We start from the raw sequence: 57,133 nt of genomic DNA, 5'->3' as shown, positions 1-57,133 counted from the left end.
CATGATTTGCACGTATTGCGGCGCAGTATCAAAGCCCGCGAAACGCATATGCAGCATGCCCATGCCGCCAATCGGTAAAATCAGCACCGCCGCCCAGACCCAGAGAAAGAACCGGCGAAATACTTCCTGCCACAACTGCAGGCGTTCCGGCGCTGCCAACACCCCGGCAGCAGCGGGGCGCAGAATCATCCAGGCGAAAAACATACCGCCCACCCAGACCATCGCGGCCAGCACATGTAATGCATAGAGCGCTGAATAAGCGGTCATTTGTAGCTCCTGTGTACAGCTCAAGTTGCAAAAAAAAACTACTGTTGGGCGGCTCGATTTGCACGCAGCCCAGCACTGGATCAATTAGCGCGCTATGATAGCGGCCGTTTACCGACACTGAAAATTTATCCAGCCTTTTGCGCTCAGATCATCATGCTTAGTACCGAACTCAAAACCCAAATTCAGGGCGCCTATAGCCGTTTCCTTGAGGCTAAGTCGTTGAAGCCTCGTTACGGCCAGCGTTTGATGATTGCCGAAATAGCCAAAGTGCTAGGCACCATCAAGACCGATGACGAAGGCAAGCGCAGCAGCGACGCGGCAGTTGTGGCGGTAGAGGCGGGCACGGGTACGGGTAAAACCGTGGCTTATTGTCTGGCGGCCATTCCCACTGCAAAGGCGGCGGGCAAGCGGCTGGTTATTGCCACCGCAACGGTGGCGCTGCAAGAGCAGATCGTGCACAAAGATTTGCCGGATCTGATGCGTAACAGCGGGCTCAATTTCTCTTTCGCCCTGGCCAAGGGCCGTGGCCGTTATCTGTGTTTGTCGAAACTCGATTTGCTGTTGCAGGAAGGCGATGCGCAAAGTGCGACCGCGCAGTTGTTCGAGGAAGAAGGCTTCAAGATTGATGTGGATGAGCAAAGCCAGAAGCTCTTCACGTCGATGATCGAGAAGCTTGCGGGCAACAAGTGGGACGGTGATCGCGACAGCTGGCCGCAAGAGCTGGCTGATAATGACTGGGCGCGACTGACCACCGATCACAGCCAGTGCACCAACCGTCATTGCCCGAACTTCCAGCAGTGTGCCTTCTACAAGGCGCGTGAAGGCATGGGCAAGGTTGACGTGATTGTCACCAACCACGACATGGTTCTCGCGGACCTCGCGTTGGGCGGTGGTGCGGTGCTGCCTGATCCGCGTGAAACCCTTTATGTGTTCGACGAAGGCCATCATTTGCCAGACAAGGCAATCGGTCACTTCGCCCACTTCACCCGTTTGCGCTCAACCGCTGACTGGCTGGAACAGAGTGCCAAGAACCTCACCAAGTTGCTGGCCCAGCACCCTTTGCCGGGTGATCTGGGTCGCTTGATTGAGCAAGTGCCAGAGCTGGCGCGCGAGATCAAAACCCAGCAGCAGTTCATGTTTAACGCCTGTGAGCAGGTCGCAGACTTCAAGCCGGGTGAAGACATGGAAGGCCGCGAGCGGCCGCGCCATCGGTTTGTCGGCGGCATGGTTCCCGAGCATCTGGTTGAGCTGGGAGTTGAGCTGAAGAAAGGCTTCTCCAAGCTGACCGAGTTGTACACCGGCGTTACCGAGCACCTTAAAGAGGCTATGGACGGTGAGGCCAAGATTGGCATTGCCAGCCATCAGGCCGAAGAGTGGTATCCGTTGTTTGGCAGTTTGCTCGCCCGCGCTCAGGGCAATTGGGAGTTGTGGCTGGCATTTACCGCCGATGATCCCGAAGACAGCCCGCCCATGGCGCGTTGGCTGACGCTGGCTGAAAGTGGCGCCTTGTTCGATATCGAGGTCAATGCCAGCCCGATTCTGGCTGCCGAAACCTTGCGTCGCAGTTTGTGGAACGTTGCATATGGCGCGTTGGTGACCTCTGCCACGCTGACCGCGCTGGGTACATTTGATCGCTATCGTATGCGTGCCGGTCTGCCCAAGGTGGCAGTCACCGCAGTTGTACCCAGCCCGTTCCATCACAGTGATGCTGGTGTGCTCAAAGTACCGGATCTCAAGGCTGATCCGCGCGATGCCACTGCGCACACTGCCGCGATTATCCGTGATCTGCCTTCTTTGGTGGAAGGTTCGCGCGGCACGCTGGTGCTGTTCTCGTCGCGTAAGCAGATGCAGGACGTATTCGACGGGCTGGAGCGGGACTGGCGCAAGCGCGTGTTCATTCAGGGTAACTTGTCCAAACAAGAGACCCTCAACAAGCACAAAGCGCGTGTTGATAGCGGTGAAGACAGTGTGCTGTTCGGCCTGGCAAGTTTCGCTGAAGGCGTCGACTTGCCGGGGGCATATTGTGAGCACGTGGTCATCGCAAAAATTCCATTTGCGGTGCCCGATGATCCGGTGGAAGCAGCGCTGGCGGAGTGGATCGAGGCGCGCGGTGGTAATCCATTCATGGAAATTGCCGTACCAGATGCCTCATTACGTCTGGTTCAGGCCTGCGGCCGCCTGCTGCGTACAGAACAGGATCGTGGCACCATCACGTTATTGGATCGGCGCGTTGTTACTCAGCGCTACGGCAAGGCCATTCTCAATGCGCTGCCGCCATTTCGCCGTGAAATAAGTTAAGTAATCCTCTCCATTCGGTTGTCCATTTGCTTGGCCTGGTGTCTTGGGCAGGTCACTCTGAGGGCGGTAAAAATGCGTTTGATGTTGTTAGTGGTTACCTGGTTGTGTTCGGCGTCGGCGATTGCCGCTCTGGATGGGCAGCAGCCGTTGTATAGCTTCATTAGCCCAACCGATGCGTTGCGAGTGGAAAGCGCCGGGGCCAACTTTGCCCAGTCTCAGGCTGAAGAAGCTGCCGGTGGAGAGATTCTGCGGCGGGTGGTCTTCGCCCCTGAAAAGCAACCGAGTCTGCACCTGCAACCCGCCAGCGGTCACTGGGACTGGTCAAAGGCTTCCAGCCTGACGCTGCGCGTGCAGAATGCAATGGATTGGGCGCTGACCCTCAACGTGCGCATTGAAAGCGCCGATGGCAAGGTGCTCGTTACCCGTATTGCGTTGCCTGCAGGGCCTGCGCAAACCTTGGTGGTGCCATTGCATGCGGATTCACCGCGCGCACATGGCATGCGGGCTGCGCCGCCGATGCCGTGGAAGTACGCGGGACAATCGGTGCTGTTGGCGACTCAAGTTGAGGGTGAACTCGACTCAAGCCAGATCAATAAAGTTACCCTGTTTATGGATCAGCCAGACTCGCCGCAGAGCATCATGCTTGGGCGTGCTGGTCTGATGACAGACGACAAGGTTGAGCAAGCGGCCTACACCGCCATAGTCGATGAGTTTGGCCAATACACGCGCGCCGATTGGCCGGGCAAGATCAAAAAGGCTGAAGAGTTGCAGGCTGCCGCCGCCAAGGAGCAGGAGCAACTCAAGCAATGGCTGGGTGAGCCGCATACGGTGGATCAGTTTGGCGGCCTGCTTAACGGGCCGGAGCTGACGTCATCCGGGTATTTTCACACCGAGAAAAAAGCGGGTCGCTGGTATCTGGTCACTCCGGAAGGGCATGCATTCTTCTCCTTGGGGGTTAACGCTGTGACCCCGGACCAGAGCCAGACCTACATCGAAAATCGCGAGCAGATGTTTGCAAAACTGCCTGAACAGGGTGAACCCTTAAACCGCTATTACGGCACCGCTGATTCGCGATCCGATACCGGCGCCAATAAAGGCCGTGCCTTTGCACAAGGGCGTTGGTTCGACTTCTATCAGGCTAACCTTGAGCGCACTTACGCCACGGCAGAATGCCAGAAGGCGAAGCCGGCAGAGCAAGCTGCGCAGCCGCCAGCAACGACACCGGCCTGCCCGCAAGGCCCGGATGATAAACGCTGGGCGGCTCACACACTTGATCGTCTCAAGGGCTGGGGCTTCAACACGGTTGGCAACTGGAGCCATACAGCGTTGGGCGCTGCGCAAAGAATGGCCTACACCGTACCGCTTTCTATCAGCGGCGATTACCAGACCATCAGCACCGGTGACGATTGGTGGGGCGGCATGCCGGACCCGTTCGATCCGCGTTTTGCCATGGCCACCGAGCGCGCTGTCGCAATTGCCGCCCGTGACCATCGCAATGATCCCTGGGTCTTGGGCTATTTCGCCGATAACGAACTGGCCTGGGCGCATTCGGTCGCTGGCCCCAAAGGGCGGTACGCGCTGGCTTATAACACCCTGCGGGCGACCACCGATGTACCGGCCAAGCGCGCATTCCTCAAGCAACTGCGCGATAAGTACCGCAATCAGCAAGGCCTTTCCAAAGCCTGGGGCATCGAGTTACCGGCCTGGGAGTTGATGGAAGACCCGGGTTTCGAAGCACCCTTGCCGAGTGAACAGTTCCCGGCCATTGAAGCCGACCTGCAAAACTTCCAGAAGCTGTTTGCCGAGACGTACTTCAAGACAATCGCCGACTCTTTGAAGTGGCACGCGCCGAATCACATGTTGCTGGGCGGACGATTTGCTATCAGCACGCCGGAGGCCGTTGCGGCCTGCGCCAAATACTGCGACGTGCTCAGCTTCAATATTTACGCGCCTGAACCGCAGCAGGGTTACGACTTCAAGGCACTTGCGGCGCTCGACAAGCCGGTGATGATCACCGAGTTCCACTTTGGCTCGAATGACCGCGGGCCCTTCTGGGCCGGGGTCAACAGTGTCTATAAAGAGCAGGAACGGGCGCCGGCCTACGCACACTTTATGCAGCGCGCCTTTGCCGAGCCGGTAATTGTTGGTGCGCATTGGTTCCAATACCTGGATCAGCCAGTGACCGGGCGCTTGCTTGACGGTGAAAACGGCCATTTGGGATTGGTGGCGATCACCGACCGTCCCTTTACAGGCTTTGTTGACGCCGTGCGCAAAACCAACTGGCAGCTATACAAACAGCTGGAAACGCCGGACGCCCGGTCTGCGGATGACCAATAATCCTGTAGGCTGTTTCCAATTGGGTCAAAGTCAGGCAAACGATTTAAGGACGTCGCATGCAAATTCAGGGTTATTTCGATCTCAAATTTGAAGCATTGAAAGATGCTTTCGCGGAACTGTTCGACAACACGCAGGAACGCGGCGGCGCCCTGTGTGTGCAGATCGAAGGTGAAACGGTTATCGATATCTGGGCTGGCGTCGCTGATAAAGACGGCCAGCAGGCCTGGCATTCAGACACCATTGCCAATCTGTTTTCCTGCACCAAAACCTTTACCGCTGTAACGGCCCTGCAGTTGGTTGCGGAAGGCAAATTGCAACTTGATGCCCCCGTTGCGCGTTACTGGCCGGAATTTGCAGCCGCCGGCAAGGAGCACATCACCTTGCGCCACCTGCTCAGTCATCAGGCGGGTTTGCCAGCCCTGCGCGAGATGTTGCCCGCTGAAGCCCTCTATGACTGGAGCGCGATGACCAGCGCATTGGCAGCCGAGCAGCCGTGGTGGCCATTGGGGCATGGCCATGGTTATGCCCCCATTACTTATGGCTGGCTTGTGGGCGAATTAATCCGTCGTGTTGATGGGCGCGGGCCTGGTGAGTCGATAGTTGCGAGAATCAGCCAACCGCTCGGTCTCGACTTTCATGTCGGTCTGGCTGACAGCGAGTTTGACCGGGTCGCCACCATCACCCGTGGCAAAGGCAATATGGGCGATGCCGCCGCGCAACGCCTGTTAAAGGTGATGATGACCGAGCCTAATGCATTAACCACGCGGGCATTTGCAAATCCACCCTCAATCATGACCAGTACCAACAAGCCCGAATGGCGACGCATGCAACAACCTGCGGCGAATGGGCATGGCAACGCGCGAAGTTTGGCCGGTTTTTACAGTGGATTACTTGATGGCAGTTTGCTTGAATCTGAAATGCTTGCTGAACTGACCCGTGAGCACGCGGTAGGTGAGGATAAGACCCTGCTGACTTCAACGCGTTTCGGGTTGGGCTGCATGCTGGATCAACCGGCTGTAGCAAATGCCACGTATGGTATGGGGGCTTCAGCGTTTGGACACCCCGGTGCAGGCGGCTCCATAGGCTTTGCAGACCCACAAAGTGGGGTTGCTTTTGGTTTTGTTGTAAATAATCTAGGGCCGTTCGTCTTAATGGACCCACGAGCGCAAAAACTTGCTGCAGTGTTAGCTGAATGTCTGGCGTGACCTCAGCTAAACTGCGCGCTAACGTGAACCTGTCGTCTGTTAGCGCTTACTACCGATAACAAACTTACTGCTTTAGGTGTGGATACCAATGATTATCAAAAAGTTTATTCCTGTTGCACTGTCTTTGCTGGTGACTGGCTGTGCCGGGATGAAGATGCCGGATTTGTCTTCAATGTTTACCCCCGCGCCTGAAAAGCCAACCATGCCGACCCCTAAAGTGGCTAAAGCCTGGCTGGATGATTACGAACCGAAAGTGCGTGAAGCGGTTAAAGGCAGTAAGTTTGAAGTAGAGCGCCAGGGCGCTGTGTTGGTGGTAACGGCTCCGGTCGACAGCTCTTTCAACCCAGATCGCCCAAGCATGCTGATGCCATCATCCTTGGGTCCAATCACCCGGGTCGCCAAGTTGCTCGAAACCGATCCTGATATGGCTGTACTGGTGCTGGGTCACGCTGACAGCACCGGTAAGCTGGAGTTGAACCGCACCCTGAGCCAGGAACGTGCGCGTGCCTTCACCTCGATTTTCCGCATGAGCGGCCTGCGCAGTGACCGCCTGATGGTTAAAGGCATGGGCCCGGACATGCCACGCGCAGCCAACGACAGTGTGGCTGGTCGTGCGTTGAATCGTCGCGTCGAGATGGTTTTGACTGCCAAGGAAACCATGGCGGCACTGGTTGCCAAATACAATCAGCCGATCACGCCGGAAAACGTTCAGGTTGTGGCTAAAACCACGCCTACCACGCCAGCTAAGCCCTGAATGTATTGAGCAATGCACTGCAAACGGCAGTGCATTGCGACAGATCATGCCAGCGTAGCGGCGCTCGGGTAAGCTAGGCCTTCTTCTTTTTGGAGGCTCTGGCAATGACCCATACGCTGGCGGATATGCGCCGTGACTATACCCGCGATGGTTTGAGCGAAGAAAACGCTCCACTTGAACCACTCAGCTTGTTCGAGCAGTGGTTTGCGGATGCGCTGAAAACTGAACAACCCCCCGTAGAACCCAACGCAATGACCCTTGCCACAGTTGATGCGCAAGGTCGTCCGCATTGCCGTGTCTTGCTGCTTAAAGGGCTGGATGCCAGCGGCTTTACCTTCTTCACCAACTACGAAAGTGCCAAAGGTGAGCAACTCGCTGCGCGGCCGTATGCTGCCATGACATTTTTCTGGCCGGCACTGGAGCGCCAAGTGCGCATAGAAGGGCAGATCGAGCGCGTCAGCCCGGTCGATTCCGATGCCTATTTTCAGGTGCGGCCAATGGGCAGTCGTCTTGGCGCCTGGGCTTCACCACAAAGTCGGGTCATCAAGGACCGCGCCGAACTTGAGTCACTGCTGGAAAATATTCAGCTGCAATTTGCCGACAAGGCCCCGCATTGTCCGCCGCACTGGGGTGGCTATCGCCTGCTGCCCGAGCGGATCGAGTTCTGGCAGGGGCGCGCCAGTCGCTTGCATGACCGGCTCAACTATCGTCTGCAAGATGGCCAATGGGCGCGTGAGCGACTGGCGCCCTGAATGCCCATCGCCACGCTGTCGCGCTGTTAGTCAGTCACCGTAATCAGGATATTCCATGCTCGAACTTGATTTGCCTTTGGCGCAGCACATTGTTGATCGCGCCATGGCGATCGTGCCTTACAACATCAATGTGATGGACGCCCAAGGCATGATCATCGGCAGTGGTGATCCGCAGCGGCTGCATACGCGTCACGAGGGTGCGCAGTTGGTGTTGGCCAACCGGCGGATGGTTGAAGTTGATGAACAGGCCGCAGCCTGTTTGCGCGGCGTCAGGCCGGGCGTCAACGTACCGCTGGTGCAGGGCGATCAGCTAATTGGCGTGCTGGGCATTACCGGAGAGCCAGCTATCGTCCGGCCCTATGCCGAGCTGCTGCGCATGGCCGCAGAAATGCTGGTTGAGCAGCGCCAGTTGCATGCCGAGCGGGATTGGCAGCGCCATCAGCTGGAGGCGTGGTTGCGCCACTTGTTTGACCCGCAAGTAAGCTTGGCCAGCCTGCAGGTTGAGGCTGATCGGCTGCAACTGAGCTTGCACTGGCCAAGCCAGGTCTGCGTGCTTGAGCTCAACGCCACGCATCAGGTTGCAGCGGGGCAGGCGCGAATTCTCACGGCGTTACGCAGCATCAGTGATTGCCTGTGCGCGCCGTTGTCCGCAACCGAGGTCCTTTGGTGCCGGCCGTACAGTGCCCGACGCGATGACCGTGCGTGGTTGGCGCAGGCCGATGAGCGCGAGTGGGGCGTTGCGCGCCTGCTGGTCAGTGATCCGGTAAGCAATCTGGATGAGTTGCGTCAGGCAAGCCAGGCGCTGCAGGCGCTAAAGGCTTTCAGCGCTGAACAATTGCCCAGCCAGCGCTTGTTGGAGTTGTCTGAACACCGATTGGCCACACTGCTGCACTCGCAGCGCAACAGTTGGTTGCTCAAAGGCTGGCTACAGCCGCTGCAGCAATTACAGGCGCAGGATCGCACAGGTGTTTTGATGACTACGCTGAGTGTGTGGTGCCGCCATGATGGCCAGGCGCAGGTGTGCGCGCAGGCGCTGGGGATTCATCGCAATACCTTGCGTTACCGCCTTGAGCGGATCGCGGAGTTGAGTGGAATCGAGCTTGCTCGTTTCGATCAACGGCTACAGTTATCGTTGGGGTTGGGGCTACTGACACCGCAAGGCTGATTACGGGCGTGTGCGTCTGCACAGTTTCGCCCGGGGTCGATAGCGTGCCGATAGTGCCTGCGCACAGGGCGTCGTGTGGCGTGTCTGGGCGACAATGCTGCGCTTGAGTGGCAACCCCATAACAACAACGAGGAGACTTGCATGGTACTGGTTCTAATTCTGGTGGCATTGATTGCATTTATCGTGCTCTCGACAACCCGCCTCAAACTGCACCCTTTTCTGGCGTTATTGGCGGCGGCGTTCCTCGCAGGTTTTGCCTATCAGGTGCCGGCAGTTGAAATCGTCAAAACCATCACCGCAGGTTTTGGCGGGATTCTCGGCTACATCGGTATCGTCATTGTGCTGGGCACCATCATTGGTGTGATTCTGGAGCGCAGCGGCGCGGCTATTACCATGGCTGAAACGGTGATTCGCATCCTCGGTGAGCGCTTCCCCACACTGACCATGAGCATCATCGGTTATCTGGTGTCTATCCCGGTGTTCTGTGACTCCGGTTATGTGATTCTCAACTCGCTGAAAAATGCCCTGGCCGCGCGGATGAAAATATCCGTGGTCGCCATGAGTGTGGCGCTTGCGACCGGTTTGTATGCGACCCACACCTTTGTACCGCCAACGCCGGGGCCGATTGCCGCTGCCGGTAATCTGGGCCTTGAGTCGTCCCTCGGATTAGTCATTGCTGTTGGCTTGTTCGTGGCGATGGTGACGGCGCTCGCTGGCATGCTCTGGGCTAATCGTTTTCTCAAGTGCTCCGACGATGATCTTCTCGAAGAAGCGCCAAGCGAACTGCTGGCAGACGATATCGACTTTGATCAGCTCAAAGCCAGTTACGGCACGCTGCCAACTGCCTGGCAGGCGTTTGCGCCGATCTTTCTACCGATTGTGCTGATCTGCCTGGGCTCGGTTGCGGCATTTCCAAGCAAGCCCGTGGGCGAGGGCGGTTTATTCACGCTGCTCAACTTCCTCGGCCAGCCGGTTGTTGCCTTGCTGGTTGGTTTGGCACTGGCCTGCACCCTGCTCAAGGGCGAGGGCAAGCGTCAGCAGTTCCACGATCAGGTAGCGGAAGGCCTCAAGGCGGCTGCGCCGATTCTGTTGATTACCGGCGCCGGTGGTGCGTTTGGCGCCATGCTGAAAATCACCCCGCTGGGCAGCTATCTGGGCGAAAGCCTGTCGGCGCTGGGCATTGGCTTGTTTATGCCGTTCCTCGTGGCGGCCGCTTTGAAAACTGCGCAGGGCTCCTCAACCGTCGCGCTGGTTACGACCTCGGCAATGGTGGCCCCGCTGTTGGGTAATCTGGGGCTGGACAGCGAAATGGGCCGCGTACTCACCGTCATGGCAATCGGCGCGGGTGCAATGACCGTGTCGCACGCCAACGACAGCTTCTTCTGGGTCGTGAGCCAGTTCAGTCGCATGAAGGTTTCAACCGCTTACCGCGCGCAGACCATGGCGACTTTGGTGCAAGGTGTCGTCGGCATGCTGACCGTCTGGCTGCTCAGCTTCGTGCTGCTCTGATCCTGCCAACTTATGGCGCCTGCGTGGCGCCATTTGCACGTGAGAGGTTTTATGAAGATTGTGATTGCACCGGACTCATTCAAGGAAAGTCTGAGCGCGCTGGAAGTAGCCGAGGCAATTGCCAAAGGCTGGGCGTCGGTTTATCCGGATGCTGAAATTTGCCTGTTGCCAATGGCTGATGGCGGCGAAGGTACGGTTGATGCCTTGTTGGCAGCAACAGGCGGCGAGCGCCGCGAGTGTCAGGTTCGCGGCCCGCTTGGCGCGCCGGTTCAGGCGCATTGGGGTTGGCTTGCTGGTAACACGGCGGTTATTGAAATGGCCGCAGCCAGTGGCCTGCATTGGGTGCCGAGTGGCCAGCGTGATGCGACGGTCACCAGCAGTTACGGTACCGGTGAGTTGATTCGCGAAGCACTGGACGGTGGCGCCAAGCGCATCATTCTTGGTTTGGGCGGTAGCGCAACCAACGACGGCGGCGCTGGTTTGCTGCAAGCGTTGGGCATGCGCCTGCTCGATCGCAATGGGGCTGAGTTGGCTGCCGGTGGCGCAGCGCTCGCCCAGTTGTATCAGATTGACATGGCTGGCCTCGATTCGCGTTTGCTCGGTGTGCAGGTCGACGTTGCCGCCGATGTGGATAATCCACTGTGCGGTCCGCGCGGCGCTTCCGCCGTATTTGGCCCGCAGAAAGGTGCGAGCCCGGAGCAAGTTGCCAGCTTGGACGCGGCATTGCAATCCATGGCAAATGTGGTGGCGGCAACCTTGGGCGAAGACTTCAGTCAGGTGCCAGGCGTAGGGGCGGCCGGTGGGCTTGGTTTTGCCGCCAAGTCGTTCCTGCGGGCAGGCTTCAGGCCGGGTATCGAATTAGTCGCCGAGTTGTCGGGTTTGGCTGAGGCTGTTCAGGGCGCTGATCTGGTGATTACCGGAGAAGGGCGCCTGGATGCGCAGAGCCTGCATGGCAAAACCCCGGTGGGCGTTGCACGCGTGGCGCAGGCGGCGGGTGTGCCGGTGATTGCGCTGGCCGGAAGCCTTGGCGAGGGTTATCAGCGGATGTATCCGGTGGGTATCGACGCTGCATTCAGTCTGGCCCCCGGGCCGATTACGCTGGAGCAGGCCTGCGCCCAGGCGGCTTCTGAGTTAACTGCCCGGGCAGCCGATGTTGCCCGCGTATGGCGCATGGCCCAGTCGGCTCGTTAACCGATAGGCGCGCTGGCGTTTATGTGGCGTTGCGTGACATTTTGCTCGCTGGCGCGTTCTAATAGTAGAAACCCACGGGAGTTATACCTATGCGCAATTTCAGTTTAATCATCGCTTCATTCGCTGCCGTGGCCTTAACGCTCGGCGGCTGCGCCTCGAGCCTGACCGGCGACACGTATTCGCGTGACGAAGCGCGGGCAGTGCAAACCGTTCGGCTGGGCACGATCGAGTCGTTACGTCCGGTGAAGATTGAAGGCACCAAGACGCCAATCGGCTCCGGTGCCGGTGCTATCGCTGGCGGTGTTGCAGCCAGCAGCATTGGCCACGGTACCGGCAGCGCAGTGGCTGCGGTGATCGGTGCAGTGGCGGGCGGCCTGTTGGGCGCGGCGGCAGAAGAGGGCTTGACCCGTACGCAGGGTGTGGAAATCACCGTGCGTGAAGACGATGGCAGTATGCGTGCTTATGTGCAGGAAGTTGAAGAGAACGAAATCTTCCGCGTCGGCGAACGCGTCCGAATCATGAGCGTTAACGGCAACAGCCGCGTTACGCATTAAGCAACCTGAAGCCGGATCAATCTTGAGCAAGCGCTGAGATCGTACGTCGTAGAAGATTGGCTGGGCGAAGTTGCCATCTGCAACTTTTGCCCAGTTGCTCATGCGCGCGTTAGCTTTTTCAGTGGCTGCTTCGGTGATCCGGCTTTTTCATGCGTGCTGTTTGGTTGTGGCCGGCAGGTCAGAAATTGACGTAAATGCCGCAGCAGTTAAATTTAAGCGGCTGTTCGGGGTATAGTGCCGCGCACCATATCGGCTGGTAATGTGCAGGCCCTATATTCAAGTGTGAATTGGCCCAAGGTGTGGGCCAATAGCTTTTAGTAATAATTCTATTCATGACGCGGTGCTCATAGCCGCGAATAATCTATAAATTATTGTGCTGTAGCAAAGGTTTAGCTCTGTGCGTTAAGTGCAGACAGTCTTGTTCGAACTGCAACGGATGGCTCAACAGTTTTTAGCTGACGCTATCAGTGTGGAGTTTTTTGAAGTCTATTGGCCCGGCGAATTTTTTGTGCCGGGTGTGTTTAAGGGGTTTCGTCTATGGCGCTCGCGCTGATAATCGCCTTGCCGTTTCTTGGGGTGATCCTGCCGCTACTTGCAGAACGACTGGGGCGTTCTGCATGCGCAGTTGCCACGGCAATCGCGCCGCTGATCGCGCTGGTCATGTTGCTCTCCGAGCAGTCGCGGGTGTTCTCAGGCGAAATTCTGCGAGCCAAGGTTCAGTGGCTGCCGGAGTTGGGGCTTAATCTCAGCCTGCGCCTTGACGGCCTTGGCTTCCTGTTCGCCTTGCTGATTCTCGGCATTGGCTTGCTGGTTATTCTCTACGCGCGCTATTACCTGGCGAAAAAAGAGCCGATGGGGCGCTTCTTCGCCTTTCTGCTGCTGTTCATGGGCGCCATGCTTGGTGTGGTGCTGTCGGAAAACCTGCTGTTGATGATGGTGTTCTGGGAGCTCACCAGCCTTTCATCATTCTTGCTCATCAGTTACTGGAACAACCGCTCGGATGCCCGTCGTGGCGCACGCATGGCGTTGACCATCACCGGTGGTGGCGGCCTGGCGTTGCTTGCAGGCGTGCTCCTGCTTGGGCATATCGCCGGCAGTTTCGAGTTGTCTCAAGTGCTGGCTGCCGGCTACGCGATTCGCGCGCATGAACTGTATCCGGTGGCGCTGATCCTGATTTTACTTGGGGTGTTCACCAAGTCCGCGCAGTTCCCGTTCCACTTCTGGTTACCGCATGCCATGGCCGCGCCGACGCCGGTGTCGGCGTATCTGCACTCGGCCACTATGGTCAAGGCCGGTGTATTCCTGCTGGCGCGGCTGTATCCGGTGCTGGCGGGCACCGACTGGTGGTTCTACATCGTCACGTTTACCGGCCTCACCACCATGTTGGTGGGCGCATGCATGGCGCTTTTCCAGCATGACCTGAAGGGATTGCTGGCGTATTCGACCATCAGCCATCTGGGCCTGATTACCATGCTGTTCGGCCTCGATACGCGCCTTGGCGCGGTCGCCGGCATATTCCATATCATCAACCACGCGACCTTCAAGGCGTCGTTGTTCATGGCGGCCGGCATCATCGACCATGAAACCGGCAGCCGCGACATGCGCCGGATTAACGGCATGTGGAAGTACATGCCGCACACCGCGATGCTGGCGATGGTGGCCGCGCTGGCGATGGCCGGGGTGCCGTTGCTCAATGGCTTCCTGAGCAAAGAGATGTTCTTCAGCCAAACCCTCAACCAGCACAAACTAGGCAGTTTCGATTGGGCGGTGCCGGCGCTGGCGACCTTGGCGGCAGTGTTCTCGGTGGCTTATTCGCTGCGGTTTATTCACGACGTGTTCTTCAACGGCGAGCCAATCAACCTGCCCAAGTATCCGCCGCACGAACCGCCGCGCTACATGAAAGTGCCGGTCGAGATTCTGGTGTTCCTGTGTCTGCTGGTGGGCATTGCGCCGGCATACACCGTGGCGCCGCTACTGGCTGCTGCCGCTTCGGCCTCGCTTGGCGGTGAGTTACCGGAATACAGCCTGGCCATCTGGCATGGTTTGAACCTGCCATTGATGATGAGCTTCGTCGCCTTGCTGTTCGGTATTCTGGTGTACACCTTCCGGCAGCCGCTGTTTCGCTGGTATGCAGGCTTACCCAGCATGGATGCCAAGGATGTATTTGAAGATTGCATGAGAGGCTTCGTAGGCTTTTGCCGGGGCATTACTGGCGGTCTCGAAAACGGCTCATTGCAACGCTACATTTCGCTATTGCTGGCCAGCGGCATGATTGTGCTGGTGATCGGTCTGGGCAGTTTGCCGACGCTGCAGGGGCCGGTTGCGCTCAGCCCGATTGACGGCATTACCGCACTCGGACTGGGCATCATGGCGCTGGCGGCACTGGTGACCGTGGTCTTCCATCGCCAACGCCTGGTTTCGTTGCTGATGCTCAGCGTGGTCGGCTTGATGGTGGCCTTGGCCTTCGCACGCTATTCGGCGCCCGATCTGGCCCTGACCCAGCTTTCAGTCGAAGTCGTGACAGTGGTCTTGCTGATGCTGGCGCTGTTCTTCCTGCCAGCCGTGACCCGCGTCGAGTCGAGCAGTATCCGCGGCCTGCGTGACTTTGTGCTGGCCATTGGCGGCGGTGTAACCGTTGCCATGCTCGCCTTTGCGGTACTCACGCGGCCGTATGACAGCATCGCTGGTTTCTTCCTCGCCAACAGTATGTCCGGTGGCGGCGGCAGCAACGTGGTCAACGTGATTCTGGTCGACTTCCGTGGCTTCGATACGCTGGGCGAAATCAGCGTTCTGGCGATTGCCGGTGTCGGCATCTACGCCATGCTTGATGGCCTCAAACTGATCCAGCCGATTGCCGATGCCGATGGCCGCAATTGGGCACGTGATCGGCATCCGCTGATTCTGGCGACATTGTCGCGGGTCCTGTTGCCGATGGCGCTGCTGATCTCGGTATTCATCTTCCTGCGCGGGCACAATTTGCCGGGCGGCGGCTTCATCGCAGGCCTGGTAACTTCGGTTGCACTGATTTTGCAGTACGTCGCCAGCGGCGTGCAGTGGACCCAGTCGCGCCTGCCGCTCAACTATCACCGCATGGCGGGCGCCGGCGTATTGCTGGCTGGCCTGACCGGTCTGGGCAGTTGGGTGTTTGGCAAACCATTTTTGACCACAGCATTCGGCCACTTCCACATCCCGTTGGTGGGTGATGTGGAGTTGGCGACTGCCATGCTGTTTGATCTTGGCGTCTACCTGACCGTAGTCGGGGCCACCCTGTTGATACTCGCTAACCTGGGCAAGCTGACTCAGGACAAGCCTGGAAAAGAGGTACTTTGATGGAAGCCATATTTGCCAGTGCACTGGGCATCCTCACCAGCAGCGGTATTTACCTGCTCCTGCGCGGCCGCACATTCCCCGTTGTCATGGGCTTAACCCTGATCTCCTACGCGGTGAACCTGTTTCTGTTTGCCATGGGACGCCTGCAAACAGGCGTGACCACCGTCATCAGCGAAGGCGCCGAGTATGCCGACCCCTTGCCGCAAGCGTTGGTGCTGACGGCCATTGTGATTGGTTTCGCCATGACCGCGTTCGTCGTGGTGCTGGCACTTCGCAGCGTCGGTGAGACGGAATCCGACCATGTAGACGGCCAGGAGCCTGGCAAATGAATCATGCGGTAATTGTGCCTATTCTGCTGCCGATGTTTGCTGGCAGCCTGTTGTTGTTCGGTGCGCGTCTGAGTATGCCGGTTAAACGAATGATCTCGTTTGCCGTAGTGAGTGTGCTGGTGGTGCTGAGTTTCTGGTTGTTGGCCGAAGCCAACAGCGGCGACCTGACCGTTTACTCGCTGGGCAACTGGCCGGCGCCGTTCGGCATCATTCTGATGCTCGATCGGCTGAGCGCGCTGATGCTGGTGGTCACGGCGGTGCTGAGCTTCTTTGCCATGTTTTATGCCATGCGCGGCGATGATGAGCGCGGGCGTAACTTTCATGCGTTGTTCCAGTTTCAGTTGATGGGCATCAACGGCGCATTCCTCACCGGCGACCTGTTCAACCTGTTCGTGTTCTTCGAGATTCTGCTGATCGCCTCCTACTCGCTGCTGCTGCACGGCGGTGGGTCCGAGCGGGTCAAGTCGGGTCTGCACTATGTCGTACTTAACCTGGTGGGTTCCTCGTTCTTCCTCATCGCCGTGGGCGTGCTGTACGGCATTACCGGCACCCTGAACATGGCCGACATGGCGCTGCGTGTAGCAGAAGCCGGGCCGCAAGAAGCGCCGTTGCTTGGCGCGGCTGGCATGCTGTTGCTGGTGGTGTTTGGCTTGAAAGCGGCGTTCCTGCCGCTGTATTTCTGGTTGCCGCATGCGTACGCTGCAGCCAGTGCGCCGGTGGCCGCGCTATTTGCGGTCATGACCAAGGTGGGTCTGTATTCGATTTTGCGCGTCTATACGCTGATCTTCGGCGATGACGCAGGCCCGCTCGCCAACATGGCGCAGGACTGGCTCTGGCCATTGGCATTGCTGACCATCGGCCTCGGCGCAATTGGCGCACTGGCAGCGCGTAATCTGCACCGATTGATCGCCTATCTGGTTGTCGTCTCGGTCGGCACCTTGCTCGCCGGCATTGCGCTCGGCACCCCTGACTCGCTGACCGCTGCGCTTTATTACCTGGTTCACAGCACCTGGATTTCGGCAGGCTTGTTCCTGTTGGCCGACTTGATTTCGCGTCAGCGTGGGGTGAAAACCACCGAGTTGATTCAGGGCGCAGAGCTGCAAAATCCGTATCTGCTTGGCAGCCTGTTTTTTATCGGTGCGATCAGCATCGCCGGCTTGCCGCCGTTCTCAGGCTTCCTTGGCAAGATACTGTTGCTGCGCTCGGTCGATCCCGATCTGCAGGGGTTGTTCCTGTGGCCGACGGTGCTCATTGGCGGGCTGATGACCATGATCGCCCTCAGCCGCGCGGGCAGTATGCTGTTTTGGCGGGTTGGGGTTAGCCAACTCGACAGCGCCGAGTTGGATTATGGTCGCCTGTTTGCCTGCGCGTGCCTGTTGCTGCTCAGTCCCGTACTGGTTGCTGTTGCTGCGCCGCTGCTTGATTACATTCGTGCAACGGTTGCTCAACTGCACAACCTGCCGCTCTATTACCAGTTGGTTCAGCCAGGAGGTGGCGCATGAAGGCGCGGCGATTCCTCCCGCATCCACTCCTCAGCCTGTGCTTGATGGGCGTATGGATGCTGTTGATGAATGACATGACCTTCGGCCATTTGCTGCTTGGGGCCATATTGGGCTGGTTGATTCCGTTGGTGACTCAGGTTTTCTGGATTACCCCGCCGCGGATCTATCGGCCGTTCCGCCTGTTCCGGTTTTTCTTCTTGGTGCTCGGCGACATCGTTGTCGCCAACCTGCAAGTGGCCAAATTGATTCTGGGGCCGACCTCGAAACTGCGTCCGGCATTTGTCGAGATTCCCATGCTGCTTGAAGACGAGTTGGCCCTGACCATGCTCGCCAGCATCATCTCGCTGACGCCTGGCACTGTGTCCGCCGATCTCAGCGACGACCGTAAAACCTTGTTGGTGCACACGCTCGATGTGGCAGACGATGAGCAGTTGATTGCTGAAATTAAAAGTCGCTATGAAGCGCCGCTGTTGGAGGTGTTCACATGCTCGACTACGTAATTGCGCTGTGCCTGCTGATGCTCGGTATCGCCCTGATACTGACGTTGGCACGGCTAATCAAAGGGCCGGATTTGCCAGACCGGATTCTCGCGTTGGACACGCTCTACATCAATTCGATTGCCTTGTTGGTGTTGTTTGGCGTTTGGCTGGGTAGCGATCTTTATTTTGAAGCTGCACTGCTGATTGCCGTTATGGGCTTCATCGGCACCGTGGCCGTGGCTAAATACTTGCTGCGCGGCGACATCATTGAATAGGGAGTTGTGCGTATGAGTACCTGGATGGAAATTTTGGTCGCGATCTTCCTGCTGCTCGGTAGCGCATTTAGCTTGGTCGGCGCTATCGGGCTTTACCGCCTGCCTGACTTTTTCATGCGTTTGCACGGCCCTACCAAAGCCACAACCCTTGGCGTGGGCGGAATGGTCATCGCATCGATGATCTACTTTGCCGGTCAAGAACAAGGCATCAGCTTGCATGAACTGCTGATTACCCTGTTTCTGTTTATCACCGCGCCCGTCAGCGCGCACATGCTGGCCAAGGCTGCTATGCAGCAAAAGCTGTCCATCAGCGAGCAGACCCGCGGTAAGCCCTGGGAACAGTGAGTTTGTGGCCGGAGGTTGGAATCCGCATCGCGGCTTCCGACATGACGGTCTGACTGATTCACTCGACGGCATCGGCGCCTGTGAAATGGCCCGACGGATTGCGTTGCTGCGCGCCGCTATCCATCCTCCGGTCTTTCATTCATGCCTCATTGAATGTTTGCCTGCGGAGGTTGGAATCCGCTTGCGGCTTCCGACATGGCGATCTGACTGATTCACCCGGGGGCATCGGCGCCTCCGCAATCGCCCGACGGATTGCGTTGCTGCGCGCCGCTATCCGTCCTCCGGTCTTTTATTCATGCCTCATTGTGTGTTTGTCGCCGGAGGTTGGAATCCGCATCGCGGCTTCCGACATGGCGATCTAACTGATTCACCCGGCGGTATCGGCGCCTCCGTAATCGCCCGACGGATTGCGTCGCTTCGCGCCGCTATCCATCCTCCGGGCTTTTATTCATGCCTCATTGTGTGTTTGTCGCTGGAGGTTGGAATCCGCATCGCGGCTTCCGACATGGCGGTCTGACTGATTCACTCGACGGCATCGGCGCCTCCGCAATCGCCCGACGGATTGCGTTGCTGCGCCGCTATCCATCCTCCGGTCTTTTATTCTTGTGCATCGCTCTTGCGCACAGTTCCTGTGCGTGACTGTACCTGTGCAGCCTCCATTCGCTCTATTACACTGGCGTATTTTGCTGGGGTCAGACATGGGTGCGCAGGGTAGAGGGGTGGCAGTATTCTGCCTGTTGGTCGCGATGGCCTTGTGGGGCAGCTCGTTTATCGCCCTCAAGTTGGCCTTTGCCGAGCTTCCGACAATGTGGGTCATCTTTGCGCGGATGCTGCTCGGTAGTTTGATCTTTCTGCTCGCCTGGCGCTGGCGTGGGCGCATCGAATACCGTCAGGGCGACTGGAAATACCTGCTAGGTCTGGCTGCCTGCGAACCCTGCTTGTACTTCATTTTCGAGGCACTGGCGCTGCAGAACACCAGCGCGTCGCAAGCCGGCATGATCACCGCCTTGTTGCCTTTGCTGGTTGCCGTAGGCGCCTACGCCTTTCTGCGTGAGCGCATTACGCGAACAACGCTGGCTGGCTTCATTGTTGCGGTAGTGGGTGCCGTGTGGCTGAGCTTGGCGGGCAGTGCTGATGAGCATGCCAGCAATCCGCTGCTGGGAAACTTCTACGAATTTCTGGCGATGGTCTGCGCAATGGGTTACACCTTGCTGCTCAAGCACCTTAGCGGCCGTTATTCGGCATTCATCCTTACGGCCATGCAAGCCTTTATCGGCGCGCTGTTTTTCCTGCCGCTGGCGGTGGCGCAGGCTCCTTTTCCCGAGCAAGTATCCGCCCAGGGCATCGGTGCGCTGTTGTATCTGGGGATTATTGTCACCGTTGGCGCCTATGGCCTCTACAACTTTGGGGTGAGCCGGTTGCCTGCGAGTCAGGCGTCCGGGTTCATCAATCTGATTCCGGTATTCACCCTCATATTTGCCATGCTGCTCCTTGGCGAGAGCCTTAACGTGACGCAAACGTGTGCTGCCGTGCTGGTATTCGCGGGTGTTGCGCTGAGCCAGTGGCGTAGCACACCGCCGGTTCCCGCTGGCGTTCTGGACTGAGGAACTAAAGATGGATTGCAGAGAGTGGGCCCGCGAGGCCATCCGTATTATCGAAGCGGATTTTCAGCGCAGCGCCGATACCCATTTGATTCCTCTGGCGATGGCGGGGCTGCCCGGAATCGAACTGTACTTCAAGGACGAGTCCAGCCATCCCACTGGCAGCCTTAAGCATCGTCTGGCCCGCTCGCTGTTTCTGTATGCACTGTGTAACGGCTGGCTCAAGCCGGATGCGCCGGTGATTGAGGCGTCGAGTGGCTCAACCGCGGTATCGGAAGCGTACTTCGCACGGCTCTTGGGCTTGCCGTTTATTGCGGTCATGCCAGCCAGCACGTCCAAAGCCAAGATCGATCAGATCAGCTTCTATGGCGGCCAATGCCATCTGGTCGATGACCCGATGCAGATCTACAGTGAGTCCGAGCGACTGGCCCGTGAAACCGGTGGCCATTTCATGGATCAGTTCACCTACGCCGAGCGCGCGACGGACTGGCGGGCCAACAACAACATCGCCGAGTCGATATTCCAACAGCTACGGTTTGAGCGCCATCCCGAGCCGACGTGGCTGGTTTCCAGCCCCGGCACTGGCGGTACGCTGGCAACGCTGGGCCGGTATGTACGCTACCGACAGCACTGCACCCGGGTATTTTGTGCCGACGCCGAGCGCTCGGTGTTCTTTGATGCGTATCGCACCGCAGACAGCAGCCTGACGCTGGATTGTGGTTCGCGAATTGAAGGCATTGGCCGCCCGCGCGTTGAGGCCTCGTTTTTACCCTCGGTGATCGATGCGATGGGTAAAGTGCCAGATGCCTGGTCGCTGGCGGCCATGCATTATCTGGCGCAGCGCCTTGGGCGTCGGGTGGGTGGTTCGAGCGGAACCAATTTGATCGGCTCGTTGATCGTCGCCGAACGGATGGTTGCCAGCGGTCAGTCGGGTTCGATCGTGGCCATTTTATGTGACGGCGGCGAGCGTTATGCCAGCACGTATTACGACGACGCGTGGCTTAAAGCTCAGGGGTTTGAGTTGGAGCCGTTGATTGATCAGATAGCTGCCTGCGCAGAACGCGGTGAGCCGTTGCCAGCGTTTGCGACAGTTGGGTTGTGATTTTATATTTTGCCGGAGGTTGGAATCCGCATCGCGGCTTCCGACATGGCGATTCGATGGGTTCACTCGGCGGCATCGGTGCCTGTGAAATTGCTCGACGGATTGCGTTGCTGCGCGCCGCTATCCATCCTCCGCTTGTTTGGCCTTTGGTTGCTTCTCGGTTTTTTGAACGCTGGCGCTAAGCTGGGATTGTTGGTGTTCTTTGATCAACTTTTCGCCCTTACGGCGAGTGACTTTCTCTTTGTTTGCGCAAAGAGAAGAGTAACCAAAGAGAAAGCGCACCCGGCATGCGGGTTTTGCTGCGAAAAACTTCCCTCGCTCCGGTGCTGTTCCGTTGGTCGCCATCAAGGGACGTCCCTGTCCCTTGATGGCTCATTTGGCGTCCATGCCAAATGCCCAACTCCACACCACCTCCACTCAGCCTCCTGACGGGCCAGATGACCGAGTTGCGTGGGCGGAATGTGCTGTGCAGGGGTTGAAGCAAAGCTTCATCTGCTCACTTGCATGTCTGCAGTTCATTTACGCGATAGTCCAGACACCGCCAACGCCCCTTGCCAGCAGGCCAAATGTAATCGTTGTGGAGTGGGTTGAGCAGCATGGATGCTGCGAGAGTCGCGCTGGGCCAAGGACGGCCCATCGCGGCGTGCCCACGGAGCAACGATGGAATGCGGGAAGCCGAGCGCAGCGAGGCCCAATGGAGGGGCATAGAATTTTGGGTTACTTTTGCTTCGCTTGGCAAAAGTGACTCGCCGTAAAGGCGAAAAGGTGACCGGAGAACACCCAAAAATCAGGCTTAGCGTCAGCGTTAGACAACCGATTCAACGCAAGACCCGACCGAATGGAGGATGGATAGCGGCGCGAAGCAACGCAATCCGTCAGGCGATTACGAAGGCGCCGATGCAGCCGAGTGAATCAGTTAGACCGCCATGTCGGAAGCCGCGATGCGGATTCCAACCTCCGGCAGCCCTCCATTCGAAAATTCGGCGCACATCTCGAACCAACGGAGGATGGATAGCGGCGCGCAGCAACGCAATCCGTCGTGCGATCGCACAGGCGCCGACGCTGCCGAGTGAATCAAACAGACCGCCACGTCGGAAGCCGCGGTGCGGATTCCAACCTCCGGCAGCCGACCATTCGAAAATTCAGCGCATATCTCGAACCAACGGAGGATGGATAGCGGCGCGAAGCAACGCAATCCGTCGAACAATTACGCAGGCGCCGATGCCGCCGAGTGAACCCGTTAGACCGTCATGTCGCAAGCCACGATGCGGATTCCAACCCCCGGCATAAGATCAGGCCATCGCTGATTAACTATGGCCTGCAATCAGCTCAGACCAGCTCGCCCCACATGTCGTATTCGTCGGCGTCGACGATGACTACGCGGACTTTGTCGCCGGGCTTCACGTCTGTGGTGTTGAGGAATACGCTGCCGTCGATTTCCGGGGCATCGGCGTAGCAGCGAGCTACGGCGCCCTGATCATCAACCTCGTCGATCAACACTTCCATTTCCTTGCCAACTTTCAGCTGCAGGCGCGCCGCGCTGATCGCTTGCTGATGCGCCATGAAGCGGTCCCAGCGATCCTGCATGACGTCGGCAGGTACGTGGTTGTCGAGCAGGTTGGCGGAAGCGCCTTCAACCGGCGAGTACTGGAAGCAGCCGACGCGATCCAGCTGAGCTTCGGTCAGCCAGTCGAGCAGGTACTGGAAGTCCTCTTCGGTTTCGCCCGGGAAGCCGACGATGAAGGTCGAACGAATAGTCAGCTCAGGGCAGATTTCACGCCATTTCTTGATGCGCGCCAGCGTCTTGTCTTCAAACGCCGGACGCTTCATGGCTTTGAGCACTTTCGGGCTGGCGTGCTGGAACGGGATATCCAGGTACGGCAGGATCTTACCGGCGGCCATCAGCGGAATCAGCTCGTCCACGTGCGGGTACGGGTACACGTAATGCAGGCGCACCCAGACGCCCATGCTCGACAGCGCTTCGCACATCTCGGTCATGCGGGTTTTCACCGGCTGGCCGTTCCAGAAGTCGGTCTTGTACTTAACGTCAACGCCGTAGGCGCTGGTGTCTTGCGAGATTACCAGCAGCTCTTTAACGCCAGCTTTAACCAGGCGCTCGGCCTCGCTCAGCACTTCACCCACCGGGCGGCTGACCAGCCTGCCGCGCATGGATGGAATGATGCAGAAGCTGCACGTGTGGTTACAGCCTTCGGATATTTTCAGGTAGGCGTAATGGCGCGGCGTCAGCTTGATGCCCTGTGGCGGCACCAGGTCGATTAACGGATTGTGATCCTGGCGCGGTGGTACGACTTCATGCACGGCATTAACGACTTGCTCGTACTGCTGCGGGCCTGTGACAGACAGCACGCTTGGGTGCACGTCACGGATCGAGCCTTCTTCGACGCCCATGCAGCCGGTGACGATTACTTTGCCGTTTTCGGCGATGGCTTCGCCGATCACTTCAAGCGACTCGGCCTTGGCGCTGTCGATGAAGCCGCAGGTGTTTACCACCACGACGTCGGCGTCTTCGTAAGTCGGCACGACTTCGTAACCTTCCATGCGCAACTGGGTCAGGATACGTTCGGAGTCCACCAGTGCCTTTGGGCAACCCAGTGAAACGAATCCGACTTTAGGAGCGGTGGTGGACATGCGGCGAACCTCTGGCTACGAGCGGCGGACACAGAGAGCGTCCGTTGATCAAAAAGTGCGCAATTTTAGCGGCGAAGCGCGCGTAAGAGAAGGGCTATGTGTCGAGTTTTTTGCTGATGCAAGCGCTTCAGGGCGGGTATTCAGGCGTTAAATTGCCTGTTGCTCGCTTAACTGACACATTTTTGCGGTATTGCGCATAACCCCCTGGGGTTATTGGTCTTGCTGGCAAATCGCCCTAGTCTCGCTAAAACCTCCAAATAACCATAAATCAGAGGTCATCCCTCATGGCAGGATTGGCAGACAGTGGCGTACAAACGCCAGAACTTCCCTCACGCGGATATCTCGGCTGGGCGTTGCTCATCGTTACCGTACTTATAACGCTGTGGCTTGGCCCGCTCGACAAAGGTGAGGCGGCGCATGCCGGCTGGCTGAGCTTGCTGCCAACCTTTATGGTGCTGGTGCTGGCGTTGACCATGCGCCGCACGCTAGAGGCGTTGGTTGGTGGCTGCCTGTTCGGGTATCTGATGCTCGGCGGCACGGACTTTATGGTGCAGTTCGCGGACACTGGCCTCAAGGTCATGGGTAATCCGACCATTGGCTGGATCATTCTGGTCTGCGGCTTTCTCGGCAGCCTGATCGCGCTGCTGGGTTTGTCGGGCGCCACGCAAGCGTTCAGCAATTGGCTGGGTGATCGCGTCAAAGGTCGTCGCATGACCTTGCTCAGTGCCTGGGGCCTGGGTTTGGTGATCTTCATTGACGACTACCTCAACGCCTTGGCCGTAAGCGCCTCGATGCGCAAGCTGTGCGACCGCTTCAAAATCTCCCGGCCCATGCTGGCTTATGTGGTCGACTCAACTGCCGCGCCGATGTGTGTGTTGGTGCCGCTCTCAACCTGGGCGATCTACAGTGCCGGTCTGCTTGAAGGCAACGGTGTTGCGGAAAAAGGGCAGGGGCTGGCCTTGTACATGGAGGCGGTGCCTTACATGTTCTACGCCTGGATTGCCTTGTTGATGGTGCCTTTGGTTGCCATCGGCCTGATCCCGGCGTTGGGTCCGATGCGTACCGCCGAGCGCCTGACCGCCGAAGGCAAAGCGGTTATTGAAGATTCCGATCTTGATATTCCCGCCTCACAGGCCACGCCGCTTCTGATCAACTTCTTCCTGCCTCTGGCCTCGTTGATTGGCTTCACCCTGTTTTTCGATGTCGATGCGCTCAAGGGCACGGTATGCGCATTGCTGCTGACTATTCTGCTTTACGCAGCGCAGCGCCTTGCCACCCATGAGCAGCTGTTCGACGCGGTGCAAAAGGGTTTTCAGAGCATGTTGATGCCGCTCGGCATCGTGGTGTCTTCGTTCGTGTTGCAGGACATCAATGAGCAACTGGGCCTGACAGACTTCGTTATTCAGGGGCTGGAGCCGCTGATGACGGGTAACTGGCTGCCCGCCGTAGCGTTCCTGACCCTGAGCCTGATCACGTTCACCACCGGCTCGTTCTGGGGCACGTTCGCTGTTGCGTTCCCGATCATTCTGCCGCTGGCCGGTGCGCTGGATGCCAGCATGCCGTTGACCATTGGCGCGATCGTATCGGCAGGCGCCTTTGGCAGCCACGCCTGTTTCTATGGCGATGCTACGGTGCTGTCGGCCAAGGGCAGTGGCTGTACCGCGCTGCAGCATGCACTGACACAACTGCCTTATGTGCTGATTGCCGCCGGGCTTAGCACTGTTCTATTTATCGTGATGGCTTAAGGAGCGGCTTATGCGACGCACAGCGTTTTTCAGCAAGGAAATCTGTTTCTGGCACGATCCGGGTCCTTGCGGTCCGTTCGACAAACCGGGTGGTTTTATCCAGCCATTGGCAGCAGCCGAGCATCCTGAAACCAAGCGGCGGATTCGCAACCTGCTCGAAGTCAGCGGTTTGCTTGAGCAGTTGCAGCAACCGCGCAGCACTCCGGCGCGGATTGAAGATCTGGCGCGCTTTCACACTCAGCGCTATCTCGACTGGCTGCAAGCCGAGAGCAAGAAGAACTTCGGCGATGCCGGCGATTGCGCGCCGTTCCGTCAGGATGCCTTTGAGATTGCCAGCCACTCTGCTGGGCTGGCGATTGATGCCATGCGCCATGTCTTGAAAGGCGAGGCGGATAACGCCTACGCCCTGACACGTCCGCCAAGCCATCACGCCGAACGTGATCGTGGCCGTGGTTTCTGCTTGCTCGGCAATATTCCGGTGGCAATCGAAACCGTGCGTGCTGAAGGTCTGGTCAAGCGGGTAGCCGTTGTCGATTGGGATGTGCATCACGGCAACGGCACCGAGCAGGCGTTTTACGACAACGCCGAGGTGCTGACGATTTCCCTGCATCACGAGCACAACTATCCGGTGGACAGTGGTGATGCCTGTGATCGCGGCGAGGGTGATGGCTTTGGCTATAACCTGAATATTCCATTGCCGCCTGGCTGTGGTGGTGGTGCATACCGCGCCGCATTCGAGAAGCTGGTGTTGCCGGCGCTGGAGCGTTTCCAGCCGGACATGATCGTGGTGGCGTGTGGCTTCGATGCAGCTGCATTCGATCCGCTGGGCACCATGTTGCTGACCAGCCTTGAATACGCGTGGATGACCGGTCAGTTGATCGAGGCTGCCGAGCGTCTATGCGCAGGCCGGCTGGTCATGACTCACGAAGGTGGTTATTCGGAAGGCTATGTACCGTTTTGCGCGCAGGCGGTTTTGGAGACGTTGTCCGGAATCAAAACAGCAGTCGTCGACCCGGCCGCCGAAGACGTCAGTCGCTGGGGTGGGCAAAATGTGCAACCGCATCAGCTGGCATTGATTGAATCCTTGCAAGGTCATCTGGACGATATCTCGGCTGGCTGACATGCTTAGCAGATGACTAATTCATCTGACCTAAGCCCATTCACGCCTCTGGTTGCCGCCGTGCGCCAGGGGCGTGTCTTTGAGGTGCTGCCAAGCGTGATGGCAGAGGCTTTTGCCAATTGCAGCTTTGCGCTGTTCCTGTTCCGCCCCGATCGGGCACCCATCTGCCTGGTGGATAATCTGGGTGAAGAGAACCGCAAGGCGGTCATCGACCCTTATATCGACGGCATGTACTTGCTGGACCCGCTCTATCACCACGCCATTCGCTTTCCGCAAGACGGTCTGGTTACGCTGGATCAGTTGATGCCGGAAGGCTTTCGCCATTCCGATTACTACCGCCACTATTACGCGAGCATCGCCCTGCAAGACGAGCTGATGCTGTGCTACAGCATGGAATCGGTGGTGCTGGTGTTATCACTGGGCTTTTACGGTTGTCGCAGCCCGCGTGGCCTGAAACAGCAGCTAAGCCATGTGCAACCGTTGCTCGGCGCATTCATCAAGGAGGCAGCGGGCAATCTGGTGTTGGCCGATGTATCGGAAAGTGTGCCTGAGTTGCTAGGGGAGCTGGAGGGGCAGGAGGCGTTGAGCCCCCGTGAGCAGCAGGTGGCGCAACTGATCTTGCGCGGCTTTGCCGGGAAGGCGATTGCGCGGCAGCTGAATATCAGCCCGGAGACGGTGAAGATTCACCGGCGGCATCTGTACCGCAAACTCGGCGTGGCTTCCCAGGCCGAGTTGTTCGGGCGCTTTCTTAAAAGTCGCGGCTTTGCACCTTTATGAGCTTTTGCGTTCTGGCAGCATGCGCGTCAGGGTGTTGTCGCGGCTGACATAGTGGTGGAACAGGCCGGCGAGCGCGTGCAGGCCAATCAGCCAGTAGCCGGTGGTGCCGGCCAACTCGTGCCAGTATTTGATCTCTTTGGCGAGGTCCGGATTTTTACCCACCAATGGCGGCAGTTCCATGCCGAAAAACGGGATGGGTTTGCCTGCTGCGCTCAAGATCAACCAGCCCGCAAACGGCGCGCCGAGCATCAGTGCATACAATGCCAGATGCATAAGCTTTGCCGGTATGGCTTGCCACTGTGGAATCGCCGGTTGAATTTTTGGTGTTGGCGCAATAATTCGCGCCAGAATACGCAGCCAGACCAAGGCAAACACTGAAAGCCCAAGCATGAAATGCCACTCTTTGAGCAGGTCACGCGTCTCGCTGCCTTTGGGGAAATTACCCTTCAGCTCAATGCACGCATACACCGCCGCAATCAGTACCAGCATTAGCCAGTGCAAACTTATCGAGAGGCTTCCGTAGCGATTTTCAGTGTTTTTCCAGGTCATGATCTCGACTCAAACAGGTTAGTGAAGTTCTTATGATAATGGCTCAAGCTTAAGGATTGCTGAAATGGCCATCCACTCAAATAGTAATTGGTTTTACTTGAGCGGCTATGATCCATATCACGACTCGGCTTGCGCGCCTGTCGCACAGTAGACGATAACTAAAAGGGTGCGACGCTTCTAAGGAGCAAGAACAATCATGCAGATTCTGGATAAGCGTAAAGCACTGGCAATTGCGCCGCTACTGCGCCTGGCGTTTCGTGGTTTCTTCCTGCTGGGCAGTGTGTTTGCGGTCATTGCGGTGCCGCTGTGGATCGCTGCATTCAAAGGCACTTTTTTGCATTGGCAGCCCGTGGGGGGCTGGCTTGCGTGGCATCAACACGAAATGCTGTTTGGTTTTACCAGTGCCATCATCGCCGGTTTTCTGCTCACGGCCGTGCAAACATGGACCGGCCAGCCGAGCCTGAGTGGCAAGCCGCTTTTATTGCTGATCATGGTCTGGCTGCTGGCGCGATTAAGCTGGTTTCTAGCGATGCCAGCTCCGCTGTTGTTGGTGCTGAACCTGCTGTTTTTGCTACTGGTCACGGTGAATATGGCTCGCCTGTTATGGGCGGTCCGGCAGGTGCGCAATTATCCGATAGTGCTGATTCTTTCATTACTCATGCTGGCTGAAGCGCTCAACCTCAGCGGTGTAATCCTGCAGAGTCCGGAGTTGCAGCGCCGTGGCGTACTGGCGGCTGCCTGGTTGGTGGCTGCATTGATTACCCTGATCGGCGGGCGGGTCATACCGTTCTTCACCCAAAAGGGCCTCGGCCGGAAAGAGCCATTGTCGCCCTGGCCCTGGCTGGATTGGTTTTTGCTGATTGGCATGCTGCTGATTGCGCTACTTGAAGCTGGCGGAGTTGGCCTGCAGGCGCACGGCTGGATTGGCCAATTGTTCTTGCTGTTGGCGCTGGCGCATTTAATCCGGCTGGTGCGTTGGTTCGATGCGGGCGTGTTCAAGGTCGCTTTGCTGTGGTCTCTGCATCTCGCTTATGGCTGGCTGATTGTGGCCTGCGCGGGAATGGCCCTGTGGCATTTCAACGTATTGTCCAGCCCAAGCCCTGCGTTGCATGCATTGACGGTCGGCTGCATCGGCGGCTTGATTCTGGCCATGTTGTCGCGTGTTTCGCTGGGCCATACCGGACGCCCGTTGGTGCTGCCGAAGTGCTTCTGGCTGGCATTTGTATGCCTCAACCTTGGCGCTGTTGCGCGAGTGTTTGGGGTCGGAGGTTGGTACATGCCGGCGCTTGGTGTTGGCGCACTGTTTTGGTCGCTGGCCTTTGCTCAGTATGTCTGGTGTTACGGCCCGATGTTGTGCAAAGGGCGCGCTGACGGCCATCCGGGCTAAGGAGTCGCCGTGAGTTATTTACTGATCAAGATTATTCATTTGTGCGCTGCCGCTTTTTTTATTGGCGGGGTGTTTTTTGAGGTGATGATTCTTAGCCGCGCCAGCAGTCAATTACCGGCTGAGGCGCGTGCGCAGTTGAGCACGGCGCTGGGCGCCCGGGCGCGAAAGGTGATGCATTGGGTGGTGTTGGCTTTGTACGGCGCAGGGCTTGCACTGGCGTGGAATTATCGGGCGGTGTTGGCCCATCCGTTCGCCAGCAGCTTCAGCTTTTTACTGAGCCTGAAAATACTCTTCGCCCTGAGTATTCTGGGCCACTTTATCGTGGTGGTGTGGCTGATGCGCACCGGACGAAGCACCCCAAAACGCTCGCGGATCATTCACCTGAGCGTACTCACGCAAATGATCTGCATTGTGGTCTTGGCCAAGAGCATGATGTTCGCCTGGTAAGGCCGTTTATTTGAGGTGCTCCAGGGCCCAGACAGCCGCCTCAACCCGCGAGCGCAGGCCAAGCTTATGCAACAGGTTCTTTACATGAACCTTCACCGTGCCCTCGGTAATCCCCAGCTTGTTGCCGAGCATTTTATTGCTTAGTCCTTTGGCGATCATGCGCAGAACTTGCTGCTCGCGATCCGTCAGGCTTGGCGTGGCGTCAGCATTGGCAGGGCGCAGCGCGCTGGCCAGTGTCTGCGTCAGGGCAGGGCTAATGACCAGATGGCCTTTGAGAGCCTCACGCAGTTGTTCGATCAATTGCTCGGGCTCCATGTCCTTGAGCAAGAAACCGTCGGCCTCATAACGCATCGCATCGCTGACATCCTCCTGTGCGTCGGACACAGTAAACATCAGCACTTTTGCCTGGCACTGATCAAGGCGCAACTGCTTCAGCGTTTCGATGCCGTTGAGATTAGGCATGTTGTTATCAAGCAAAATAAGGTCAGGTTTGAGCTGCTCGGCGAGCGCTAACGCCTCAAGACCATCGCTGGCTTCGCCGATAACGCTGAGGTCATCTTCCAGCTCGATAAGTTGGCGCAAACCGCGGCGCATCATCGGGTGGTCATCGACCAGTAACAGGGTAAAAGGCTTCTGGCTCATGTGCGGCTCGTGTCGGCTAGGTCACTGAAAAACATCGCTTTGAACTCCATCTCGATTCGTGTGCCAGTGGGTTGCCTGCGGCTGATCTGCAAGGTTCCACCGATGCTGCGGGCGCGCTCACGCATGATGCTGATGCCATGATGCTGGCGTGTATCAAAATCGTGGTTGATGCTGCAACCATCGTCCTCGATCAGCAGCCTGACAGACTCGCCCAACTGACTGATAGTCACCCATGCATGGTCGGCAGCTGCATGGCGTGCGCAGTTTGAAAGCGCTTCGCGAACGATCTGCAGCAGGTGAATCTGCTCACTGGCGCAGAGGCTGAAACTCAGGTTCTGTTGATCGAGAATCACCTGCATGCTGCCGCGCTGGGCAAACTCATCGACAGTTTGCTGCAAGGCATCCTGCAATCCACCCTGGATTTGCAAGCGGAAGGTGGTGAGCAGTTCGCGCAGCTGCCGGTAGGCACTATTGAGGCCATCGCGTAGCTCATCGTTGACCTCAGCCAATTGCTCGGTCGACTCTCCACGGCGAATCAGCGTACTCATTCGACTGACCTGTAGCTTCATATAAGAAAGCGCCTGCGCCAGCGAATCATGCAGCTCCCGGGCAATGGTGGTGCGCTCAGCCAGCAGCAGTAAACGGTTCTCTTGCTCGCGCTGTTGCTCAAGCGACAGCGACGTGCCGATGAGGTTAGCCAAAGCGCCGATCAACTCACTTTCCCAATCGCGTAACGGGTGTCCGTCGCTGAATATTGCGCGCAATTCGCCCAGGCTGTTGCCTTGCGAGGTGATGGCAAAGGTTTTGACGGAAGGGTGTTGATGGCGCTCGCAATTGGCGCAGCTGTTGTCTAGGCAGATTTCGCGCTGACGATCACCGTGCAGCACGATGAGTTGCGAACGTCCCGCGCCGGAGCTGCCATTCAGGCACAGAGTCAGGTGCAGGTGTGGCAGGCGTTGCTGAAAACCATTCACCAGATTGTCGAGTTGCTCGGCGCTGGCGGGCGAGCTGGCAATGCTGCGGCTGCTTTGATAGAGCATTTGCAGTGCGGAGTTGCTCTGCTCAAGGTCTCGGGTTTTCTCGCTGATGCGGCTTTCAAGGGTTAAGTGGGATTGTTTGATCGCTTCGGCCATGGCGTTGAAACTTCGCGCCATCTGGCCCAACTCATCGTCTGAACGATAGGCAATGCGGGCGTCCAAGTCGCCCGCACTGAAACGCCTGGCCGTGTCTACAAGTTGCTTGAGCGGATGAATCACCAGGCTTTGCAGTTGGTACAAACCGACCATCAAGATTAATACGGTAATGATCAGCGCTGTGCCCTGAATCCCTTGCTGCCAGTTTTGCCGGTTTTCACTTTGCTGCTGCAGTTGCGATACAAACTGTTCAAGCGCTTCAACGAATACCCGGGATTCTTGCACGAATGTTGCGCCGTCGCCTTGTTGCACCGCCGGCAGCATGACGCTTTGCCATTGCCTGTGAATCGCCTGATATGCCGTGCTGATAGCTGAGTGCTGCTGCCCGCCAACCACGCGCAGCAGCTCTGGGCTTTCAAGGCGCTGCTGCATATCGGCAGCCAGTTCACTTAACGCGCTATCGGGCGCCTGTGCCTCGATTTGCCAGTTGAGGCGATACGTGGCCATGCGCAGGGAACCTGCAACGTTAATCGCCGCTGCGTCGTTTTCACTGTTATTGGCAATCACCACCGCACTCAAGGCGCTGCACAGCGCAAGCGCCGAAATAATCACCACAGCCAGGCCCGCTTTGGCTGGTAAAGAGCTTCTGAACCAAGGGGCCATGAGGTCTACCTCTTAATAGTCGGTGGCGGGGGAAACAGCCCGCAAGTGCTGTTGTGTTTATTTAACCTTATGAATTAGCTCATATTTTTAAATTATTTGGACTACCTCTTTAGAAGTACATGCCAATACCGTGGCCTTTTTCAGAAGATGGCCTATTGATATGGATCATCAGTGTAGCCACTGCGTTATTTAGTCTGCAGGCATTGTCACTTATGCAGATAAGCCGATGCCAAGCTTCAAGACCCAGCAAAACCTAGTTCTCGGCATGAGCACCTTCGCGTTCACCATGTGTTTCATGGTGTGGATGATGTTCGCGGTGTTGGGTGTGCCCGTCAAAGAAATGCTCCACCTGAGCGAAACCCAGTTCGGTTTGCTGGCTTCGACCCCCGTACTGACCGGCTCCTTGTCGCGTTTACCCCTTGGTTTACTGGCTGATCGTTTTGGCGGTCGGGTGGTGTTCTTTGTGCTGATGCTGGTGTGTGTTTTACCCATTTATATGGTCGGTCACGCCACTGAGTATTGGCAGTTTTTGCTCTTGGGTTTGTTTGTGGGCCTCGCTGGCGGTTCGTTTTCCGTGGGAATTGCCTATGTCGCCAAATGGTTCGAACCGTCCCGACAAGGTTTCGCTATGGGTATTTTCGGCGCCGGTAACGCGGGCGCAGCCCTGACCAAGTTTCTAGCCCCGGCGATCATTGCCGCTGCCAGCTGGCAAATGGTGCCGAAGGTCTATTCCGCCATCATGTTCATCACCGCCTTGCTGTTCTGGTTTCTCAGCTATGACAACAAGGCCCATCACGCGCCAGCCAGCGTGCCGCTACGCGAGCAGCTGCGCACTCTGAAAGACCCGCGTGTGTGGCGCTACTGCCAGTATTACTCAATTGTTTTCGGCGGCTATGTGGCGCTGGCCTTATGGATGACCGAGTTTTATGTCAACGAATACGGCTTCAGCCTGCAACGGGCGGCCTTGTTCGCGGCTTGTTTCTCGCTGCCGGGCGGAATCCTGCGCGCAGTTGGCGGCTGGATGTCGGATAAGTGGGGCGCGCACAGCGTTACCTGGTGGGTGTTGTGGGTCAGTTGGGTGTGCCTGTTTGTGCTCTCGTACCCGCCAACCGACCTCACCGTTGCGACCGTCGATGGCACTGTCAGTTTTCACATCGGCCTCAGCGCGTGGCTGTTCACGCTGCTGATGTTTGTCCTTGGTATTGCCTTCGCATTCGGCAAGGCGTCGGTCTTCAAATACATCGCCAACGACTACCCCACTGAGATGGGCGCTGTCAGCGGAATCGTCGGTTTAGCCGGCGGTCTGGGCGGTTTCATTTTGCCAATCATGTTTGGCGCGCTGGTTGATCTCACCGGCGTGCGCTCCTCGTGTTTCATGCTCATGTACGGCGTGGTCTGGGTCTCGTTGATCTGGATGTATCTGAGCGAAGTGCGCCGGGCACCTGTCATGGGGCGCGATCAAAGCGACGCAGCCAATCAACGGATTTGATAGTTAAGGTTCAGGAGACTCGCAATGAGTACACCCAATAACACCCCAACACCGAAGCCCGCGCCGAGCAAAGTGGGGCCTGTGATTGATGACTGGCGTCCAGAGGACCCAGAGTTTTGGGAGCGCATTGGTAAGCGTGTGGCCACGCGTAATCTGTGGATCTCGATTCCCGCGCTATTGCTGGCGTTTGCCGTCTGGATGGTGTGGAGCACGGTGATCGTGCGGCTCAATGCCATCGGCTTCAACTTTGGCACTGACCAGCTGTTCTGGCTGACAGCTTTGCCGGCGCTCTCTGGTGCCACCTTGCGGGTGTTCTACTCGTTTATGGTGCCGGTGTTTGGCGGGCGTCGCTGGACCGCGATCAGCACCGCCTCGCTGTTGCTTCCGGCCATCTGGATGGGCATTGCGGTACAGAACCCGGATACGCCCTACAGCGTGTTTGTGTTGATCGCGCTGCTGTGTGGTTTTGGTGGCGGCAACTTCGCCTCGTCGATGTCCAATATCAGCTTCTTTTACCCTAAAGCGCAGCAGGGCACCGCGCTGGGCTTGAACGCCGGTCTGGGTAACCTGGGTGTGTCGGTGATGCAATTCACCGTGCCGCTGGTAATCGGCGTCAGCTTGTTTGGCGGCATTGCCGGTGCTCCGCAAGAGTTAAAAGATGGCACTCAACTGTGGCTGCAAAACGCCGGTTATGTGTGGGTCCCGCTGATTGCGTTGCTGGCGATTGCCGCGTGGTTCGGCATGAACGACCTGACCAGCGCCAAGGCGTCATTCAGCGAACAGGCGGTGATTTTCAAGCGTAAGGATAACTGGCTGATGTGCTGGTTATACCTCGCCACATTCGGCTCGTTTATCGGCTTTGCCGCGGCATTTCCGATGCTGATCAAAACCTCATTTCCAGACGTCGACGCCCTTAAATTCGCCTTTCTCGGGCCGTTTGTAGGCGCGGCTGTGCGTCCTCTGGGCGGCTGGGTGGCTGATCGCCTTGGCGGCGCTCGCGTCACCTTGTGGAATTTCGTGGTGATGATCGGCTCGATTTTCGGCGTCCTGCATTTCCTGCCTCAGGGCGACAACCCTGGGAGTTTCTACGGCTTTCTGAGCATGTTCATGCTGCTGTTCATCACCACCGGCATTGGCAATGGCTCAACCTTTCGCATGATTCCGGTGATCTTCCGCACGCTGCATCAACGCTGGAGTGCGGGTAAGGATCAGGAGGCGCAAGCACAGGCCAAGCAACAGGCGGGTATGGAGTCTGCTGCTGTGGTCGGTTTCACCTCGGCGATTGGTGCGTTCGGCGGCTTCTTCATCCCCATCGCTTTCGCCACTGCAATGGCGGATGCCGGCGGCCCGGAAGTGGCCATGTACATCTTCATTACTTACTACCTGAGTTGCATTGGCGTGACTTGGTGGTGGTACGCACGTAAAGGCGCAGAGACGCCTTGTTAATACCTAACCGTTAGTCATGCGGGCGTTAGGTAAGAGCTGGCGCCAAACCTGAGAGGATTGATAAATGAGCCATATACTCGATCAGCTGCGCTTTTTTAAACGCAAGCAGGGTGAGTTCGCCAATGGACACGGCGAAACGCGCAAGGAGTCCCGGGACTGGGAAAACGTTTATCGCGCCCGTTGGCAGTACGACAAAATCGTACGCTCAACGCACGGGGTTAACTGCACCGGTTCTTGTTCTTGGAAGATTTACGTCAAGAATGGATTGATCACCTGGGAAACCCAGCAGACCGATTATCCGCGTACGCGCAATGACTTGCCTAACCACGAGCCACGTGGTTGCCCGCGAGGCGCCAGTTACAGCTGGTACATCTACAGCGCCAACCGCCTAAAGTATCCGAAGGTGCGCAAGCCGCTGCTCAAACTCTGGCGCGAAGCCCGCGCAACGATGGCGCCGGTTGAGGCGTGGCAGAGCATTGTTGAAGATCCGGTCAAAGCTGAGAGCTACAAAAGCAAGCGCGGCATGGGCGGTTTCATCCGTTCGCATTGGGATGAAGTCAATGAAATCATCGCCGCTGCCAACGTATACACCACCAAGCAATATGGCCCGGATCGCGTGGTTGGCTTCTCGCCCATTCCGGCCATGTCGATGGTCAGCTACGCCGCAGGCGCACGCTATCTGTCGATGATCGGCGGTGTGTGCCTGAGCTTCTACGACTGGTACTGCGATTTGCCACCGGCCTCACCGCAGGTGTGGGGTGAGCAAACCGACGTGCCGGAGTCGGCTGACTGGTACAACTCCAACTACATCATTGCCTGGGGCTCTAATGTGCCGCAGACACGTACACCCGATGCGCACTTCTTTACCGAGGTTCGTTACAAAGGCACCAAGACCGTGGCAATTACGCCGGACTATGCCGAAGTCGCCAAGCTGACCGATCAGTGGTTAAACCCGAAGCAGGGCACGGATGCGGCACTGGCGCAGTCGTTTGCGCACGTGATCTTCAAAGAATTCCACCTGGAAAAGCCCAGCGCTTATTTCACCGATTATGCCAAACGCTACACCGACTTGCCGGTGCTGGTACTGCTGGAATCACGTGATGAAGGCTACAGCGCCGGACGCTTCCTGCGCGCCTCTGATCTGGCCGATAACCTCGGTCAGGAGAATAACCCCGAGTGGAAAACCATCGCCATTGATGCCAGTGGCGAGCTGGTTTCACCGCAAGGCTCGATTGGTTATCGCTGGGGTGAGAAGGGCAAATGGAACATTGAAGCGCGTGAGGGTGGCGCCGGTCGTGAGGTCGATCTCACGCTCAGCCTGATAGACAGCGGTGAGTCCAGTGACGTCGCGTTTCCGTATTTCGGCGGCCAGACCCACGACTACTTTCAGCATGTTCAAGGCGAAGCGATCCAGCTACGTCGCGTGCCAACTCGCAGCATCACCCTCGCCGATGGCAGCACAGCTAAAGTGGCCAGCGTGTTTGACTTGATGGCCGCTAATCTGGGCATCGACCGCGGGATCGGCGGCAGCAATGTGGCCAGCAGTTATGACGACGCCACAGTGCCGGGCACCCCGGCTTGGCAAGAACAGATTACTGGTGTCAGCCGCGAGAAAGCGATTCAGATTGCCCGCGAATTTGCGGATAACGCCGACAAGACCAAAGGTCGCTCCATGATCATCGTCGGTGCGGCGATGAACCACTGGTATCACATGGACATGAACTACCGCGGGCTGATCAATATGCTCATGCTCTGCGGCTGTGTGGGCCAGACTGGTGGCGGCTGGGCGCACTATGTCGGGCAGGAAAAACTGCGGCCGCAATGTGGCTGGTTGCCGTTGGCATTTGGGCTGGACTGGAGCCGTCCGCCGCGTCAAATGAACGGCACCAGTTTCTTCTACAACCACAGTTCGCAGTGGCGCCATGAGAAGCTCAACATGCACGACGTGCTCTCGCCAATGGCCGACAAGTCGAAGTTCCCCGAGCATGCGCTCGACTACAACATTCAGGCCGAGCGCGGCGGCTGGTTGCCAAGCGCGCCGCAGCTTAACCGCAATCCGTTGCAGATCACCCGTGATGCGGCGGCTGCGGGGTTGTCGCCGGTCGATTACGTCACTCAGTCGCTGAAAGATGGCAGCCTGCGCTTTGCCTGTGAGCAGCCGGATAATCCCGATAACTTCCCGCGCAATATGTTCATTTGGCGCTCTAACTTGCTGGGTTCTTCCGGTAAGGGCCATGAGTACATGCTCAAGTATTTCTTGGGTACCAAAAACGGTGTGATGAACGAAGACATCGGCAAAACCGGCGGCGCTATTCCCAAAGAAGTCGAGTGGGTTGAAGAGGGCGCAATCGGCAAGATCGATTTGGTCACGACTCTCGATTTCCGCATGTCATCCACTTGTGTTTACTCAGACATCGTTCTGCCAACGGCCACCTGGTACGAGAAGGACGACATGAACACGTCCGACATGCACCCGTTCATTCACCCGCTCTCCGCGGCGATTGATCCGGCCTGGGAGTCGCGTTCCGACTGGGAAATATACAAAGGCATCGCCAAGCATTTCTCGAAAATGGCCGAGGGCCATTTGGGTGTCGAGCAGGATCTGGTCACCGTGCCGCTGCTTCACGATACCCCGGGAGAGTTGGCTCAGCCGTATGGTGGCACCGATTGGAAAACCGCCGGTGAAGATCCGGTGCCGGGCAAGAACTGCCCGAACATGATGGTGGTTGAGCGCGACTACCCGAATATCTACAAGCAATTCACCTCGCTCGGCCCGTTACTCGACAAGTTGGGTAATGGCGGTAAAGGCATTAACTGGAACACCCAGCATGAGGTCGATTTCCTCGGCAGCCTCAATCACAAGGTCACCGATGAAGGCGTCAGCAAAGGTCGCCCGCAGATTCAAACGGCGATTGATGCAGCCGAAGTCATCCTCTCGCTGGCGCCAGAAACCAATGGCCATGTGGCCGTTAAGGCGTGGGCTGCGCTGTCGGAGTTCACCGGTCTCGATCACACCCATTTGGCCAAGCCGAAGGCGCACGAAGCGATCCGCTTCCGCGATATTCAAGCGCAGCCGCGCAAGATTATTTCCAGCCCGACGTGGTCGGGGCTGGAAGACGAGAACGTCAGCTACAACGCCGGCTACACCAACGTTCACGAGTTTATTCCGTGGCGCACGATTACCGGGCGTCAGCAGTTCTATCAGGACCATCCGTGGATGGAAGCTTTCGGCGAGCAGATGATGAGTTATCGGCCGCCAGTCAACACCCGCACGATTGAAGTGGTGAAGGATCAGCGGCCCAACGGCAACAAAGAAATTGTTCTCAACTGGATCACGCCGCACCAGAAATGGGGCATTCACAGCACCTATACCGATAACTTGCTGATGCTCACGCTGAGCCGTGGCGGACCGATTATCTGGCTGTCTGAGAACGATGCGAAAAGCGCCGGGATTGAAGACAACGATTGGGTCGAATGCTTTAACGCCAACGGCGCCTTGACCGCGCGTGCAGTGGTCAGCCAGCGGGTTAAAGACGGCATGGTGATGATGTACCACGCCCAGGAACGGATCGTGAATCTGCCCGGCGCGGAAACCACTAAAACCCGTGGCGGCCACCATAACTCGGTCACCCGTGTGGTGCTCAAACCGACCCACATGATTGGCGGTTATGCGCAGCAATCGTACGGCTTTAACTATTACGGCACGGTGGGCTGTAACCGCGACGAATTCGTCGTGGTGCGCAAGATGCACAAGGTTGACTGGCTCGATGGCACCGATGTTGGCGGTTTGGGTGACGACGCTTTGCCACAACCACTGCCACAGAATATTTGAGGGAAGTTGCCATGAAGATTCGCTCACAAGTTGGCATGGTCCTGAACCTGGACAAATGCATCGGTTGCCACACCTGTTCGGTGACCTGTAAGAACGTTTGGACCAGCCGTGAAGGGATGGAATACGCCTGGTTCAATAACGTCGAAACCAAGCCCGGCATTGGTTACCCCAAAGAGTGGGAGAACCAGGACAAGTGGAAAGGCGGCTGGATTCGAAACGCCGATGGTTCGATCAATCCAAAAATTGGCGGTAAGTTTCGGGTGTTGGCGAACATTTTTGCCAACCCTGATTTGCCGGTGATTGATGATTACTACGAGCCATTCGACTTTGACTATCAGCACCTGCACACCGCGCCGTTAGGTCAACATCAGCCGATTGCCCGGCCACGCTCGTTGATCAGCGGCAAGCGTATGGAAAAGATCGAGTGGGGGCCAAACTGGGAAGAAATTCTCGGCACCGAGTTCGCCAAGCGCCGCAAGGACCGCAACTTCGACAGTATTCAGGCGGATATCTATGGCGAGTATGAAAATACTTTCATGATGTACCTGCCGCGCCTGTGCGAGCACTGCCTGAATCCGGCCTGCGCGGCTTCGTGCCCGAGTGGTGCGATCTACAAGCGTGAAGAAGACGGCATCGTCCTGATCGATCAGGAAAAATGCCGTGGCTGGCGCATGTGCATCAGCGGTTGTCCTTACAAGAAGATTTACTACAACTGGAAAAGCGGCAAATCCGAGAAGTGCATCTTCTGTTATCCGCGTATCGAAGCGGGTATGCCCACCGTGTGCTCGGAAACCTGCGTCGGGCGTATTCGTTATCTCGGCGTGCTCTTGTATGACGCCGACCGTATCGCCGAAGTGGCGAGTACGGCCAGTGAGCAGGACCTGTATCAGAAGCAGTTGGAGATTTTTCTCGACCCGAACGATCCGGCTGTGATCAAGCAGGCGCTGGCCGATGGTGTACCGATGTCCGTGATCGAAGCGGCGCAGCAGTCGCCGGTGTACAAGCTGGCTGTCGACTGGCAGTTGGCGCTGCCGCTGCACCCGGAATATCGCACCTTGCCGATGGTCTGGTATGTGCCGCCACTGTCACCGATCCAGAACGCCGCACAAGCCGGTCACATCAGCATGGATGGTGTACTGCCGGACGTCGATAGTCTGCGGATTCCGCTGCGTTATCTGGCCAATCTGCTGACTGCCGGTGACGAAAAACCGGTGAAGCTGGCGCTCAAGCGTTTGCTGGCCATGCGCGCCTATAAGCGTGCGCAGCAAGTAGACGGTGTGCGCGATCTGAAAGTGTTGGAAGACGTGGGCCTGACGGAGTTGCAGGTCGAAGACATGTACCGCTATCTGGCTATCGCCAATTACGAGGATCGCTACGTGATTCCGAGTGCTCACCGCGAAGAGGCCATGAGCGACGCATTCGCTGAGCGCTCGGGTTGTGGTTTCAGCTTCGGCAGTGGCTGTAATGGCAGTTCGGATACCAACATGTTTGGCGCTAAAAAGGCCACCCAGCGCGACATTCTGAAAACCGTGCAGATCTGGGAGGATTGAGCATGCAAATTCTCAAAGTGATTTCCCTGCTGCTGGACTATCCAACCGAGCAACTGGTCGAGGCGCGCGCTGAGTTGAGCGCCGCTATTAACGCCTCGCGTGAGATCAGCCCGCAGCAACGTGCGGCGGTGCAGGTGTTACTGGAAAACATCACCGGCGGTGACCTGATGGACAGCCAGGAGCATTACAGCGCGCTGTTTGGTCGGGGTCGTTCGCTGTCTCTTTTGTTGTTTGAACATGTGCATGGCGAGTCGCGTGACCGCGGCCAGGCCATGGTCGACATGATGGCGCAGTACGAGGCCGACGGGTTTGATATCGGGGTCAAGGAGTTGCCCGATTACATCCCGCTGTATCTCGAATATCTGTCGACCCGTGAAGACCTGAAAGCCCGCGAAGGGCTGGCTGATGTCGCGCATTTACTGGCATTGCTGGCCGCGCGTCTTGATGAGCGCGAGAGCAGCTACGCCAGTTGCATGCGCGCACTGTTGCAGATTGCAGGTGCAGAGCCGAGCGTTGCAGTTGCCGAGGTGCGTGAACAGGTTGCCGCAGAAGTACGCGATGACTCGCTCGAAGCACTGGACAAGGTCTGGGAGGAGGAGGCTGTCGACTTCCTTCAGGCCGAGCAACAAGACCGTTGCCCAAGCCAGACCACCGCGCCCGGCAAAGCTCGCGAAGAGCTGCCGGTGCCCATGCATTGGGTCGATTTCAATACGGACGATAAGCGCGAGCCACAGTTTCGGGAGGTGCAGGATGTCTAACACAAACTTGCTGTTATTCGGGGTCTATCCCTACGTTGCGCTGGCTATTTGCCTGATTGGCAGTTGGGCGCGGTTTGACCTTTCGCAGTACACCTGGAAGACCGGTTCAAGCCAAATGCTCAGTAACAAAGGCATGCGCATGGCCAGCAACATGTTCCATGTCGGGGTTCTGTTTGTCCTGCTCGGGCACTTTGTCGGGCTGCTGACACCGCCTGCGCTGTATCACCATGTGATCAGCACTGAAAACAAGCAACTGCTGGCAATGGTCTCGGGTGGCATATTCGGTGTGATCTGCCTGGTCGGTTTGCTCATGCTGATCCATCGCCGTCTCACCGATCCCCGCGTGCGCGCCTCGTCGAGCTTCTCGGATGTGATGATTTTGCTGGTGTTGCTGGTGCAGTTGCTGCTCGGTCTCGGCACTATCTTTGCCTCGACCGCTCACCTCGATGGCTCGGTGATGATTCTGCTGGGTAACTGGGCGCAAGCTTTGGTGACATTGCAACCCATGGTGGCGGCGGAAAATATTGCCGGCGTCGGCTTGGTCTACAAGCTGCACGTATTCCTCGGCATGACCTTGTTCGTACTGTTCCCCTTTACCCGTTTGGTGCACATGGTCAGCGCGCCAATCTGGTACTTGGGTCGTCGTTATCAAATCGTTCGCCAGAAAGGCTGAGGAGTGGCTGATGAGTATTCAACAACCTCACAATGGACATAGCGGCTCGTGCAACGGCAGCAACGCTGCGGTTGCCCAAGGGGCCGGGGTCCAGACATTTGTTCCGGCAGCAGTTAAGTCCAGCGCTGCGCCGGTAGAGTTGATCGCCAGCAGCGAGCAGGAATGGCCGCGGATCAAGGTCAACGGCATTGTTATCGAGCAAGAGCAGATCGCGTTGGAGCTGCAATACCACGCCGCTCCCACGCGCAATGAGGCGGTGTTCTTGGCAAGCCAGGCGCTGGTGATTCGAGAGTTGCTCCGCCAGCGCGTCAATGCGCTCAACCTTAAGGTAATGCGGCAAGGGGCGGAGAGCGAAGAGGAGGCGCAAATCAGCGCGCTGATCGAACGGGAGATTGAATTGCCGCGTGCCGATGAAGCGGCATGCCAGCAGTACTTCGATAAAAACCGTAAGCGTTATTCCAGTGCGCCCCTGATAGCAGCGCGGCATATATTGCTCGCGGCCGACCCGGAAGATGCGATGGCATGCAGCAAGGCGCGTGAGCAGGCGGATGCCTTGATTGTGCAACTGCAAAGCGATAAAAAACGCTTCGCTGAACTGGCATTGGCTCATTCCGATTGTCCGTCAAAGCAACAAGGCGGCGCGCTGGGCCAGATCAGTAAAGGCCAGACCGTGCCTGAGTTTGAGCGGCAACTGTTTCGTTTGCCGCTGGGCTTGGCCGCGCAGCCAATCGAGAGCCGCTATGGTTACCACGTGGTCTGGATCGATCAACGAATCGAAGGTGAATTGCTGCCCTATACTGCAGTTGTCGGCTCGATTCGCACCGAGCTTGATCAGCGTGTTTGGCAGGTGGCGCTGGTGCAGTACATCAAGGGTTTGATTGGGCAGGCAGACATACAAGGTATTTTGCTTGAAGGAGCGGATTCTCCTCTGGTGCAATAACCTTCAAGTCGGCGACATGGATGTTGCCTTGTTCAGCGAAATAACAGACCCTCAGGGCGTGTGCGCATGAGTCATTAACAGGAGTCACAGATGCACGGTTCGATGCAGGATGGATTTGGTCGGCATATCGACTACTTGCGAATGTCGGTGACTGATCGCTGTGATTTTCGCTGTGTCTATTGCATGGCGGAAGAGATGACGTTTCTGCCGCGTGAGCAAATCCTTTCTCTGGAAGAACTTTATCGTCTGGCCGCATTGTTTGTCGGGCAAGGCGTTAAGAAGATCCGCCTGACCGGTGGCGAGCCTCTGGTACGCCGGGGCATCGTCGGCCTTTGCGAGCAAATCGCAGCACTGCCAGGTTTGCGCGAACTGGTGATGACCACCAATGGTTCGCAGTTGGTCAAACTGGCGAAGCCTTTGGCAGACGCGGGGGTCAAGCGACTGAATATCAGCCTGGATAGTTTGCAGGCCGATAAATTTCACGCGATCACCCGCACTGGCGATCTTCAGCAGGTGCTCGATGGCATTGAGGCTGCGCGCCAAGCCGGCTTTGAGCGAATCAAGCTGAACACTGTGGCCATGGCCGGACGCAATGAAGATGAAGTACTCGACTTGGTTGAGTTTGCCCTGGCCCGTGACCTTGATATCACCTTTATCGAGGAAATGCCGCTGGGCGATGTCGGGCGCTCGCGCGGCGAGAGCTTTTTTGCCAGTGATCAAGTGCGTGACCTGATTGCCGAGCGCTACTCGATTATCGACAGCGCTGAGCAAAGTGGCGGCCCTGCACGTTACATTCGCCTTGAAGGTTTTGCGCAAAGCCGCATTGGCTTTATCTCACCGCACTCGCATAACTTCTGCGCCACCTGCAACCGCGTGCGCCTGACCGTAGAAGGGCGGTTGCTTCTGTGTTTGGGGCATGAGAACTCGGTTGATCTGCGCGCTCTGCTGCGCCGTTATCCCGAGAACGATCAGCCGTTGCTCGACGCGGTGGGGGCGGGCCTGCAGCGCAAGCCTGAGCGCCATGAGTTCACCCATGACAACGACATTCAGGTGGTGCGCTTCATGAATGCCACAGGTGGCTAAGGCGTAATCGGCTGTTTTGCAAAGGTCGCCGTGTGCGGCCTTTTTGCTGGGCGAAAAACACAGGCGCAGCTCTTTTGTCGATGTTCTGCTTCGGGCGCGCTGCGTTTTAGTTGCCAGCTAAAGCGAAAACGCAGCCGACAAACACGCACGAATAAAATAGCCCACACAGCAAAAGGCCCCGGCAGTTTTCACTGTCGAGGCCTCATGCATGAATCTGGTTGCGGGAGCCGGATTTGAACCGACGACCTTCGGGTTATGAGCCCGACGAGCTACCAGACTGCTCCATCCCGCGGCCGCCATTCTATGCTTCTGAGTGTGTGTGTCAACCGTGAGGGCGGAAAAAACTGTTTTATCTTCAATTATTTAGCGCACAGGTCAGGCGTTAAGCGATGTATTTGCGCTTGCTGAGCGGTGCTGGGGATATATTTCCAGACGACGCCGGAGTGCATTTCGCGTACTGGCACGTAGCAAATAGGTGACATGCCCCGAGTGCTACAGGAGAGCTGCAGTTTGGAAAAGTGAACCGCATGGCGGCAACTGAAATGCGCCGCACAGCATAAGGCCCCGGCAGTTTTCACTGTCGAGGCCTTATGCATGAATCTGGTTGCGGGAGCCGGATTTGAACCGACGACCTTCGGGTTATGAGCCCGACGAGCTACCAGACTGCTCCATCCCGCGGCCGCCATTCTAGCGTCTTTAACCCGGCTGTCAACTTTTATATGGGAATGCCCCTATTTATCAGGCAGAAGGCCTGCGTTTGAGTGGGGTTGGCTGGGTAAGGATTCAGTGCAGGTGCCAGCGCCAGTGCGCAGCCCGCTAGAAAGAGAAGCGTGAGAGCTAGGTTTATCGATGTGCGCTTGAAGCAGGGGGGAGGCTCTGTTTTGTGTAAATCGCAGATAGCAAAAGGCCCCGGCAGTTTTCACTGTCGAGGCCTTTTGCATGAATCTGGTTGCGGGAGCCGGATTTGAACCGACGACCTTCGGGTTATGAGCCCGACGAGCTACCAGACTGCTCCATCCCGCGGTCGCCATTCTATGCTTCTGAGGCCTGCTGTCAACCGCTAACGTTGGAAAAACTATTTTATCTTCAATCGCTTAGCGTCAATATGGATTGCTCCGAATGGCTTGGACCCCTGCCAGCGCGGGGTTTCGCTGCAGTTTGTAAGTCATAAAACGGTCATCCGGGAGAGGCTAAGATTAAAGGTCGTGCTGGCTAAGGCGAATGTCTGCTTGCCCTGCTGTTGCAGTCAAGTAAATCGCCAGTGCGTGACGCTTGGGCCGGTATCGGGTAAAACGGCGTTGGCTTTTAAAGGAGAGAATATTGATGCAAGCAAAATGTAAAGGGTGTGGCGCCAAAGTAGGGCGCGGGCAGACGCATTGTCCCGCTTGCGGAGTCGAGTTGCCCGCGCCGAGCAAATTATTGCCCATGGCGGCCTTTTTCCTGATTGTGATCCTGGTTATCCGCGCTTATATGGATAAACCCGAGAGCGATACTCAAGCGCCTGCTGCTGCAACACCGGCCACACAAGCTCAGTAACTCCCTCTTGCCGCTGGAACGGTTTAAGAAATCTCGACCTGATAGCGAAAGGTGTCGGCCGCTCCACGCGAGATGCGGTACTCCAGTGGGCTGCGGTCATAGCTCAGGGCAATCCGTTCTATCACCACCACTGGCGCATTGTCGGCGATGCCGAGTAGCGCCGCTGCGCTGCTGTTTGCCGGCTCGACGCTGAGGGTTTCCTGCGCCGAGGCAATCATTTGCCCGCATTCCTGCTCGTAAAACGGATAAAGCAGGTTGCCGAATGCCGCAAGATCCAGCTCAAGCAACTTGCCGAAACGCGAAGCGGGTAACCAGATGTCCTCGCTGAACACTGCGCGCGAATCCAGTGTGCGGGTGCGTTGCAGGTACACAACCGATTCCTCTGCCTCAAGTTGCAGGGCCTTGCGCACCTGTTCGGTGGGCGTTAGCAGCTGCCGCGCCAGAATCTGGCTGTCGGGAATCTGTTTTTCGCCCTGACTATTTACCTGGCGGAAAAACCGCAGCAGTGAAGAGGTGAAGTCTGGGCGCCGGACAAAGGTGCCGCGGCCCTGACTGCGTTGCAGCAGTCCATCGGCAACCAGAGTGTCGACCGCTTTTCTGATGGTGCCAATAGCCACCCCGTAACTCTTGGTCAGTTCTTGCTCGGTTGGAATCGGTTCGCCCGGACGCCATTCACCGGCTGCAATCTTGGCCAGCATTTCATCTCGAAGCTGCTGATACAGCGGCAAGCGTTGGTCTGAGCTAAAGCTTGAAGGAGGCATATAGAGGTCCAGACAATCAATTTTTCATACTTTAGCACCGACCGATGGCGGGGTGCATTGGTTGACAGACTGTAGCTCTGAATATATGGTCATCTAAACATATATATGAATTCGTGACTGTATAAAAGGTGTGCTCTGAGCAGTGCACTTACCAATAAATCAGCCAGAGTGTTGCTATATGATCACCTCACACCTGCCGCCCCTGATCGGGATTGATACCCACGCGCATATTTTCAGTCGCGACCTGCCGCTCACCGAAGGGCGCCGTTACAGCCCCGACTATGATGCGTGGATTGAGGATTATCTGCGCCAGCTAGACTCCGTTGGGTTGTCTCACGGGGTGCTGGTGCAGCCCAGTTTTCTCGGGACTGACAACAGTTTTCTGTGTGCGGCGCTGCGCAAGTATCCGCAGCGTTTGCGCGCGATTGCGGTGGTTGAACCGAGCATCAGTGAGGTGCAGTTGGACGCGATGCAGGCGTGCGGTGTGGTCGGTATAAGGCTGAATCTGTTGGGCAAACCGCTCGCCGATTACAGCAGTGCGCTGTGGCAGGATTTTTTTGCGCGACTGGCACGGCGCCAGTGGCAGGTGGAAATTCAGCGGCCGATGGTCGATCTTGCGCCTATTTTGCCGGCAATTCTGGCCAGCGGCGTCACGGTGGTGATTGACCATTTCGGCCTGCCCGAAGGGCAAATCGACCCCGAACTGCCAGCGCATCAAGCATTCTTGCGACTGCTGGCAAGCAGCCCGCAGCTGTATATCAAACTCTCTGCGGCCTACCGCTGCAAAGCCTCGCGTGCGCAGGCGCAGCAGTCGGTCAGCGTATTGCGTTCGACTTGTGGCGGTGTTGACCGCTTCCTCTGGGGAAGCGACTGGCCACATACCCGCCATGAACATGAAACCGATTATGTCGCGCAGTTTGCCGAGATCACTGCATTGCTGCCCGATCCTGCTGAGCGCCGCCAGGTGTTGCTGGAAAACCCGGCACAGCTATTTAAATTTCAGCAACAAGCTGACGCAACAGAACAATAAAAGGCGACTAGAACAATGATGAGTTTGTTGGTGATTGCGGCGATCGTGATTTCGATAGCCCTGGGCTACAAGACCAAAATCAATATTGGTTTGTTTGCCATTGCATTTGCGTACTTGATCGGCTGCTTCGCGATGGGCCTGAGCCCTTCCGATGTGATCATGATGTGGCCACTTAAGATGTTCTTTATCATCTTTTCGGTCTGCCTTTTCTACAGCTTTGCCATCGTCAACGGCACGTTGGAAAAGCTAGCTGAGCATCTGCTCTACAGTTGCCGGCGGTTCCCGCACCTGCTGCCTTACGCAGTATTCATTACCTCGGCGTTGATCGCTGCATTGGGCGCTGGTTACTACACGGTGCTGGCCTTTATGGCGCCAATCACCTTGTTACTGTGCGAGCGCACCCGCATGAGCTTGATTCTCGGGGCGATGGCGGTGAACTACGGGGCGCTGGGCGGTGCCAACTTTGTATCGAGCCAGAGCGGGATTATTTTCCGCACCCTGATGGTCAACTCGGGTATTCCAGAAAATACCGCCTTCATTAACAGTTTCGGCATCTTTGCCAGCACCGTGGCCATTCCATTGCTGGTGATTACCGGCTTTATGTTGTTTACCGGCCATAAGAAGTCAATGCAAAGCTCCACGTACACCATTACCCCGCCAACCCCGCTGAACAGAGAGCAAAGAGTCACGCTGCAACTCACGTTGCTGATGATGGCGCTGGTGCTTCTGGCGCCAATCGCCCACATTGTTTTTCCAGACAATCAAACAGTCACCTTCATCAACTCGAAGATGGACATCGGCTTGATTGCCAGTGTGTTCTCGGTCATCGCCTTGCTGCTGAAACTGGGCGATGAGCGCAAAGCGATGGCGGCTGTGCCGTGGTCGACACTGGTGATGATTTGTGGCGTCGGCATGCTCATCGCCATTGCGATCAAGGCGGGCACAATTGATCTGCTGGCCTCCTGGATTGGTACCTCGATTCCGCCGGTGTTGGTGCCAGTCGCCTTTGGTGTGGTGGCAGCCTTGATGTCGCTGTTTGCCAGCACGCTGGGGGTGGTAACCCCGGCGCTGTTCCCGATTGTGCCGCCGATTGCAGCATCTCTGGGGATTGATCCTTTGTTGATCTTTATCTGCATTGTGGTCGGCGCGCAGGCAACCTCTATCTCGCCATTCTCATCCGGTGGCAGCTTGCTGCTGGGCTCGTGCCCGACCGAAAAAAGCCGTGCCGAGTTCTTTCCGAAGCTGCTGTTCCGCGCTGCGCCCTTGGGTTTTGTCGCGGCCTTGGTGTTCAACCTGGTGCTGAGTTTTGTGCTCTGAGCAAGGTTGAGAGAGGCGCAAATACGTGCATCTGCGCGATTGAATTTGCGCGTGCGCAGTACCGGTGAGCGACTGAGCGGGTGATAATGCCCGCTCGAATTAACGCTGATTAACTAAGGTGCGCTGCAGGTGCTATTCACAATCAAGGAAATCGACCCGCTGGTTTACCGCCAGCAGACCCGGCGCAGCACCTGGAGCATTGCGCTGCTGTTTGTGCTGCTTGCCCTGACATTCTCAACCCTTTCCGTGCAGCTGTTCGGCCAGCCGGGAGGCGACAACTTCTATTGGAATCTGGGCGGGGTCATTGTTGCTTTGCTGCTGACTATCGCGCTGGTGCGCCAGGTGTTCTGGTCGCAGCCGTGGATGGCGTCGGCGGTCTATGGCTGGCAGCTCAAGCGTAGCCTGCTGCGCATTACCAATGTCATGCACGACGTGAAAGCCGGCGTTGCGGCGGGCGATCCGCTGAGTTTCAAGCTGCTGCGTTTCTATCATTTGGGCGTCAGCCAGATGCACCGTCTGGACGGTAACTCCAGCGATCATGTGCAGATGCTCGCTGAAATCGATCAGCATAAAACTGCGATGCAGGCGTTGAACCTGCCGATTGATCAAACCCAATTCGACAGCCAATGGCTCGAGTCGCTGGCCAAGCACGCCTGATCGACACACCGCGTGGCAGAGCCAAATCAGCCTTGATGGTTTTCCGCCACGGCGGCGCAAGCTCGGGGTTTGGCCAGCCCATGCGCACGCTCAGGGTCGTCATTCAAGGTCTCATGGCGCTTGAGAGTTGGTATTATCAGCTGCTGTAAAGACTGGTGCATTTGCGCCTTGCCGGTCATACAGGCCGTAGACACGGCTTGGTTGGCATCTATCGGCGTGCATATTCTTGGGTGGCTGGACTAATTGGTCGCGAAGCAACGAAAAATCATCCATATCGACTGCGACTGTTTCTACGCCGCGGTGGAGATGCGTGATGATCCAAACCTGGCGAGCAAACCGCTGGCTGTCGGCGGCGCAGCAGACCGGCGCGGAGTCATTGCGACCTGCAATTATGAGGCGCGGGCCTATGGTGTGCGCTCGGCAATGGCCACCGGGCATGCACTGAAGCTGTGTCCGGACTTGTATATCGTCAAGCCGCGCTTCGATGTTTATAAAGCGGTATCGCGGGAGATCCATGCAATCTTTCGTGATTACACCGACATTATCGAGCCGTTGTCCCTCGATGAAGCATTTCTCGATGTCACCGACTGCGAGCTTTTTTCCGGCAGTGCAACGCGCATCGCCGCGGACATTCGCCGGCGCGTTTCGCAGACCTTGCACATCACCGTTTCGGCGGGCGTTGCGCCGAACAAGTTTCTCGCCAAGATCGCCAGCGACTGGCGCAAGCCTGATGGTTTGTTTGTGATAACACCGCCCGAGGTGGATGCCTTCGTCGCTGAGTTAGCGGTGAGCAAACTGCACGGTGTGGGCAAGGTTACTGCTGAGAAACTCGCTCGGCAGGGCATTTCGACCTGTGCCGATTTACGTACCTGGGACAAGCTTGGCCTGGTGCGCGAGTTCGGCAGTTTTGGTGAGCGGCTCTGGGGGTTGGCGCGCGGGATTGATGATCGCCCTGTGCAAACCGACAGCCGCCGCCAGTCTGTGAGCGTCGAGAATACCTACCTGCAAGACCTGCCAGACTTAAAGGCATGCTTGGAGCAATTGCCGGAGTTGTTGGCCGAACTGGAAAAACGCATGGCGCGTTTGGATGCCAGCTATCGACCGGATAAACCGTTTGTGAAGGTCAAATTCCATGACTTCACCCAGACCACGCTGGAGCAGGCGGGGGCGCAGCGATCACTGGATAGCTATCAGCTGTTGTTGAGTGGCGCCTATGCGCGTGGCAATAAGCCGGTGCGATTGCTCGGCGTGGGTGTGCGGCTGCAGGATTTGCGCGGCCGGCATGAGCAACTGGAATTGTTTGAGCGCTAGCGCGTGAGGCAAAACCTGCGCCCGGCTGCAATCAGAGCCGGCGCGCAGATTCTGGTGGATCAGTCGTTAACCGGCCACAGGCGAATAGGCTTGCCTTGGGCGGGCCACAAACGCAGCTGGTCGTTCTCGGAGAAGTCCCAGCGCTGCACCTCAGCCAGTGCCTTGAGGAAGCGAGTTTCTTGCTCCATCAATGCAGGCGGGCACATTTTTCGGGTACTGCCGGCTTGAACGAAGTTGATGGCTTCGCCATTGCGGTTATAACCCGAGAACCAGTGGTTGCAGCCGGCGCTGCCGTAAGCACGGCCGTCGGCGCCGAGGGTAATGGTCAGGTGGCTGTTGTCGATCAGCGGACGTTCGCCGATCCATTCAACTTGATAGGTCTTGTCGGTTTCCAGAGTCACGGGCATGGCTGAGCATCCAATGAGGCTGACACTGAGTAGACTTGTAGCTATGAGTGCTTTCATCGTCATTCCTTCTGACATTTCGGGCAAAGGTGTTTGGCGTCGCGACGCAGCCAACCCAGCTCGCTAATCCGGGCTTCGGCAGCGCCTGCTTCGGCTTGTTTGCCAAGCGCGGTATCCACGGCAAATTCAAAGTCTAGCTGTTTGCCACAGCTGTCGCAGGTGACCTGCCAGTTATGGATCGCCAGTTCCTTGAAGGCCGGGCCTTTGGCGACGGCGACCCATTGGCCGGGCGGGGTGATCAGGTGACGGACTTTCTCGACCGTCAGGCGCATGCTCAGATCACGGCTGCCTTTGAGGGTGACTTGCAAAGTGTCGCCGTTGTGAATCGAGCCTCCGTTGCCGGTCACTTGATAACGACCAGCAGCGAGTGCTTTGCATTCAATCAGGGTGTGCTCAGGGTTGAGCAGGTTGTAGCGAAAATCGTGTTCGGCCATGGTTCCTCCAGCTGGACGCAAATGCTATCACGCGCAGGGCTCAACCTGATTGATTGGTGTGCCTTTGGCCCAGGCCTCGATGTTGTCGAGCGTGGTTTGGGCAATGCCCGACAACGCCTCACGGGTCAGAAAAGCCTGATGCGCGGTCAAAATCACATTGGGGAAGGTCAGCAGGCGCGCCAGCACGTCATCCTGCAAGGGCCGATCCGAATAGTCCTCGAAGAACACATCGGCCTCTTCTTCGTACACATCCAGACCGAGATAACCGAGCTGGCCGCTTTTCAGGGCGCTGATCACGGCGACGGTGTCGATCAGCGCGCCGCGGCCGGTGTTGATCAGCATGGCGCCGGTTTTCATCTGCGCCAGACGTTCGGCATTGATCAGGTGATGCGTGCCTTCGGTGAGCGGGCAGTGCAGGCTCATGATGTCGCTGCTGCTGATCAGTATTTCCAGAGTCACCTGGCGGGCGCCCAGTTCACTCAAGCCGCGGACCGGATAAGGGTCGTAGAGCAGAACCGAGCAGCCAAAGCCGCGCATGATCCGGGCAAGTGACAGGCCGATCTTGCCGCAGCCGATTATCCCGACAGTTTTGCCGTGCAGGTCAAAGCCGGTGAGGCCATGCAGCGAGAAGTCGCCCTCGCGGGTGCGGTTGAATGCGCGGTGAGTGCGCCGGTTGAGCGTCATGATTAACGCGACCGCATGTTCGGCAACCGCATAGGGCGAGTAGGCGGGCACACGCACGACTGGCATGCCGAGCTGGCTGGCCGCGTGCAGGTCGACATGGTTGAAACCCGCCGAACGCAAGGCAATCAGGCGTGTACCGCCAGCGGCCAGACGTTCCAGAACCGGCGCACTGAGGTCATCATTGATAAATGCGCAGACCACGTCGTAGCCCTCAGCCAGCGCAGCTGTTTCGGCCGAAAGGCGCGCTTCCTGCATTTGCACGTGCCAGGCAGCCGGCATTTCGGCGCTGGCAAAGCTTTCGGTGTCATAGGGCTTGCAGCTAAACAAAATGATGCGCATCTCAGCTCCTTGGTTTCAGATCCGCGCTACTGCTGCACCGCCGAGACTTCCCTGGCCAGTGTTTCTATGGCCGCCTCGAGTGCGTCCAGTGCGCTGTCGACCTCGGGATTTTCCTGTTTGAGAAAGGTTTCGCTGCGCTGACAGGCCGCGCGCAATTGCGGCACGCCGCAGTACCGCGTGGCGCCGTGCAGGCGATGTACACGCTCAAGCAGCTCATTGCGGTCGGCATCCTTGCGCGCTTGGCGAATCGCCTGTTTGTCAGCTGGCAGCCCCGCGATCAGCATGCTCAACATGTCGGCAGCCAAGTCCGCTTTGCCCGCAGCCAGGCGCAGACCTTCCTCGTTGTCGAGCACTTTGGCGCTGGCAATTGAGACCACAGGTTCCGGCGACGGTTCTGTTGCATATTGGCGCAGGCCCAAACCGGTCCACTTGAGCACCACTTGCGCCAGTTGGCGCTCGCTCACCGGTTTGGTCAGGTAGTCGTCCATGCCGCATTGCAGCAGGGCGCGCTTCTCGTTGGACATCGCATGTGCGGTGAGTGCCACTATCGGCAGCGGCTGGCGCTGATGATCCTGTTCCCACTGGCGAATCTGTTCGGTGGTTTGGCGACCATCCAGTCCGGGCATTTGCACGTCCATGAGGATCAGGTCGTAGACGTTCTGCTTGGTCAGTTTGATCGCATCAAAGCCATTGCCGGCCGTGGCAACGTTGGCGCCCATGTCACTCAGCAGGGTTTTTACCAGCAACAAGTTGGCCGGGTTGTCATCGACGCAAAGCACCAACGGGGCGCGGCTTGGCGCCAGTGTTGGTTGTTCGCTGATGGGCTGGCGCGGGCTGATCAGTTCGATCATTGCGCGTTGCAGCTTGCGCGTGCAGGCCGGCTTTGCCTGCAACTGGGTTTGCGTGGACTGCAGAATTTGATGGTAGATCGCAAGCTCGGTGGTCGGACAAAGCACGATGCTGTTGCAGGACAACTGCTCGAGCGCGCGGATGCATTTATCCAGTTGCTCGGGCGGCAGTTCCAGCGTGCTGGCGCCAATCACGGCCAGTCCAATGGGCTCCGCGCTGTGTTGCGAGCTGGCGACGGCGTCCAGCAGCAGGTCTGGCGTGGCATAGGCTTCGGCGACCAGCGCGCAATCTTCGAGCTGATGTTGCAGGGCCTGACGCGCCAGCTCGCGGCTTTCCATCATGGCCACGCGACGACCTTGCAGCAGCGGTCGGGGCAGGTCTTCGATGTCGTTGCGGGCTTTGGGCAGGTTGATGCTGATCCAGAACTCGGAGCCTTGCCCCGGCGTGCTGTCGACGCCAATTTCGCCGCCCATCTGCTCGATCAGGCGTTTCGAGATCACCAGTCCCAGGCCGCTGCCGCCAGCTTGGCGGGACATCGAGTTGTCCGCCTGACTGAATGCTTGGAACAGTGCGCGCAGGTCTTCTTCGCTGAGGCCGATGCCGGTGTCTTGCACGCTGATCCGCAGTTGCGCCCGGTCCTGGGTTTCGTCTTCGAGCATGGCCCGAATCACGATGCTGCCTTCACGGGTGAACTTGATTGCATTGCTGACCAGATTGATCAGCACCTGCTTGAGGCGAAGCGGGTCGCCGACAACCGACATTGGCGCGTCGCGATACACCAGGCTCAGCAGTTCGAGCTGCTTCTCGTGCGCTGTGGGCGCCAGAATAGTCAGGGTTTCCTGCAGCAGGTCGCGCAGGTTGAACGGCATGTTTTCCAGCACCAGTTTGCCGGCTTCGATTTTCGAGAAGTCGAGAATCTCGTTAATGATGCTCAGCAAGCTGTCGGCGGACTTTTCGATGGTGCCAAGGTAATCGTATTGGCGTGGGGTCAGCTCACTTTTCAGCAGCAGGTTGGTGAAGCCCAGAATGCCATTCAGGGGCGTGCGAATTTCATGGCTCATGTTGGCCAGAAATTCGGATTTGATGCGGCTGGCCTCCAGTGCTTCCTTGCGCGCGAAATCCAGTTCGATGTTCTGGATTTCGATGGTTTCGAGGTTCTGGCGCACATCTTCCGTGGCCTGGTCGATGCTGTGCTGCATTTCCTCCTGAGCATTTTGCAGGGCCTCGGCCATGCGGTTGATGCCCGACGCCAGCTCATCCAGTTCGTGACTGCCGAGCAACGGCAAGCGCGTGTCGAGCTTGCCTTCTTTAAGCTGGGCAACCCGTTGCTTGATCAGCAACAGCGGCTCGTTAATCGTGCGGCTCATGCGGAACGCCAACATGGCGGTTACCAGCAAACCGGCCAGGGTCAGCAGCAGGGTGGTGAGCAGGCTGCGGTAACCGGCAATCAGCGTGCTGTGGCGTGACATTTCCAGCTCGACCCAACCGAGCTGGTCGTGTTTGCGCTCGGCATTGTTATCGCCACTCAGGCTCATATGGAAGTCGAACACCGGGTACATGATGCGCGTGGTGTCTTCCAGGTTGACCTCACCCAGAATCGCTTCGCCCGCGAACGGGGAAGGGCCGAGCATATTCGGTCCGGCATGTGCCAGCGGTGAGCGGTCCATGCCTTGAAAGCTGATGGAGCGCACATCGGGTTGGTCAAGGCCGTGATTGGCGACGCGCTGGAGCAGGGCCCGGTCAGTACTTTTCAGTGCTGGCGCTGCCAGTGTGGCCAGCTGCTCGCTGATCATCTGGCCGCGCTGCTGCAGTTGCTCCTGCAAGCTGGACAGCTGCAACCAGGTGAAATACCCGCCCAGAACCAACGCCAACAGGCTGGTTGGTAGCAGGGTGAGCATGAGGACGCGGCCTTTAATGCCGAGGTCGTTGAACACGCTAACGTTCCTTGAAATGAGTGGTGGCGTACTGGTGGCCGCCAGAGCGTGATTAAACCACTTTCTTGCTTGATGACCCTATACAGCGTGGCCAAAAGCGTATTCGGGTGTTTCATGGCGCGCGGTATTAACGCGCGATCTGCCGGTTAATCGTCCGCAAATCTGGCTGAAATGCAGGGCAGGGCTTTAGTCGATTATCGGCTGGCGCTGTTTGCCGGTATTATAGGCGCCCCTGTTGTTGCCCGGACTCGATTGACGCCATGACTTTGCAGTTTCCGACTATCGCCGATTGTATCGGTGAGACCCCGCTGGTGCGCTTGCAGCGCTTGCCAGGGGAAACCTCCAATACGTTGCTGGTCAAGCTTGAAGGCAATAACCCGGCGGGCTCGGTAAAAGACCGTCCGGCGCTTTCAATGATTACCCGAGCCGAATTGCGCGGCGATATTCAGCCGGGCGATACGCTGATCGAGGCAACCTCCGGTAACACCGGTATTGCGCTGGCGATGGCGGCGGCGATCAAGGGTTATAAGATGATCCTGATCATGCCGGACAACTCGACAGCCGAGCGCAAGGCGGCCATGACGGCCTATGGCGCCGAGCTGATTCTGGTATCGCGCGAAGACGGTATGGAAGGTGCGCGGGATCTGGCTGAAAGCCTGCAGCGCGGCGGCCGTGGCAAGGTGCTCGACCAGTTCGGGAACACCGATAACCCACAAGCGCATTACACCGGCACCGGCCCGGAAATCTGGCGGCAAACCCAAGGGCAGGTGACGCATTTCATCAGCTCGATGGGCACCACCGGCACGATCATGGGGGTTTCGCATTACCTCAAAGAGCAAAACCCCAACGTGCAGATTATTGGCTTGCAGCCGCAGGAAGGCTCCGCCATTCCGGGCATCCGCCGCTGGCCGGAAGAATACCTGCCGAAGATTTTCCAGTCTGAGCGGGTTGATCAAATTGTCGACATGACCCAGCTCGAAGCCGAGAACGTCATGCGCCGCCTGGCCCGTGAAGAAGGGATTTTCTGTGGCGTCTCGTCCGGTGGCGCCGTAGCCGCGATGCTGGAGTTGTCGAAGCAGGTAGAAAACGCGGTGATGGTGGCGATTATCTGTGACCGTGGCGACCGTTATCTTTCGACGGGCGTGTACGACACGCCGCACGCCTGATGGCCAAGAAAACCTCGGGCCTGCGTTTCCAGCCCAGCGGCGGCACGCGAGCGCCACAAGTCCCTGTGGGCAAAAAGCAGAAGCTGGCGGTTGAGCGGTTGGCCAACGATGGCCGTGGCATTGCTTTTATCGAAGGCCGTACCTGGTTTGTTTCCGGCGCGTTGCCTGGCGAACAGGTAGAGGCGCGGGTTGTCGGCGCGCGCAGTCAGGTTGTCGAGGCGCGTACCGAGCGTGTGTTGCAGGCCAGTGCCGAGCGCCGCGACGAGCCGTGTCAGTACGCTAAAACCTGCGGCGGTTGCAGCGTGCAGCACATGAGCCACGCCGATCAGTTGGCGCTCAAACAGCGCCTGTTGGCCGAGCAATTCAGTCGCCTGGCTGAAGGCCTCGCGCCTCAAGCGTGGGCCGAGCCGTTGTCTGGCGCCGAGTTTGGCTATCGCCGGCGCTGCCGGATTGCCGTGCGCATGGACAGCAAAAGTCGTCAGTTAAGTGTGGGTTTTCGCGCGGCTTCCAGTCAGGAGATCATTTCGATAGATGACTGTCCGGTACTGGTACAGCCCTTGCAGCCTATTTTGCGTGCGTTGCCCGAGACGCTGTCGGCCCTTGAAAAGCCGCAGTCGATTGGTCATGTCGAGTTATTCAGTGGCACCGCCTGCGCGGTTCTGGTGCGCCACACTCAGGCGTTAAGCGAGGCCGACACGGCGCAGCTGCAAGATTTTTGCGCCGCTCACGATGCTCAGCTCTGGTTGCAGGGCGCGGGTGATCCGGCGCCGTTA

48 protein-coding genes and 3 tRNA genes (2 of these 51 only partly in view) are annotated in these 57,133 nt (G+C 57.6%); 37 read left to right on the top strand and 14 right to left on the bottom strand.

Annotated elements, in window-relative coordinates:
* Window positions 1-267: the 5' portion of a CopD family protein gene (locus PMYSY11_RS14895; RefSeq protein ID WP_090508722.1), read on the bottom strand. 198 nt of this gene lie to the left of the window's left edge; only the first 267 of its 465 coding nucleotides appear in the window; its start codon is at window positions 265-267; its stop codon lies off the left edge, out of view.
* A 153-nt stretch (window positions 268-420) separates the two neighbouring features.
* Between PMYSY11_RS14895 and dinG the strand changes: the two genes are divergently transcribed.
* From dinG to PMYSY11_RS14810, 17 genes are all read left to right on the top strand, one after another.
* Window positions 421-2,565 carry an ATP-dependent DNA helicase DinG gene (dinG, locus tag PMYSY11_RS14890; RefSeq protein WP_069899304.1) on the top strand — a complete coding sequence of 715 codons (2,145 nt, stop codon included), beginning with the start codon at window positions 421-423 and terminating at the stop codon, window positions 2,563-2,565.
* Window positions 2,566-2,637: 72 nt separating this feature from the next.
* A complete protein-coding gene (locus PMYSY11_RS14885; protein ID WP_150547290.1) occupies window positions 2,638-4,902 on the top strand; it encodes a beta-agarase in 2,265 nt (754 codons plus the stop codon).
* Between the two features lie 56 nt (window positions 4,903-4,958).
* Window positions 4,959-6,107 carry a serine hydrolase domain-containing protein gene (locus tag PMYSY11_RS14880; RefSeq protein WP_150547289.1) on the top strand — a complete coding sequence of 383 codons (1,149 nt, stop codon included), beginning with the start codon at window positions 4,959-4,961 and terminating at the stop codon, window positions 6,105-6,107.
* A gap of 88 nt (window positions 6,108-6,195) precedes the next feature.
* Window positions 6,196-6,861, top strand: a complete 666-nt coding sequence (locus PMYSY11_RS14875; RefSeq protein WP_069899298.1) for an OmpA family protein — start codon at window positions 6,196-6,198, stop codon at window positions 6,859-6,861.
* Window positions 6,862-6,965: 104 nt separating this feature from the next.
* Window positions 6,966-7,613: a pyridoxamine 5'-phosphate oxidase gene (gene pdxH, locus PMYSY11_RS14870; RefSeq protein ID WP_150547288.1), complete on the top strand. Its 648-nt coding sequence runs from the start codon at window positions 6,966-6,968 to the stop codon at window positions 7,611-7,613.
* Between the two features lie 55 nt (window positions 7,614-7,668).
* Complete coding sequence (locus PMYSY11_RS14865; protein ID WP_150547287.1) at window positions 7,669-8,778, top strand: sugar diacid recognition domain-containing protein; 1,110 nt, start codon at window positions 7,669-7,671, stop codon at window positions 8,776-8,778.
* 141 nt (window positions 8,779-8,919) lie between these two features.
* Window positions 8,920-10,287 carry a GntP family permease gene (locus PMYSY11_RS14860; RefSeq protein WP_069899292.1) on the top strand — a complete coding sequence of 456 codons (1,368 nt, stop codon included), beginning with the start codon at window positions 8,920-8,922 and terminating at the stop codon, window positions 10,285-10,287.
* Between the two features lie 51 nt (window positions 10,288-10,338).
* A complete protein-coding gene (locus PMYSY11_RS14855; protein ID WP_150547286.1) occupies window positions 10,339-11,478 on the top strand; it encodes a glycerate kinase in 1,140 nt (379 codons plus the stop codon).
* A gap of 89 nt (window positions 11,479-11,567) precedes the next feature.
* Window positions 11,568-12,032, top strand: coding sequence for an outer membrane lipoprotein (locus PMYSY11_RS14850; RefSeq protein WP_150547285.1), 465 nt, complete (start codon window positions 11,568-11,570; stop codon window positions 12,030-12,032).
* A 537-nt stretch (window positions 12,033-12,569) separates the two neighbouring features.
* Window positions 12,570-15,362 carry a monovalent cation/H+ antiporter subunit A gene (locus PMYSY11_RS14845; protein ID WP_150547284.1) on the top strand — a complete coding sequence of 931 codons (2,793 nt, stop codon included), beginning with the start codon at window positions 12,570-12,572 and terminating at the stop codon, window positions 15,360-15,362.
* The gene (locus PMYSY11_RS14840) at window positions 15,362-15,691 is read left to right on the top strand and encodes a Na+/H+ antiporter subunit C (RefSeq protein WP_069899285.1); all 330 of its coding nucleotides are present in this window, start codon (window positions 15,362-15,364) and stop codon (window positions 15,689-15,691) included. The genes PMYSY11_RS14845 and PMYSY11_RS14840 overlap by 1 nt, the downstream gene beginning before the upstream one ends.
* Window positions 15,688-17,193, top strand: a complete 1,506-nt coding sequence (locus PMYSY11_RS14835) for a monovalent cation/H+ antiporter subunit D (protein WP_150547283.1) — start codon at window positions 15,688-15,690, stop codon at window positions 17,191-17,193. Before PMYSY11_RS14840 ends, PMYSY11_RS14835 begins: the two co-directional genes overlap by 4 nt.
* On the top strand, window positions 17,190-17,693 hold the full coding sequence (locus tag PMYSY11_RS14830; protein WP_069899283.1) for a Na+/H+ antiporter subunit E: 504 nt from the start codon (window positions 17,190-17,192) through the stop codon (window positions 17,691-17,693). The genes PMYSY11_RS14835 and PMYSY11_RS14830 overlap by 4 nt, the downstream gene beginning before the upstream one ends.
* Window positions 17,678-17,947 carry a K+/H+ antiporter subunit F gene (locus PMYSY11_RS14825; RefSeq protein ID WP_069899281.1) on the top strand — a complete coding sequence of 90 codons (270 nt, stop codon included), beginning with the start codon at window positions 17,678-17,680 and terminating at the stop codon, window positions 17,945-17,947. Before PMYSY11_RS14830 ends, PMYSY11_RS14825 begins: the two co-directional genes overlap by 16 nt.
* Before the next feature lie 12 nt (window positions 17,948-17,959).
* The gene (locus PMYSY11_RS14820) at window positions 17,960-18,292 is read left to right on the top strand and encodes a Na+/H+ antiporter subunit G (protein WP_069899279.1); all 333 of its coding nucleotides are present in this window, start codon (window positions 17,960-17,962) and stop codon (window positions 18,290-18,292) included.
* Window positions 18,293-18,990: 698 nt separating this feature from the next.
* Window positions 18,991-19,896, top strand: a complete 906-nt coding sequence (locus PMYSY11_RS14815; RefSeq protein WP_150547282.1) for a DMT family transporter — start codon at window positions 18,991-18,993, stop codon at window positions 19,894-19,896.
* Between the two features lie 10 nt (window positions 19,897-19,906).
* Window positions 19,907-20,995: a PLP-dependent cysteine synthase family protein gene (locus tag PMYSY11_RS14810; RefSeq protein ID WP_150547281.1), complete on the top strand. Its 1,089-nt coding sequence runs from the start codon at window positions 19,907-19,909 to the stop codon at window positions 20,993-20,995.
* Between the two features lie 120 nt (window positions 20,996-21,115).
* On the opposite strand, the gene PMYSY11_RS14805 is transcribed toward PMYSY11_RS14810, so the two are convergent.
* Window positions 21,116-21,340, bottom strand: coding sequence for a hypothetical protein (locus PMYSY11_RS14805; protein ID WP_150547280.1), 225 nt, complete (start codon window positions 21,338-21,340; stop codon window positions 21,116-21,118).
* A 984-nt stretch (window positions 21,341-22,324) separates the two neighbouring features.
* Window positions 22,325-23,644 carry a 30S ribosomal protein S12 methylthiotransferase RimO gene (rimO, locus tag PMYSY11_RS14800; RefSeq protein WP_150547279.1) on the bottom strand — a complete coding sequence of 440 codons (1,320 nt, stop codon included), beginning with the start codon at window positions 23,642-23,644 and terminating at the stop codon, window positions 22,325-22,327.
* 284 nt (window positions 23,645-23,928) lie between these two features.
* Here rimO and PMYSY11_RS14795 point away from each other — a divergent pair, with 284 nt between their 5' ends.
* The 3 genes from PMYSY11_RS14795 to PMYSY11_RS14785 are packed head-to-tail and all read left to right on the top strand — an operon-like array spanning window position 23,929 to window position 27,286.
* Window positions 23,929-25,389 carry a Na+/H+ antiporter NhaC family protein gene (locus PMYSY11_RS14795; protein ID WP_239655491.1) on the top strand — a complete coding sequence of 487 codons (1,461 nt, stop codon included), beginning with the start codon at window positions 23,929-23,931 and terminating at the stop codon, window positions 25,387-25,389.
* A 10-nt stretch (window positions 25,390-25,399) separates the two neighbouring features.
* Window positions 25,400-26,509 carry a class II histone deacetylase gene (locus PMYSY11_RS14790; RefSeq protein WP_150547278.1) on the top strand — a complete coding sequence of 370 codons (1,110 nt, stop codon included), beginning with the start codon at window positions 25,400-25,402 and terminating at the stop codon, window positions 26,507-26,509.
* 12 nt (window positions 26,510-26,521) lie between these two features.
* Window positions 26,522-27,286: a response regulator transcription factor gene (locus PMYSY11_RS14785; RefSeq protein WP_069899267.1), complete on the top strand. Its 765-nt coding sequence runs from the start codon at window positions 26,522-26,524 to the stop codon at window positions 27,284-27,286.
* Here PMYSY11_RS14785 and PMYSY11_RS14780 read toward each other — a convergent pair.
* Window positions 27,281-27,835, bottom strand: a complete 555-nt coding sequence (locus tag PMYSY11_RS14780) for a cytochrome b (protein ID WP_069899265.1) — start codon at window positions 27,833-27,835, stop codon at window positions 27,281-27,283. The two genes, PMYSY11_RS14785 and PMYSY11_RS14780, sit on opposite strands and share 6 nt — an antisense overlap.
* A gap of 196 nt (window positions 27,836-28,031) precedes the next feature.
* Here PMYSY11_RS14780 and PMYSY11_RS14775 point away from each other — a divergent pair, with 196 nt between their 5' ends.
* Window positions 28,032-29,222 carry an NnrS family protein gene (locus PMYSY11_RS14775; RefSeq protein WP_150547277.1) on the top strand — a complete coding sequence of 397 codons (1,191 nt, stop codon included), beginning with the start codon at window positions 28,032-28,034 and terminating at the stop codon, window positions 29,220-29,222.
* A 9-nt stretch (window positions 29,223-29,231) separates the two neighbouring features.
* Window positions 29,232-29,669, top strand: coding sequence for a CopD family copper resistance protein (locus PMYSY11_RS14770; protein WP_069899261.1), 438 nt, complete (start codon window positions 29,232-29,234; stop codon window positions 29,667-29,669).
* A gap of 6 nt (window positions 29,670-29,675) precedes the next feature.
* Here PMYSY11_RS14770 and narL read toward each other — a convergent pair whose 3' ends face one another.
* Together narL and PMYSY11_RS14760 are read right to left on the bottom strand one after the other, a co-directional pair.
* A complete protein-coding gene (narL, locus tag PMYSY11_RS14765) occupies window positions 29,676-30,311 on the bottom strand; it encodes a two-component system response regulator NarL (RefSeq protein ID WP_150547276.1) in 636 nt (211 codons plus the stop codon).
* A complete protein-coding gene (locus PMYSY11_RS14760; protein ID WP_150547275.1) occupies window positions 30,308-32,107 on the bottom strand; it encodes a HAMP domain-containing protein in 1,800 nt (599 codons plus the stop codon). The genes narL and PMYSY11_RS14760 overlap by 4 nt, the downstream gene beginning before the upstream one ends.
* Window positions 32,108-32,333: 226 nt before the next feature.
* Between PMYSY11_RS14760 and PMYSY11_RS14755 the strand changes: the two genes are divergently transcribed.
* From PMYSY11_RS14755 to moaA, 8 genes are all read left to right on the top strand, one after another.
* A complete protein-coding gene (locus tag PMYSY11_RS14755; RefSeq protein WP_150547274.1) occupies window positions 32,334-33,596 on the top strand; it encodes an MFS transporter in 1,263 nt (420 codons plus the stop codon).
* A gap of 24 nt (window positions 33,597-33,620) precedes the next feature.
* Window positions 33,621-35,042, top strand: coding sequence for a NarK family nitrate/nitrite MFS transporter (locus tag PMYSY11_RS14750; RefSeq protein WP_069899253.1), 1,422 nt, complete (start codon window positions 33,621-33,623; stop codon window positions 35,040-35,042).
* Between the two features lie 64 nt (window positions 35,043-35,106).
* Window positions 35,107-38,874: a nitrate reductase subunit alpha gene (locus PMYSY11_RS14745; protein WP_150547273.1), complete on the top strand. Its 3,768-nt coding sequence runs from the start codon at window positions 35,107-35,109 to the stop codon at window positions 38,872-38,874.
* A gap of 11 nt (window positions 38,875-38,885) precedes the next feature.
* Entirely contained in the window at window positions 38,886-40,424 is a 1,539-nt protein-coding gene (gene narH / locus PMYSY11_RS14740; protein WP_150547272.1) for a nitrate reductase subunit beta, read from the top strand.
* Window positions 40,425-40,426: 2 nt separating this feature from the next.
* Window positions 40,427-41,182, top strand: a complete 756-nt coding sequence (narJ, locus tag PMYSY11_RS14735; protein ID WP_150547271.1) for a nitrate reductase molybdenum cofactor assembly chaperone — start codon at window positions 40,427-40,429, stop codon at window positions 41,180-41,182.
* Window positions 41,175-41,855, top strand: a complete 681-nt coding sequence (gene narI, locus PMYSY11_RS14730; RefSeq protein ID WP_150547270.1) for a respiratory nitrate reductase subunit gamma — start codon at window positions 41,175-41,177, stop codon at window positions 41,853-41,855. The genes narJ and narI overlap by 8 nt, the downstream gene beginning before the upstream one ends.
* 10 nt (window positions 41,856-41,865) lie before the next feature.
* A complete protein-coding gene (locus PMYSY11_RS14725) occupies window positions 41,866-42,795 on the top strand; it encodes a peptidylprolyl isomerase (RefSeq protein ID WP_150547269.1) in 930 nt (309 codons plus the stop codon).
* Window positions 42,796-42,885: 90 nt separating this feature from the next.
* The gene (gene moaA / locus PMYSY11_RS14720) at window positions 42,886-43,878 is read left to right on the top strand and encodes a GTP 3',8-cyclase MoaA (RefSeq protein WP_069899243.1); all 993 of its coding nucleotides are present in this window, start codon (window positions 42,886-42,888) and stop codon (window positions 43,876-43,878) included.
* Between the two features lie 215 nt (window positions 43,879-44,093).
* Here the strand turns inward: moaA and PMYSY11_RS14715 are convergent.
* The 3 genes from PMYSY11_RS14715 to PMYSY11_RS14705 all read right to left on the bottom strand — a co-directional run bounded on the left by PMYSY11_RS14715 (window position 44,094) and on the right by PMYSY11_RS14705 (window position 44,901).
* A tRNA-Met gene (locus tag PMYSY11_RS14715) sits at window positions 44,094-44,170 on the bottom strand.
* A gap of 309 nt (window positions 44,171-44,479) precedes the next feature.
* A tRNA-Met gene (locus PMYSY11_RS14710) sits at window positions 44,480-44,556 on the bottom strand.
* 268 nt (window positions 44,557-44,824) lie between these two features.
* Window positions 44,825-44,901 (bottom strand) — tRNA-Met (locus PMYSY11_RS14705).
* Between the two features lie 300 nt (window positions 44,902-45,201).
* Between PMYSY11_RS14705 and PMYSY11_RS14700 the strand changes: the two genes are divergently transcribed.
* Window positions 45,202-45,414: a hypothetical protein gene (locus PMYSY11_RS14700; protein ID WP_150547268.1), complete on the top strand. Its 213-nt coding sequence runs from the start codon at window positions 45,202-45,204 to the stop codon at window positions 45,412-45,414.
* 23 nt (window positions 45,415-45,437) lie between these two features.
* Here the strand turns inward: PMYSY11_RS14700 and PMYSY11_RS14695 are convergent, their stop codons facing one another.
* A complete protein-coding gene (locus PMYSY11_RS14695; RefSeq protein WP_069899235.1) occupies window positions 45,438-46,175 on the bottom strand; it encodes a GntR family transcriptional regulator in 738 nt (245 codons plus the stop codon).
* A 178-nt stretch (window positions 46,176-46,353) separates the two neighbouring features.
* On the opposite strand from PMYSY11_RS14695, the gene PMYSY11_RS14690 reads away from it, so the two are divergent.
* From PMYSY11_RS14690 to dinB, 4 genes are all read left to right on the top strand, one after another.
* On the top strand, window positions 46,354-47,205 hold the full coding sequence (locus tag PMYSY11_RS14690; RefSeq protein ID WP_150547267.1) for an amidohydrolase family protein: 852 nt from the start codon (window positions 46,354-46,356) through the stop codon (window positions 47,203-47,205).
* A 15-nt stretch (window positions 47,206-47,220) separates the two neighbouring features.
* Window positions 47,221-48,522 (top strand): SLC13 family permease, encoded by a 1,302-nt coding sequence (locus PMYSY11_RS14685; protein ID WP_069899231.1) that lies wholly within the window; start codon window positions 47,221-47,223, stop codon window positions 48,520-48,522.
* A 129-nt stretch (window positions 48,523-48,651) separates the two neighbouring features.
* The gene (locus PMYSY11_RS14680; protein ID WP_150547266.1) at window positions 48,652-49,179 is read left to right on the top strand and encodes a DUF3087 domain-containing protein; all 528 of its coding nucleotides are present in this window, start codon (window positions 48,652-48,654) and stop codon (window positions 49,177-49,179) included.
* A gap of 243 nt (window positions 49,180-49,422) precedes the next feature.
* Window positions 49,423-50,490, top strand: coding sequence for a DNA polymerase IV (gene dinB / locus PMYSY11_RS14675; RefSeq protein WP_150547265.1), 1,068 nt, complete (start codon window positions 49,423-49,425; stop codon window positions 50,488-50,490).
* A gap of 59 nt (window positions 50,491-50,549) precedes the next feature.
* On the opposite strand, the gene PMYSY11_RS14670 is transcribed toward dinB, so the two are convergent.
* The 4 genes from PMYSY11_RS14670 to PMYSY11_RS14655 are packed head-to-tail and all read right to left on the bottom strand — an operon-like array spanning window position 50,550 to window position 55,194.
* Window positions 50,550-50,954: an META domain-containing protein gene (locus PMYSY11_RS14670; RefSeq protein ID WP_090508693.1), complete on the bottom strand. Its 405-nt coding sequence runs from the start codon at window positions 50,952-50,954 to the stop codon at window positions 50,550-50,552.
* Window positions 50,955-50,956: 2 nt separating this feature from the next.
* Window positions 50,957-51,388, bottom strand: a complete 432-nt coding sequence (locus tag PMYSY11_RS14665; RefSeq protein WP_069899223.1) for a hypothetical protein — start codon at window positions 51,386-51,388, stop codon at window positions 50,957-50,959.
* 27 nt (window positions 51,389-51,415) lie between these two features.
* Complete coding sequence (locus tag PMYSY11_RS14660; protein ID WP_150547264.1) at window positions 51,416-52,411, bottom strand: 2-hydroxyacid dehydrogenase; 996 nt, start codon at window positions 52,409-52,411, stop codon at window positions 51,416-51,418.
* A 26-nt stretch (window positions 52,412-52,437) separates the two neighbouring features.
* Window positions 52,438-55,194, bottom strand: coding sequence for an ATP-binding protein (locus PMYSY11_RS14655; RefSeq protein WP_150547263.1), 2,757 nt, complete (start codon window positions 55,192-55,194; stop codon window positions 52,438-52,440).
* Window positions 55,195-55,454: 260 nt separating this feature from the next.
* Here PMYSY11_RS14655 and cysM point away from each other — a divergent pair, with 260 nt between their 5' ends.
* Together cysM and rlmD are read left to right on the top strand one after the other, a co-directional pair.
* Window positions 55,455-56,360, top strand: a complete 906-nt coding sequence (gene cysM / locus PMYSY11_RS14650; RefSeq protein ID WP_090508690.1) for a cysteine synthase CysM — start codon at window positions 55,455-55,457, stop codon at window positions 56,358-56,360.
* Window positions 56,360-57,133: the 5' portion of a 23S rRNA (uracil(1939)-C(5))-methyltransferase RlmD gene (gene rlmD, locus PMYSY11_RS14645; RefSeq protein ID WP_150547262.1), read on the top strand. The gene runs 582 nt beyond the window's last position; the window shows 774 of its 1,356 coding nt (coding positions 1-774); the start codon lies at window positions 56,360-56,362; its stop codon lies off the right edge, out of view. The genes cysM and rlmD overlap by 1 nt, the downstream gene beginning before the upstream one ends.

Source organism: Pseudomonas marincola, assembly GCF_900682675.2.
In the GTDB taxonomy this organism is placed as follows: Bacteria; Pseudomonadota; Gammaproteobacteria; order Pseudomonadales; family Pseudomonadaceae; genus Aquipseudomonas; species Aquipseudomonas marincola.
Note: the sequence above shows the minus strand (reverse complement) of the source record. Positions and strands in the feature narration are given on the sequence as shown.

Bases quoted from the DNA above. Each gene is read 5' to 3' on its own strand.
- PMYSY11_RS14850 (WP_150547285.1), top strand. From the start codon at position 11,568: ATGCGCAATTTCAGTTTAATCATCGCTTCATTCGCTGCCGTGGCCTTA.
- narH (WP_150547272.1), top strand. From the start codon at position 38,886: ATGAAGATTCGCTCACAAGTTGGCATGGTCCTGAACCTGGACAAATGC.
- PMYSY11_RS14795 (WP_239655491.1), top strand. From the start codon at position 23,929: ATGGCAGGATTGGCAGACAGTGGCGTACAAACGCCAGAACTTCCCTCA.
- PMYSY11_RS14820 (WP_069899279.1), top strand. From the start codon at position 17,960: ATGAGTACCTGGATGGAAATTTTGGTCGCGATCTTCCTGCTGCTCGGT.
- PMYSY11_RS14885 (WP_150547290.1), top strand. From the start codon at position 2,638: ATGCGTTTGATGTTGTTAGTGGTTACCTGGTTGTGTTCGGCGTCGGCG.
- PMYSY11_RS14855 (WP_150547286.1), top strand. From the start codon at position 10,339: ATGAAGATTGTGATTGCACCGGACTCATTCAAGGAAAGTCTGAGCGCG.
- PMYSY11_RS14830 (WP_069899283.1), top strand. From the start codon at position 17,190: ATGAAGGCGCGGCGATTCCTCCCGCATCCACTCCTCAGCCTGTGCTTG.
- PMYSY11_RS14665 (WP_069899223.1), bottom strand. From the start codon at position 51,388: ATGGCCGAACACGATTTTCGCTACAACCTGCTCAACCCTGAGCACACC.
- rimO (WP_150547279.1), bottom strand. From the start codon at position 23,644: ATGTCCACCACCGCTCCTAAAGTCGGATTCGTTTCACTGGGTTGCCCA.
- PMYSY11_RS14695 (WP_069899235.1), bottom strand. From the start codon at position 46,175: ATGCCTCCTTCAAGCTTTAGCTCAGACCAACGCTTGCCGCTGTATCAG.
- PMYSY11_RS14685 (WP_069899231.1), top strand. From the start codon at position 47,221: ATGATGAGTTTGTTGGTGATTGCGGCGATCGTGATTTCGATAGCCCTG.
- PMYSY11_RS14670 (WP_090508693.1), bottom strand. From the start codon at position 50,954: ATGAAAGCACTCATAGCTACAAGTCTACTCAGTGTCAGCCTCATTGGA.
- PMYSY11_RS14815 (WP_150547282.1), top strand. From the start codon at position 18,991: ATGGGTGCGCAGGGTAGAGGGGTGGCAGTATTCTGCCTGTTGGTCGCG.
- PMYSY11_RS14775 (WP_150547277.1), top strand. From the start codon at position 28,032: ATGCAGATTCTGGATAAGCGTAAAGCACTGGCAATTGCGCCGCTACTG.
- PMYSY11_RS14755 (WP_150547274.1), top strand. From the start codon at position 32,334: ATGCCAAGCTTCAAGACCCAGCAAAACCTAGTTCTCGGCATGAGCACC.
- PMYSY11_RS14840 (WP_069899285.1), top strand. From the start codon at position 15,362: ATGGAAGCCATATTTGCCAGTGCACTGGGCATCCTCACCAGCAGCGGT.
- PMYSY11_RS14825 (WP_069899281.1), top strand. From the start codon at position 17,678: ATGCTCGACTACGTAATTGCGCTGTGCCTGCTGATGCTCGGTATCGCC.
- PMYSY11_RS14750 (WP_069899253.1), top strand. From the start codon at position 33,621: ATGAGTACACCCAATAACACCCCAACACCGAAGCCCGCGCCGAGCAAA.
- PMYSY11_RS14880 (WP_150547289.1), top strand. From the start codon at position 4,959: ATGCAAATTCAGGGTTATTTCGATCTCAAATTTGAAGCATTGAAAGAT.
- PMYSY11_RS14790 (WP_150547278.1), top strand. From the start codon at position 25,400: ATGCGACGCACAGCGTTTTTCAGCAAGGAAATCTGTTTCTGGCACGAT.
- PMYSY11_RS14875 (WP_069899298.1), top strand. From the start codon at position 6,196: ATGATTATCAAAAAGTTTATTCCTGTTGCACTGTCTTTGCTGGTGACT.
- PMYSY11_RS14700 (WP_150547268.1), top strand. From the start codon at position 45,202: ATGCAAGCAAAATGTAAAGGGTGTGGCGCCAAAGTAGGGCGCGGGCAG.
- pdxH (WP_150547288.1), top strand. From the start codon at position 6,966: ATGACCCATACGCTGGCGGATATGCGCCGTGACTATACCCGCGATGGT.
- PMYSY11_RS14785 (WP_069899267.1), top strand. From the start codon at position 26,522: ATGACTAATTCATCTGACCTAAGCCCATTCACGCCTCTGGTTGCCGCC.
- PMYSY11_RS14780 (WP_069899265.1), bottom strand. From the start codon at position 27,835: ATGACCTGGAAAAACACTGAAAATCGCTACGGAAGCCTCTCGATAAGT.
- PMYSY11_RS14865 (WP_150547287.1), top strand. From the start codon at position 7,669: ATGCTCGAACTTGATTTGCCTTTGGCGCAGCACATTGTTGATCGCGCC.
- PMYSY11_RS14690 (WP_150547267.1), top strand. From the start codon at position 46,354: ATGATCACCTCACACCTGCCGCCCCTGATCGGGATTGATACCCACGCG.
- PMYSY11_RS14805 (WP_150547280.1), bottom strand. From the start codon at position 21,340: ATGGCGACCAACGGAACAGCACCGGAGCGAGGGAAGTTTTTCGCAGCA.
- dinG (WP_069899304.1), top strand. From the start codon at position 421: ATGCTTAGTACCGAACTCAAAACCCAAATTCAGGGCGCCTATAGCCGT.
- narL (WP_150547276.1), bottom strand. From the start codon at position 30,311: ATGAGCCAGAAGCCTTTTACCCTGTTACTGGTCGATGACCACCCGATG.
- PMYSY11_RS14860 (WP_069899292.1), top strand. From the start codon at position 8,920: ATGGTACTGGTTCTAATTCTGGTGGCATTGATTGCATTTATCGTGCTC.
- moaA (WP_069899243.1), top strand. From the start codon at position 42,886: ATGCACGGTTCGATGCAGGATGGATTTGGTCGGCATATCGACTACTTG.
- narI (WP_150547270.1), top strand. From the start codon at position 41,175: ATGTCTAACACAAACTTGCTGTTATTCGGGGTCTATCCCTACGTTGCG.
- PMYSY11_RS14745 (WP_150547273.1), top strand. From the start codon at position 35,107: ATGAGCCATATACTCGATCAGCTGCGCTTTTTTAAACGCAAGCAGGGT.
- PMYSY11_RS14760 (WP_150547275.1), bottom strand. From the start codon at position 32,107: ATGGCCCCTTGGTTCAGAAGCTCTTTACCAGCCAAAGCGGGCCTGGCT.
- PMYSY11_RS14725 (WP_150547269.1), top strand. From the start codon at position 41,866: ATGAGTATTCAACAACCTCACAATGGACATAGCGGCTCGTGCAACGGC.
- PMYSY11_RS14835 (WP_150547283.1), top strand. From the start codon at position 15,688: ATGAATCATGCGGTAATTGTGCCTATTCTGCTGCCGATGTTTGCTGGC.
- cysM (WP_090508690.1), top strand. From the start codon at position 55,455: ATGACTTTGCAGTTTCCGACTATCGCCGATTGTATCGGTGAGACCCCG.
- PMYSY11_RS14810 (WP_150547281.1), top strand. From the start codon at position 19,907: ATGGATTGCAGAGAGTGGGCCCGCGAGGCCATCCGTATTATCGAAGCG.
- PMYSY11_RS14660 (WP_150547264.1), bottom strand. From the start codon at position 52,411: ATGCGCATCATTTTGTTTAGCTGCAAGCCCTATGACACCGAAAGCTTT.
- narJ (WP_150547271.1), top strand. From the start codon at position 40,427: ATGCAAATTCTCAAAGTGATTTCCCTGCTGCTGGACTATCCAACCGAG.
- PMYSY11_RS14845 (WP_150547284.1), top strand. From the start codon at position 12,570: ATGGCGCTCGCGCTGATAATCGCCTTGCCGTTTCTTGGGGTGATCCTG.